Origin of the sequence: Nonomuraea rosea (assembly GCF_039539705.1) — a bacterium.
GTDB classification, from domain to species: domain Bacteria; phylum Actinomycetota; class Actinomycetes; order Streptosporangiales; family Streptosporangiaceae; genus Nonomuraea; species Nonomuraea rosea.
On sequence record NZ_BAABDQ010000040.1, the window covers coordinates 1 to 56,779 of the forward strand.

General features: G+C 70.5%; 51 protein-coding genes and 1 pseudogene (1 of these 52 cut by a window edge). 9 read left to right on the top strand and 43 right to left on the bottom strand.

Annotation, left to right across the window (positions count from 1 at the left end):
• Positions 1-1,937 (bottom strand): hypothetical protein (locus ABEA43_RS52700; protein WP_425570592.1); only part of this gene is annotated, 1,937 nt, incomplete at its 3' end.
• Between the two features lie 194 nt (positions 1,938-2,131).
• Complete coding sequence (locus ABEA43_RS52705) at positions 2,132-3,520, bottom strand: hypothetical protein (RefSeq protein ID WP_345574172.1); 1,389 nt, start codon at positions 3,518-3,520, stop codon at positions 2,132-2,134.
• Between the two features lie 365 nt (positions 3,521-3,885).
• On the opposite strand from ABEA43_RS52705, the gene ABEA43_RS52710 reads away from it, so the two are divergent.
• From ABEA43_RS52710 to ABEA43_RS52720, 3 genes are all read left to right on the top strand, one after another.
• Positions 3,886-5,031 (top strand): PP2C family protein-serine/threonine phosphatase, encoded by a 1,146-nt coding sequence (locus ABEA43_RS52710; protein WP_345574174.1) that lies wholly within the window; start codon positions 3,886-3,888, stop codon positions 5,029-5,031.
• Positions 5,032-5,090: 59 nt separating this feature from the next.
• On the top strand, positions 5,091-6,254 hold the full coding sequence (locus ABEA43_RS52715) for a pyridoxal phosphate-dependent aminotransferase (protein WP_345574176.1): 1,164 nt from the start codon (positions 5,091-5,093) through the stop codon (positions 6,252-6,254).
• A 729-nt stretch (positions 6,255-6,983) separates the two neighbouring features.
• A complete protein-coding gene (locus ABEA43_RS52720; RefSeq protein WP_345574178.1) occupies positions 6,984-9,296 on the top strand; it encodes an ATP-binding cassette domain-containing protein in 2,313 nt (770 codons plus the stop codon).
• A 134-nt stretch (positions 9,297-9,430) separates the two neighbouring features.
• Here the strand turns inward: ABEA43_RS52720 and ABEA43_RS52725 are convergent, their stop codons facing one another.
• Genes ABEA43_RS52725 through ABEA43_RS52735 form a run of 3 tightly spaced genes read right to left on the bottom strand, consistent with a single transcriptional unit; the run spans position 9,431 to position 11,965 of the window.
• Positions 9,431-10,312 carry a hypothetical protein gene (locus ABEA43_RS52725; protein ID WP_345574180.1) on the bottom strand — a complete coding sequence of 294 codons (882 nt, stop codon included), beginning with the start codon at positions 10,310-10,312 and terminating at the stop codon, positions 9,431-9,433.
• 33 nt (positions 10,313-10,345) lie between these two features.
• Complete coding sequence (locus ABEA43_RS52730) at positions 10,346-11,239, bottom strand: S66 peptidase family protein (protein WP_345574182.1); 894 nt, start codon at positions 11,237-11,239, stop codon at positions 10,346-10,348.
• Between the two features lie 3 nt (positions 11,240-11,242).
• The gene (locus ABEA43_RS52735; RefSeq protein ID WP_345574405.1) at positions 11,243-11,965 is read right to left on the bottom strand and encodes an SIR2 family NAD-dependent protein deacylase; all 723 of its coding nucleotides are present in this window, start codon (positions 11,963-11,965) and stop codon (positions 11,243-11,245) included.
• A 42-nt stretch (positions 11,966-12,007) separates the two neighbouring features.
• On the opposite strand from ABEA43_RS52735, the gene ABEA43_RS52740 reads away from it, so the two are divergent.
• A complete protein-coding gene (locus tag ABEA43_RS52740; protein WP_345574184.1) occupies positions 12,008-12,907 on the top strand; it encodes a sulfotransferase family protein in 900 nt (299 codons plus the stop codon).
• A 57-nt stretch (positions 12,908-12,964) separates the two neighbouring features.
• Here the strand turns inward: ABEA43_RS52740 and ABEA43_RS52745 are convergent, their stop codons facing one another.
• On the bottom strand, positions 12,965-14,110 hold the full coding sequence (locus ABEA43_RS52745) for an RNA-guided endonuclease InsQ/TnpB family protein (RefSeq protein WP_345574186.1): 1,146 nt from the start codon (positions 14,108-14,110) through the stop codon (positions 12,965-12,967).
• Positions 14,111-14,157: 47 nt separating this feature from the next.
• Here ABEA43_RS52745 and tnpA point away from each other — a divergent pair.
• Positions 14,158-14,575: pseudogene (tnpA, locus tag ABEA43_RS68405) on the top strand (IS200/IS605 family transposase).
• A 108-nt stretch (positions 14,576-14,683) separates the two neighbouring features.
• Here the strand turns inward: tnpA and ABEA43_RS52755 are convergent.
• The 13 genes from ABEA43_RS52755 to ABEA43_RS52815 all read right to left on the bottom strand — a co-directional run bounded on the left by ABEA43_RS52755 (position 14,684) and on the right by ABEA43_RS52815 (position 29,853).
• Positions 14,684-16,555 (bottom strand): ABC transporter ATP-binding protein, encoded by a 1,872-nt coding sequence (locus ABEA43_RS52755; protein WP_345574188.1) that lies wholly within the window; start codon positions 16,553-16,555, stop codon positions 14,684-14,686.
• 232 nt (positions 16,556-16,787) lie between these two features.
• Positions 16,788-17,609 carry an enoyl-CoA hydratase/isomerase family protein gene (locus ABEA43_RS52760; protein WP_345574190.1) on the bottom strand — a complete coding sequence of 274 codons (822 nt, stop codon included), beginning with the start codon at positions 17,607-17,609 and terminating at the stop codon, positions 16,788-16,790.
• A gap of 148 nt (positions 17,610-17,757) precedes the next feature.
• A complete protein-coding gene (locus ABEA43_RS52765; protein ID WP_020547488.1) occupies positions 17,758-17,973 on the bottom strand; it encodes a helix-turn-helix domain-containing protein in 216 nt (71 codons plus the stop codon).
• 113 nt (positions 17,974-18,086) lie between these two features.
• A complete protein-coding gene (locus ABEA43_RS52770) occupies positions 18,087-19,685 on the bottom strand; it encodes an ABC-F family ATP-binding cassette domain-containing protein (RefSeq protein WP_345574193.1) in 1,599 nt (532 codons plus the stop codon).
• Between the two features lie 111 nt (positions 19,686-19,796).
• Complete coding sequence (locus tag ABEA43_RS52775) at positions 19,797-22,412, bottom strand: exo-rhamnogalacturonan lyase family protein (RefSeq protein WP_345574194.1); 2,616 nt, start codon at positions 22,410-22,412, stop codon at positions 19,797-19,799.
• Between the two features lie 13 nt (positions 22,413-22,425).
• Positions 22,426-23,046 (bottom strand): rhamnogalacturonan acetylesterase, encoded by a 621-nt coding sequence (locus ABEA43_RS52780; protein ID WP_345574195.1) that lies wholly within the window; start codon positions 23,044-23,046, stop codon positions 22,426-22,428.
• Positions 23,043-23,957, bottom strand: a complete 915-nt coding sequence (locus ABEA43_RS52785; protein WP_345574196.1) for a carbohydrate ABC transporter permease — start codon at positions 23,955-23,957, stop codon at positions 23,043-23,045. Before ABEA43_RS52785 ends, ABEA43_RS52780 begins: the two co-directional genes overlap by 4 nt.
• Before the next feature lie 11 nt (positions 23,958-23,968).
• Positions 23,969-24,949, bottom strand: coding sequence for an ABC transporter permease (locus tag ABEA43_RS52790; RefSeq protein ID WP_345574198.1), 981 nt, complete (start codon positions 24,947-24,949; stop codon positions 23,969-23,971).
• Between the two features lie 56 nt (positions 24,950-25,005).
• Positions 25,006-26,439, bottom strand: a complete 1,434-nt coding sequence (locus tag ABEA43_RS52795) for an extracellular solute-binding protein (protein ID WP_345574199.1) — start codon at positions 26,437-26,439, stop codon at positions 25,006-25,008.
• Positions 26,440-26,558: 119 nt separating this feature from the next.
• The gene (locus tag ABEA43_RS52800; RefSeq protein WP_345574200.1) at positions 26,559-27,188 is read right to left on the bottom strand and encodes a YesL family protein; all 630 of its coding nucleotides are present in this window, start codon (positions 27,186-27,188) and stop codon (positions 26,559-26,561) included.
• Between the two features lie 123 nt (positions 27,189-27,311).
• Positions 27,312-27,968 carry a DUF1961 family protein gene (locus tag ABEA43_RS52805; protein ID WP_345574202.1) on the bottom strand — a complete coding sequence of 219 codons (657 nt, stop codon included), beginning with the start codon at positions 27,966-27,968 and terminating at the stop codon, positions 27,312-27,314.
• Between the two features lie 88 nt (positions 27,969-28,056).
• Positions 28,057-29,076 (bottom strand): LacI family DNA-binding transcriptional regulator, encoded by a 1,020-nt coding sequence (locus ABEA43_RS52810; protein ID WP_345574204.1) that lies wholly within the window; start codon positions 29,074-29,076, stop codon positions 28,057-28,059.
• Between the two features lie 189 nt (positions 29,077-29,265).
• The gene (locus tag ABEA43_RS52815) at positions 29,266-29,853 is read right to left on the bottom strand and encodes a TetR/AcrR family transcriptional regulator (RefSeq protein WP_345574206.1); all 588 of its coding nucleotides are present in this window, start codon (positions 29,851-29,853) and stop codon (positions 29,266-29,268) included.
• 85 nt (positions 29,854-29,938) lie between these two features.
• Between ABEA43_RS52815 and ABEA43_RS52820 the strand changes: the two genes are divergently transcribed.
• Positions 29,939-30,880 (top strand): NmrA family NAD(P)-binding protein, encoded by a 942-nt coding sequence (locus ABEA43_RS52820; protein WP_345574208.1) that lies wholly within the window; start codon positions 29,939-29,941, stop codon positions 30,878-30,880.
• 8 nt (positions 30,881-30,888) lie between these two features.
• Here the strand turns inward: ABEA43_RS52820 and ABEA43_RS52825 are convergent, their stop codons facing one another.
• Positions 30,889-31,542, bottom strand: a complete 654-nt coding sequence (locus ABEA43_RS52825; protein ID WP_345574211.1) for an acVLRF1 family peptidyl-tRNA hydrolase — start codon at positions 31,540-31,542, stop codon at positions 30,889-30,891.
• 121 nt (positions 31,543-31,663) lie between these two features.
• Here ABEA43_RS52825 and ABEA43_RS52830 point away from each other — a divergent pair, with 121 nt between their 5' ends.
• The 3 genes from ABEA43_RS52830 to ABEA43_RS52840 are packed head-to-tail and all read left to right on the top strand — an operon-like array spanning position 31,664 to position 34,844.
• A complete protein-coding gene (locus ABEA43_RS52830) occupies positions 31,664-32,689 on the top strand; it encodes an EAL domain-containing protein (RefSeq protein WP_345574212.1) in 1,026 nt (341 codons plus the stop codon).
• Between the two features lie 56 nt (positions 32,690-32,745).
• Positions 32,746-34,086 (top strand): aminotransferase class V-fold PLP-dependent enzyme, encoded by a 1,341-nt coding sequence (locus tag ABEA43_RS52835; protein WP_345574214.1) that lies wholly within the window; start codon positions 32,746-32,748, stop codon positions 34,084-34,086.
• Positions 34,083-34,844: an endonuclease/exonuclease/phosphatase family protein gene (locus tag ABEA43_RS52840; protein ID WP_345574216.1), complete on the top strand. Its 762-nt coding sequence runs from the start codon at positions 34,083-34,085 to the stop codon at positions 34,842-34,844. Before ABEA43_RS52835 ends, ABEA43_RS52840 begins: the two co-directional genes overlap by 4 nt.
• Positions 34,845-34,854: 10 nt before the next feature.
• Here ABEA43_RS52840 and ABEA43_RS52845 read toward each other — a convergent pair whose 3' ends face one another.
• The 23 genes from ABEA43_RS52845 to ABEA43_RS52955 all read right to left on the bottom strand — a co-directional run.
• Entirely contained in the window at positions 34,855-35,460 is a 606-nt protein-coding gene (locus ABEA43_RS52845) for a response regulator transcription factor (protein WP_345574218.1), read from the bottom strand.
• Positions 35,457-36,599 (bottom strand): sensor histidine kinase, encoded by a 1,143-nt coding sequence (locus ABEA43_RS52850; protein WP_345574220.1) that lies wholly within the window; start codon positions 36,597-36,599, stop codon positions 35,457-35,459. Before ABEA43_RS52850 ends, ABEA43_RS52845 begins: the two co-directional genes overlap by 4 nt.
• Positions 36,596-37,330 carry an ABC transporter permease gene (locus ABEA43_RS52855; protein ID WP_345574222.1) on the bottom strand — a complete coding sequence of 245 codons (735 nt, stop codon included), beginning with the start codon at positions 37,328-37,330 and terminating at the stop codon, positions 36,596-36,598. The genes ABEA43_RS52850 and ABEA43_RS52855 overlap by 4 nt, the downstream gene beginning before the upstream one ends.
• Complete coding sequence (locus ABEA43_RS52860) at positions 37,330-38,214, bottom strand: ABC transporter ATP-binding protein (protein ID WP_345574224.1); 885 nt, start codon at positions 38,212-38,214, stop codon at positions 37,330-37,332. The genes ABEA43_RS52855 and ABEA43_RS52860 overlap by 1 nt, the downstream gene beginning before the upstream one ends.
• Before the next feature lie 69 nt (positions 38,215-38,283).
• The gene (locus ABEA43_RS52865; RefSeq protein WP_345574226.1) at positions 38,284-38,868 is read right to left on the bottom strand and encodes a carbonic anhydrase; all 585 of its coding nucleotides are present in this window, start codon (positions 38,866-38,868) and stop codon (positions 38,284-38,286) included.
• A 54-nt stretch (positions 38,869-38,922) separates the two neighbouring features.
• Positions 38,923-39,768: an ATP phosphoribosyltransferase gene (gene hisG / locus ABEA43_RS52870; protein WP_345574228.1), complete on the bottom strand. Its 846-nt coding sequence runs from the start codon at positions 39,766-39,768 to the stop codon at positions 38,923-38,925.
• 65 nt (positions 39,769-39,833) lie between these two features.
• Positions 39,834-40,097: a phosphoribosyl-ATP diphosphatase gene (locus ABEA43_RS52875; RefSeq protein ID WP_132516046.1), complete on the bottom strand. Its 264-nt coding sequence runs from the start codon at positions 40,095-40,097 to the stop codon at positions 39,834-39,836.
• 159 nt (positions 40,098-40,256) lie between these two features.
• Positions 40,257-41,159, bottom strand: coding sequence for an ABC transporter ATP-binding protein (locus ABEA43_RS52880; RefSeq protein ID WP_345574407.1), 903 nt, complete (start codon positions 41,157-41,159; stop codon positions 40,257-40,259).
• Positions 41,160-41,164: 5 nt separating this feature from the next.
• Positions 41,165-42,205: an ABC transporter ATP-binding protein gene (locus ABEA43_RS52885; RefSeq protein ID WP_345574234.1), complete on the bottom strand. Its 1,041-nt coding sequence runs from the start codon at positions 42,203-42,205 to the stop codon at positions 41,165-41,167.
• A complete protein-coding gene (locus tag ABEA43_RS52890; RefSeq protein ID WP_345574236.1) occupies positions 42,202-43,074 on the bottom strand; it encodes an ABC transporter permease in 873 nt (290 codons plus the stop codon). The genes ABEA43_RS52885 and ABEA43_RS52890 overlap by 4 nt, the downstream gene beginning before the upstream one ends.
• Before the next feature lie 4 nt (positions 43,075-43,078).
• Positions 43,079-44,065, bottom strand: coding sequence for an ABC transporter permease (locus ABEA43_RS52895; protein ID WP_345574238.1), 987 nt, complete (start codon positions 44,063-44,065; stop codon positions 43,079-43,081).
• Between the two features lie 4 nt (positions 44,066-44,069).
• Complete coding sequence (locus ABEA43_RS52900) at positions 44,070-45,749, bottom strand: ABC transporter substrate-binding protein (RefSeq protein ID WP_345574240.1); 1,680 nt, start codon at positions 45,747-45,749, stop codon at positions 44,070-44,072.
• A 135-nt stretch (positions 45,750-45,884) separates the two neighbouring features.
• Positions 45,885-46,907, bottom strand: coding sequence for a LacI family DNA-binding transcriptional regulator (locus tag ABEA43_RS52905; protein WP_345574241.1), 1,023 nt, complete (start codon positions 46,905-46,907; stop codon positions 45,885-45,887).
• 197 nt (positions 46,908-47,104) lie between these two features.
• Complete coding sequence (locus ABEA43_RS52910) at positions 47,105-48,856, bottom strand: DEAD/DEAH box helicase (RefSeq protein ID WP_345574245.1); 1,752 nt, start codon at positions 48,854-48,856, stop codon at positions 47,105-47,107.
• 301 nt (positions 48,857-49,157) lie between these two features.
• Entirely contained in the window at positions 49,158-49,517 is a 360-nt protein-coding gene (locus ABEA43_RS52915) for a metal-sulfur cluster assembly factor (protein WP_345574247.1), read from the bottom strand.
• Entirely contained in the window at positions 49,514-49,954 is a 441-nt protein-coding gene (sufU, locus tag ABEA43_RS52920) for a Fe-S cluster assembly sulfur transfer protein SufU (protein ID WP_345574250.1), read from the bottom strand. The genes ABEA43_RS52915 and sufU overlap by 4 nt, the downstream gene beginning before the upstream one ends.
• A 2-nt stretch (positions 49,955-49,956) precedes the next feature.
• Positions 49,957-51,213 carry a cysteine desulfurase gene (locus tag ABEA43_RS52925; RefSeq protein ID WP_345574252.1) on the bottom strand — a complete coding sequence of 419 codons (1,257 nt, stop codon included), beginning with the start codon at positions 51,211-51,213 and terminating at the stop codon, positions 49,957-49,959.
• Entirely contained in the window at positions 51,210-51,956 is a 747-nt protein-coding gene (sufC, locus tag ABEA43_RS52930; RefSeq protein WP_345574254.1) for a Fe-S cluster assembly ATPase SufC, read from the bottom strand. The genes ABEA43_RS52925 and sufC overlap by 4 nt, the downstream gene beginning before the upstream one ends.
• Positions 51,957-51,958: 2 nt before the next feature.
• Complete coding sequence (locus ABEA43_RS52935; RefSeq protein ID WP_345574256.1) at positions 51,959-52,276, bottom strand: non-heme iron oxygenase ferredoxin subunit; 318 nt, start codon at positions 52,274-52,276, stop codon at positions 51,959-51,961.
• Positions 52,273-53,391 (bottom strand): Fe-S cluster assembly protein SufD, encoded by a 1,119-nt coding sequence (gene sufD, locus ABEA43_RS52940; protein ID WP_345574258.1) that lies wholly within the window; start codon positions 53,389-53,391, stop codon positions 52,273-52,275. Before sufD ends, ABEA43_RS52935 begins: the two co-directional genes overlap by 4 nt.
• Positions 53,391-54,803 carry a Fe-S cluster assembly protein SufB gene (gene sufB, locus ABEA43_RS52945; protein WP_345574260.1) on the bottom strand — a complete coding sequence of 471 codons (1,413 nt, stop codon included), beginning with the start codon at positions 54,801-54,803 and terminating at the stop codon, positions 53,391-53,393. The genes sufD and sufB overlap by 1 nt, the downstream gene beginning before the upstream one ends.
• Positions 54,800-55,513 (bottom strand): helix-turn-helix transcriptional regulator, encoded by a 714-nt coding sequence (locus ABEA43_RS52950; protein WP_345574262.1) that lies wholly within the window; start codon positions 55,511-55,513, stop codon positions 54,800-54,802. The genes sufB and ABEA43_RS52950 overlap by 4 nt, the downstream gene beginning before the upstream one ends.
• A 91-nt stretch (positions 55,514-55,604) precedes the next feature.
• On the bottom strand, positions 55,605-56,779 hold the 3' portion of the coding sequence (locus ABEA43_RS52955; protein ID WP_345574264.1) for a multidrug effflux MFS transporter. It continues 67 nt past the right edge of the window; the window shows 1,175 of its 1,242 coding nt (coding positions 68-1,242); its start codon lies off the right edge, out of view; it ends in the stop codon at positions 55,605-55,607.

Sequence of the window (56,779 nt, forward strand, 5' to 3'; positions counted from 1 at the left end):
CCCCGCACCCCGTCCGCGCTGACCCGGAACACCCGCCCATCCCTCTCATCCCATCCACCAGCCCCGTACCCCTGCGCCATCAGCCCGTCGGCCGAGGACACCCGCGCGTCGTGGCCGCCGCCGGCGTACCTCTGGGCGACGAGCTCCGCCAGGACCGCGGTGAGGGCACGCATGCGCGTGGGCTCTGTACGCAGGTTCGTGGCGGCGAGCCTGGCCAGCGGCGCGGAACGCCCGCCGAGCACGGCCCGCACCGCGTCCCTGGCGTCCTCCCTGGCCAGCAACGCACCGAGAGCGCAAAGCGGCAGCACCGACGACAACGCGTCCCGCAGCCGGGCCAGCGCGGCACCGCCGATGGTGACGCGCTCGCTGTAGGCGCTGGACCGGCACTCGTGGAAGATCTCCCGATCGCTGTACCGGCTCGGCCCAACGCCCAAGCGCTCCCGCCCAACGCCTCGCCCCGCCTCCCTCCCACCCAAGGACTCCCGCTCACCCGCTCCCACCCCACCCCGGAAGGCCCGCTCACCTGACCCCGCCCCACCTGAGGCCTCCCGCTGACCCGATCCCACCCCACCCGGGAACGCCCGCTCACCCGACCCCGCCTCGCCCGAGGGCTCCCGCTCGCCGAATACCGTGTGGCCACGCTCCGCCGCGACGCCGCCGACAGCCCTCGCGCTATCGCGGTCCCCTGCGCGACCGCGATCCAGCACCGCGCCACCGCGATCCACCGCCGGGCCGCCGAGGTCCCCGAGGTCCCCGAGGTCCGCCACCGCCTGTCTGGCCGCCTCGAACCACCGTGCCCGCTCCGGCCAGGGCGCGCGCTCGTAGCGTGTCCGGAGCTCCGCGATCTCAACTACTCCGGCCGGAGCGGGTGAGACGCCGGCCAGCGCGGTGAGCGGATGCGGCTCGGCGGCCGGCAGACGGCTGCGGGAGAGGATCACGGCAGCCCTGGAGGCACGAGCGTGTCCGGCGACAGCCTCCACCGACAGCCCGAGCTCATCGGACAGCTCGCCAACGGTCCGTCCCCCGGACGCCGCCCGCCACACCAGGAGCGCCCCCTCGGGCACGCGCACCCGCGCCCCATCGACCACCCGCTCAAGCACAGGCACCCGCTCAGGCCCATCTTGAGGCACGGACGGCCCAGCAGGCGCGTCCTCCCGATCCCCTGCCGAGGGCGGTTCGCGGAAGAGCGGGCTGGGCCAGACTCGGAGGTCGCGCTCGGGTGCGGCAGCGTCGAGGACGGTCTGCAGGCGCCGGATCAGCCACCCGCCGGCCTCGACCATCACCCGCTCGGTCCCCGGCTCGCCCACCCCAAGCGCGTCGGCGGACTCCGGGGCGAGCCGCGCGTAGAGCACCGGACCCGAGCCGGTGGACGCCGCTAAGTTGCGCAGGTGCCGATGGGCGGTCGCGGTCAGCAGCCTCGACCGCCTGGCCGTGCCGTCACCGGGCCGCCGCGCCAGCGGGTGGTTCGACATCGCCCGGTAGAAGCCCGGGTCGGCGACGAAGGCGGCATGCCGTACGGCCTCCTCGTCGTACGCCTCCGCGACCCCGCGCCGGGTGACGAGCCGGGCGGCGGCGTAGGCGCTCCTGGCTGCCGCACGTGCGGCGGCGGCCTCGACGACGGCGGACTGCCAGCGCCGCACCCAGCCGCCGAGCCCCAGCGACTCCAGCAACCGGATCTCCGCGTCCGCGAGCGGTACGCCCGTACGCACCGCCTTGAGGCAGCGCCTGGCCAGGGCCCGCCGTTCCGCTCCGAGGCGGAGCACGGACGTGCGCATGGCGGCGGCGCACTGCTCGAAGTGGCGGCGTTCGTAGGAGAGGCGGCCGTCGGCGGCGAGCAGGCGTCCGGCGAGGCGCGGCAGGTCGGGATGGCCGAGCCCGCCGAGCAGCCGGGCGGGCAGGGCGGCGCTGCGCATCATGAGCCACGGGTGCACCTCCACGACCAGATCTCCCCCACCGGCCGCGACCCGCCACGACAGCCCGCCATCCTCCCCGCAACGGCTCCCCCACGCCCCCTCCGGACCCGGCACCCCGGTCCCCGAGTCCCTCTCAGGACCCGGCTCCCTGATCCCCGTTGCCCCCTCGGGACCCGGCACCCCGGCACTCCGCTCCCCCTCTGGGCCTGGCCGGCCGGTCACCGTTGTCCTCTCAGCACTCCGGCCTGGGCCAGGTCGGCGGTCAGGCGGTCGCGGGCGGCCCCCGTCAGGCCGTCGAGCGCGTGCGGGTCGTCGGCGGCCAGCCGGGCCACCGGCGCGACCAGCCCCTGGTGGAGCCGGAACGAGCGCCCCGACCGCAGGTTGACGGCGAACGTCCCGTGCCCGCCCCCGGCCACGACCTCCACGCACGGATCCCAGCCGGGCCAGGAAGCCTCCCCTCCGGCGACGGAGCACGCGGCCAGCCGCCCCGGCAGCAGCCCGTGCAGCCGCTCGCGCCACAGCCCGATCAAGCCCGCCACCTCGTACGCGCACATCGTCTCGGGCGCGGCGAACTCGATCCACCGGGCCAGGTCGTTCGCGGCGTCCGGCGGGAACCGCACGCTGTGCCCCGCCCACGCCGAGCGGATCTTCATCCGGTACGGCCGCAGCCCGGCCGGCCGCACCCCGCCGGCCCCGTCGGCCAGCAGCTCGGCCGACTCCCCCACCACGCCCGCGGCCATCCCCGGCGCGCCCACCACGAGTTCGCACGTCACCGGGATGCCGGACGGGAGCGCGGCGAGCAGCCGGCGCAGGCTGACGGTCATCCCGTTGAGCCCGGTCACGGCGGCCAGGAAGTCGATCCGCGTCACCGTGATCGTCAGGCCGCGGCACCGGCCCAGCGCCTCAGCGGGGAACGCCGCCACCCGGACCGCGTCGAGCCATCCGGCCCACGGCCCGCGCGCCGGCGGCGGGCTCGCGCCCGTCACCCAGCGCACGGGCTCGCCGGTCTGCCACGACGGGCGGATCACCCGTTCGGGCGACCAGGCCAGCCACTGGACCCCGGCCAGTTCGGGGACACGGCGCAGGGCGGCGAGATGCTCGGCCACGAGCCGCCCGCACAGCGTCACCCGCTCCGCCCCCAGCGCCCGCACCAGCGCGAACGCGGCTGGGAGCTGGCCCGCGGAGGCCACCACGACGTGCGCCCGCCGCCCCGCGGCCACTGACCGCGCCAGCTCGATCTCGGGCCGGAACAGCTCGCACCGCCCGGCCGCGCCCAGCACGTCCCTGCTGCTCTGCGTGCTGCCCTCGGCCAGCTCCAGGCGGTCGATGCCGAGCCGGACGGCGGGGTCGGCGGCGAGCCGCAGCGCCGTACCGGCCGCTCTCAGATGAGCCTCGTCGAACGCCGCGCGCTCCAGGACGGCCGCCGCCGCCCGCCCGAGCAGCGCGGTGAGCTGATCGCCGGGCAGGCGTGCGGCGGCGGCCCTGAGGCGGGACGGGTCGGCGAGCCGCTCGACGACGTGTTCGTTGAGGTCGAGCACCTCGGTCCCGTCGGGCGGCACGACCGCGGTGGTGAAATCGGTGAGCGGGGGGACGATGAGCAGGTCCATCAACGGACCTCTCCCTTTTCTCGGCAGAATGTGATCGGCGCGCTCAATTCAGATATTTACAAGATCATTCTGCTCTGTCAACGAGTTCGCCGATGAGAAACAAATGAGACCGGCTATCGCCCCCAACAAACCCCGCCATAAGGGGCAACATCGTTTACTCTGCGTAGTACTTCCTGGACAACTACCCTAAGATATGAATGCATGAGGCCGCCTATTTCCTCGCCGCATAAACGCAGCAGCCACATTCTCCTGCCGCCCGGATAATCGCCGTTTCTCATTCAGGAAAGATGGGGTCAAAGGGGCGCGCCTTCCCCCAGGCGGGAGAAACCAGCTGATAGAAGGTGCTACGGAGGTGAAGGAGAGACGTGACGGCGAACGGGCGGCGGCGTGAGCTGCCGCGCATCTCGGCACCGGTGTTCGTGGCGGGCCTGGTCCTGGTCACCGCGGTGGTGATCACGCTGGACGTGGTCACGGGCACGGCGGTGCGGCTGTTCCCGCTGCTGATCTTCCTGCCGGCCATCGTCTCCGGCCTGGGCACGGTGCGGCAGACGGCGATCGCGTCGGTGTGGGTGGTCCTCGCGGTGGGGTTGACCGCGGCCGTCCTGCGCCAGGAGACGGACGACCTGCTGCTGGCGGCCGGGTTCACGGCCCTGTTCGGGGTGCTGAGCGTGTTCGGGTGCCGCTACCGCGTGCGGCGCGAGGAGGAGGTGCACCGGCTGCGCTCGGCGGCGGCGGCCCTGCAACGGCAGATCGTGCGCCCCCTGCCGCTGCGCACCCCCAACCTCGCCGTCGACGGCCTCTACCAGCCGGTCGAGGAGGACGCGCTGGTGGGCGGCGACATGTACGAGGTGTCCGCCTCCCCCTACGGCACCCGGGTCCTGATCGCGGACGTGCAGGGCAAGGGGCTGCCGGCGATCGGCACGGCGCTGGCGGTGCTGGGAGCGTTCAGGGAGGCCGCCTACCGGGAGGAGACGCTCATCGGCGTGGTCGACTCCCTGGAGAACGCCGTGGTCAGGCAGAACGCGTTCGCCACCCACAACGGCGAGCCCGAGCGGCTCGTCACCGCCCTCGTGCTCGACATCCGCCAGGAGCTGATGATCGAAGCGGTCGACTGCGGCCACATCGCCCCCTACGTCATCCACGGCGGGAAGGCCCTCCAGGTGAACCTCGGGGAGCCCGGCGTGCCGCTCGGCCTGGCCGCGCTGGCGGTCTCGCCGCGGCGGCGCGAGCGGTTCGCGTTCCCCGGCGGGGCGACGATGCTGCTGTGCACCGACGGCGTCACCGAGGCGCGCGACCCCGGCGGCGCGTTCTACCCGCTGGAGGAGCGCCTGCGCGCGTGGGCGATCGCCCCGCCCGCGCGGCTCGCCGAGGCGCTGTGCGCCGACCTGAGGGCCTTCACCAGGGCCGCGCCGCGCGACGACATCGCCGTGCTGACGCTGCGCAGGATCGCGCAGACGGCCGGGCGCGGCTCCGGCGAACCACTCGGAGACCCGGCTTCCACAACATCATGAACCGCACGCCCCATCCGCGCGTACCTACACACATCGGACACGTGGTCCATGGAGGTGTCGTGGAGCTCAGCCTCTTGCGGGCGCAGGCGCATAGCCCGTCGTACTTCTCACTGATGCGCAGCTCCTCTGGAGAGCGCGCCCCGGTGGACTTCTGCATCCCTTGCAATCCATATTTTCCAACCCCGGACATATTCGAGCACCTCGGGAGAAACCTGGAGACGATCCTCAAGTTCTATCCGAGCGACGCGGGCACGATCACCGAGGAGCTCTGCTCCACGCTCGGTCTCCATCCCAAGACCGTCGCCATGGGCAACGGCTCGACCGAGCTGATCACCTGGATCGACCACCTGCTGGTGCGCGAGAGCCTGGCGGTGCCCATCCCCACCTTCGGCCGGTGGACCGACCAGCCGCTGGAGACGGGCAAGCGGGTGGACATGTATCCGCTGCTGGAGAGCCGCAACTTCGCGCTCGACGTGCAGGACTACGTCTCGTTCATCCGCATGCGGGGCTCCAAGGTGGCGGTCATCTGCAACCCGAACAACCCCGACGGCGGCTATCTGCCCAAGCACGAGGTCCTGCGGCTGCTCGACGAGCTCATCGACCTCGACCTGGTGATCGTGGACGAGTCCTTCGGCGACTTCGTGGACGCGGAGCCGTACCCGGGGGTGGCCCACGAGGCCGCGGTCCGGCCGAACGTGATCGTGCTGCGCAGCCTGGGCAAGAACTTCGGCCTGCACGGCATCCGCTTCGGCTACATGGTCGCGAACCCGGCGCTGGCCGGTCGCGTCAGGGACGCGCTGCCCAAGTGGAACCTGAACTCGTTCGCCGAGGTCGTGGTGTTCATGATGCGGCAGTTCATGGGCGAGTACCAGGAGAGCCTCACGCGGCTGGGACAGGACAGGAGGGCGATGTTCCAGCAGCTCGGCACCATGCCGGGGCTGTCGGTGTTCGCGTCGCAGGGCAACTTCCTGCTGGTGAAGCTGCCACCGGGGCACGACGGCGTGCCGCTGCGCGACCACCTGCTCAGCGAGCACGGCGTGTACGTCAGGGAGTGCGGGAACAAGCTGGGCACCACCAGCCAGTTCCTGCGCCTGGTCGTACGCCCGCAGGAGGACGTGCGGCGGCTGCTCATCGGGATGACCCAGTTCCTGTATTCGGGCAGCCTGCACGAGATCCCCGTGATCGGCCTCCACCACCGGCACGTGAACCCGCTGTCCGCCTGACCCGCCACGTCGCGCGCCCGCCCCAGCACCCCCTCCCGGGCGCGCGGCGGGCGCCGGCGTGCGGATCAGCCGAACGGGTTGCCGGTCTCCTCCAGCCCCGTACGCCACGGCAGCCGGGTCTCCCGGTACCAGGAGGCCCTGGACCAGGCGTGCGGCGAGATCGAGAGCTGGTAGAGCTCGAAGTCGGTCTATCCGGCCTTCTTCCCCCTGAACTCGTCTGGGACGACAGCTGGTGCCCCGGGGTCCACGACTGGGCGAGCACGGCGCCGGCGCCCAGGTGCCGCTCGACCTCGCGCCCCGCCGCGTCGTGCCGGAACCGGATCGCCCCGCCCGCCGTGCGCAGCTCCGCCGCCCGCCCGGCCGCGTCGTAGCTCCACGCCGCCCGCGCCCCCGAGGGGCTACGCCGCCACACGCGCCGCCCGGCCGGGTCGTACGCGCTGGTCAGCGTGCGGCCGTTGCAGGTCTCCGCGAGGATCCGGCCGAGCGCGTCCCGGCCTCCCGCCGGAGACGACGGCACGGACGCGGGCCCGCCGCGGCTCGATCTCACTCCCACGCACTTCGTTCCCCGGCAACGCGACAGACTCCGACCGACGGGCACAGACAGCGCTCGGCACCGTATCCGGCGCTCGGACGGCGGCAGGAGGCCGCCGCATGGCGTCCGGCCGGATTTCACCTGTCGCTGGCCGTCGGGGGTAAGCTGTCCCGACTATCCCCTTACACCATAAAAAGATGGAAGGTTCCGTGGGCTCCAGCAAGGCAGATTCCGTCCGGCACCGCGATCACAGCGCCGCGGACAGCCACGATCTCATCCAGGTCCGTGGCGCCAGGGAGAACAACCTGACGGGCGTCTCCCTCGACCTCCCCAAGCGGCGTCTCACCGTCTTCACGGGGGTGTCCGGCTCCGGCAAGTCCTCGCTCGTCTTCGACACGATCGCCGCCGAGTCGCGCCGGCTGATCGACGAGACGTACACGGCGTTCATCCAGGGGTTCATGCCGAGCCTGGCCCGCCCGGACGTCGACTCCCTGAGCAACCTGAGCGCCGCGATCATCGTGGACCAGGAGCGGATGGGCGCCAACGCGCGCTCCACGGTCGGCACCGCCACCGACGCGCACACCATGCTCCGGATCATCTTCAGCCGGATCGGCCGGCCCCACGTCGGTCCCGCCTCCGCCTTCAGCTTCAACCGGGCCGAGGGCATGTGCCCCGAGTGCGAGGGGCTGGGCAAGGCGTCCGACATCGACGTGGACGAGCTGGTCGACCGCGAGCTGTCGCTGAACGAAGGGGCGATCAAGGTCCCCGGGTACGCGGTGGACACGTGGTACTGGCAGGTCATGGCCGGCTCCGGCCTGTTCGACCCGGACGCCAAGCTCAAGGACTACACCCCCGAGCAGTGGCAGGACTTCCTGCACAAGCCCGCCACCAAGATCAAGTACGGCTCGAACAACTTCACCTACGAGGGCCTGGTCAGCAAGGTCAGGCGGCAATACCTCGGCAAGGACCGCGAGTCGATGCAGACGGCGGCGCGGGCGTTCGCGGACCGGGCGGTCAAGCTCACCCTCTGCCCGTCGTGCGACGGCTCCCGCCTCAACGAGGCCGCCCGCTCCTCGCTGATCGGCGGCAGGAACATCGCCGAGTGCTCCGCGATCCAGATCAACGACCTGGCGGACTTCGTGCGCGCCATCGACGACCCCGCCGTCGGCCCGGTGCGGGAGGGGCTGAGCTCGACGCTGGACTCGCTGGTGGAGATCGGGCTCGGCTATCTGAGCCTCGACCGGGAGTCCGGCACGCTGTCGGGCGGCGAGGCGCAGCGGGTGAAGATGGTCCGCCACCTCAACTCCAGCCTGACCGACGTCACGTACGTCTTCGACGAGCCCACCGCCGGGCTGCACCCCCACGACATCCAGCGGATGAACAACCTGCTGCTCCAGCTGCGCGACAAGGGCAACACGGTGCTCGTCGTGGAGCACAAGCCGGAGACGATCGCGATCGCCGACCACGTCGTGGACCTGGGCCCGGGGGCGGGCACGGCGGGCGGGCAGGTCTGCTACGCGGGCGACCTGGACGGGCTGCGCGGCTCCGGCACGCTGACCGGCCGCTACCTCGACCATCGCGTACGGCTGCGCGAGCACGTGCGCGAGCCGGCCGGCTGGCTCCCGGTCAAGGGCGCCACCCTGCACAACCTGCGCGACGTGAACGTGGACCTGCCGCTCGGCGTGCTCACCGTGATCACCGGCGTGGCCGGGTCGGGCAAGAGCTCGCTGATCCACGGCTACGTCGCGGGCCTGGACGGCGTCGTCGTCGCCGACCAGTCGCCGATCCGCGGCTCGCGCAGGAGCAACCCGGCCACCTACACCGGCGTGCTCGACCCCATCCGCACGGCGTTCGCCAAGGCCAACGGCGTCAAGCCCGGCCTGTTCAGCGCCAACTCCGAGGGCGCCTGCCCGGCCTGCAAGGGCATCGGCCTCATCTACACCGACCTGGCGATGATGGCCGAGGTGGCCTCGGTCTGCGAGGAGTGCGAGGGCCGGCGGTTCACGCCCGAGGTGCTGGAATACCGGCTGCGCGGCAAGAACATCAGCGAGGTCCTCGCCATGCCGGTGGCCGAGGCGCGCGACTTCTTCACCACCGGCCAGGCCAGGACGATCCTCGACCGGCTGGTCTCGGTCGGCCTCGGCTACCTGGGGCTCGGCCAGCCGCTCACCACGCTGTCCGGCGGCGAGCGGCAGCGGCTCAAGCTGGCCATCCACATGGCCAGGAACGGCACCACGTACGTCCTGGACGAGCCGACCACCGGCCTGCACCTGGCCGACGTGGACCAGCTCCTGTCGCTGCTCGACCGCCTGGTCGAGGACGGCAACACGGTGATCGTGATCGAGCACCACCAGGCCGTGATGGCCCACGCGGACTGGATCGTGGATCTGGGTCCGGGGGCCGGTCACGACGGGGGCCAGGTCGTGTTCTCCGGCACGCCCGGTGAGCTGGTCGGCGGCGGCTCCTCGCTCACCGCGATCCACCTGCGGGACTACGTGGACCGCGACTAGGCGGCGGCCGACGAGGCGAGCGCGCCGCCGGCCGCGAACCGGTGGCGCGCGCCAGCCCTCAGACCGCGCCGTCCAGGCCCGCTCCCGCGACGGCTCTCAGACCGCCAGCCGGGCCGGCACCCGGGCGACGGCTCTCAGACCGCCAGCCGGGCCAGTACCCGGGCGAACTCCGGTGGCGGGGCCACCACGAGCCTGGTCTGGCCCCGCTGGTGCACGATGTCGGCCCTGATCAGGGTCAGCCGGCCGCCGTGCCACCAGTAGACCTGCGAGCTGAGCCCGTCCGTGCGCTCCGCGTGCACCCGCAGCCGCTCGATGGCGCGTACCACGCCGATCCCGTCCACCGGGTGGACCAGCAGCGTGTACGGGTCGGGCAGCACCACCAGCACCCCGTCGGCGGGCACCGGCAGCTCGTCGTCCAGCCAGCGCAGATGCGTGGCGGCCGACGGCGTCATGGCGGTCAGCCGGGTCACCGGCGTGCCGGACAGCTCGATGCCCTCCACCCACAGCCGGTCCTCGCGCCGGACGTTCGCGACGGCCACGTCCAGGGCCCGCACCGTGGGCACGGGCCAGCACCCGGCCTCCTCGGGGCGCACGGCGCGCGAGCCGACCGTCAGCAGCTCCACCAGGTCGGAGCTGAGGTGGCGGCCCACCACCCTGGTCAGGTCGGCCACCTCGTCCACGGACTCGACCCGGGCACGCAGCAGCGGCCTGGCCTGCTCCCAATCGCACACGTCCAGCCGCTCGGCGGCGGTGGACCCGATGGAGGCCACCGCGTGCGCGAGATGCTCGGAGACCAGCGTGGGCCAGTCCTCCCTGGCCCTGCGCCCCACCTCGCGCCGCAGCCCCGTCAGCCTGACGACCAGGTCGCTCTCGCCCGAGAGCGTCACGGAGGAGCCGTCACGGGCGAAGTCGTAGGCGTATCCAAGGGATTCGGCGACGAGCGCGAGCAGCGAATCAAGGTCAACGTCCTCGACAGGCCGGCGCGAGGGCTCGCGATCACGCCTGAACAAGTTCACGCGTTCTGTCCCCCTCTGTCGGATTCGTCCCTCCTACCTTGCCTGCTCCTCGTTGCGGAACGGACCAGCTAGGGAGCACGATTCGGTATCGATAACCCCAAGCATCCCCAGCCACACGCTCACCTGTGGTGACCCATGCCCCACGGGGAGCCCCGCCAAAAGAGGCACTCCGAGCGGAGTGAGCCGATCCTGGAGCACCGGGTAGGGATCGCCGCAGTCCACCCACGATCCGAGCGCGATTCCGCGCACCCCGTCGAACACCCCGGCCTGCAGAAGCTGGGTCAGCATCCGGTCGACCCGGTACGGCTCCTCGCCCACGTCCTCCAGGAACGCGATCTTCCCGTCGAACGACGGCTGCCACCGGGTCCCGCACATCGAGGCCAGCAGCGACAGGTTGCCCCCGCCGAGCACCCCCTCGGCCCGCCCCGGCACCAGCACCCGGTCCCCCTGGACGGTCTCCGGCGTGCCGAACAGCGCCGCCTGCAGGCTTTCCCAGGTCCGCGGCTCCGGCTGCTTCTCATTCGCCAGAACGTCGCAGGCCGGCATCGGGCCGTGCAGCGTGGGCACGCCGAGCTCGATGGCGAACGCGTTGTGCAGCGCCGTGATGTCGCTCGACCCGATGAGAATCTTGCGGCCGGCCGCGCGCATGGCGTTCCAGTCGAGCAGGCCGAGCAGGCGGCCGGCGCCGTACCCGCCTCTGCAGCAGAACACCGCGGAGACCGCCGGGTCGCACCAGGCGGCCTGCAGGTCGGCGGCGCGGGCTGCGTCGCTGCCCGCCAGGTAGTCGAGCCCCTGGCGGTCGAGCGCGTGCGCGCCGACCACCACTTTCAGCCCGAGGCCCTCCAGGCGCTCGACGCCGCGCCTGAGCAGGACGGCGTTGGGCGGACCCGACGGCGAGACGACCGCGACGGTGTCACCGCGCTGCATCGATCAGCTCCTCTCGATGATCTGCTTGACCAGTGTGGGCAGTGCCTGGCCGATCGGCTCGTTGATCACCTGATCGGCGAAGGGGTCATAGGGTGTGGGCTCGGCGTTGACGATCACCAGCCGGGCCCCCGCGTCGAGCGCCTCGCCGCACAGCCCGGCGGCCGGATGCACGGTCAGCGAGCTGCCGACCGCCAGGAAGAGCTCACAGGAGTGGGCCGCGATCCTGGCCGCCTCCAGCACGGCGGGCTTGAGCTGCTGGCCGAACGAGATCGTGTTCGACTTCTGGATGCCGCCGCAGCGCGGGCACGGCGGGTCCGCCTCGCCCGCGCGCACCCGGTCGAGCACCTCGGGCATGGGCGTGATCAGGTCGCAGGCGACGCACTCGGCGCGGTGCATGGTGCCGTGCAGCTCGATGACCTTCTCGGCCGCCGATCCGGCGCGCTGGTGCAGCTCGTCGATGTTCTGGGTGATGAGGGCGCGCAGCAGCCCGGCGTGCTCCAGATCGACCAGCGCGCGGTGCGCCGCGTTGGGCTTGGCGTCCCAGGCGGGATGCTCCAGCCTGGTACGCCAGGCCGCCCGCCTGATGTCCGGATCGGCCAGATAGTGGTCGATCGTCGCGGAGGCCGCGGCCTGCGGGTTCTTCGTCCATACGCCCTGCGGGCCCCGGTAGTCGGGAATGCCGGAGTCGGTCGATATCCCCGCTCCCGTCAGCACCGACACGCGCATTGGCTCGCTCACGCGGGAAACGGTGCCACACTTACCTCTCGTATGCGACTTCCGCCCCACATCCTCGTGGTCAACGGCATCAAGGTCCGCCGTCCGGTCTTCCTGATCGGAGCGCCGCACTCCGGCGCGGACCTGCTCGCCCGCGCCTTGAAACGATCTCCCGGCTTCCACGTGACGATGGGCCGCGCGAGCGTGGCGAACGTGGTCTACGCCTTCGCCCGCAAGCCCTCCATCGGCCGCACGCCCGGCGCGGTCCGCGTCCTGCGCGACGCGCTCGCCGAGTCGTGGCAGGTGCTGCCCCGATCGTGCGGCCAGTGCGCCGAGTCGTGCAGGGAGGCGGGCGGCGTCACGGGCACCGGTCCCTGCGTGGCATCGGCGGAGGTCACCCGGTTCGGCGACGGCAGCCCCGACCTGATCTACAGCGCCCCCGTGCTGCTCCAGGCGTTCCCCGACGCCCGTTTCGTGCAGCTCATCCGCGACGGCCGGGACGTGGCGGCCGGCATGCTGGCCGACCCGGCGTGCCTGGCCTGGTTCAAGCCGGCGATCCTGGCGGAGCAGACCGAGTTCCCCAACGCGTTCCTGGGCGTCAACAAGGACGAGCACCTCGACCGGTGGAAGGGCATGCCGGCGGCGGGCAAGAGCGCCCTGCGCTGGCGCAGCGCCGTCCGCATGAGCGCCGAGCTGCGCAGGACCCTGCCCGGCGACCAGCTCCTGACGCTGCGCTACGAGGACCTGGTGCTCAAGCCCGCGCAGTCGGTGGCCACGCTGACGGAGTTCTTGGAGACGCGGGTGTCGAAGGTCGTGCTGTACGGCGCCGGCGTCCCCAAGGTCGGCGCCTGGCGGACCGCGCTCGGGCGCGACGACCTGGAGCTGGTGGAGAAGGTGGCCCGCGAGGAGCTCAAGCGGCTGGGCTACCTGACGAGGTCAGCTTCTCGGCCATGAACGAACGACCGAGCTTGCAGCTCCTCGCCGTCGATGGCGTCGACGGTCCGGTCCGCGTCAGGCAGCGTGACTCACTGCCCAGCCCGCCACACCACGCGCGGCGATGTTACGGGCTGCGTTGACGTCGGCATGCTCAGCGAAGCCGCACGACGTACAGAGGAACGTTTCCTGGTCGGGCCGGTTGGCCCGACCGGTATGCCCGCAGGCCGAGCATTGCCGGCTGGTGTAAGCCGGGTCGACGTAGATCACGGCGACCCCGGCCCGGCGGGCCTTATAACCGATGAACGCTCCCAACTGGTGGAAGCTCCACGAATGCAGCGTGACCCGCTGGGGCTTGCGGAGCCGTACCCGGTCGCGGATGCCCTGGAGGTCTTCCAGGGCGATCCCACGGCCGGTGCGTTCTGCCTCGGTCACGATCTGCTTGGCGATGGTGTGGTTGGTGTCGGCCGCGAACCGTGCTTCCTTGCGGCGGCGTTTCTTCAGCAGCCGTCTGGCGCTCTTGGTCTGTTTGGCCTGCAACCGGCGGCGCAGTTCGCGGTTGCGGTGACGGACCGCGTTCAGGCCCTTGCCGCTGTAGCGGGTACCGTCGCCGGTGGCGGCGATGTTGGCAATGCCCAGATCGACGCCGAGAAACCCGTCCGGTTCGGTCACCGGCACGTCGGAGATCTCGCAGGTCGCATACAGATACCAGCCGCCGTCTCGGTGAACCAGATCCGACTCGCCCTTGCGGCAGGCGTTCAAGGTCTTGAGCTGCTCAGGTGAGCCGGTGAACGCGACATTCTTCAACCGCCCGCGGGTGGTCCAGATCGACACCGTTCGCGCCTGCATCAGCCAGGACAGGCACCGATCGTCGTAGGGCTGGGCCGCGTCCGGCCGGAAGGTGATCGGCCTGCTCTCGGCCCTGGTCCTGCGCTTGGTCCCCGGCGCGCCCACGTTCCCGGCCCTGAGGTTGGCGTGGAACGTGCGGTAGGCGTCGGCGACTTTTTTGATCACATGCTGGGCTGCCTGCGCAGCCAGCCCGCACTCGGCCTTGATCCAAGCATAGGTGTGTTCGCGCAGGTCGTAGTTGCGGAAGCAGCGCTGGGCGAAGGCCACCGCAGAGACCAGGTCAGCGGCCGTGTTGACGGCGTGCAGGGTGCCCTCCAGCGCCGCCGCCTGCTCGGGCGTCGGCAGGAGTTTCACCTGCACCACCAGCTTCACCATCGAACACATTATCATTCGGTCCATGTCACCTGGAGGAGAATCGAACCGTGGGTTTTCTGAGGGGACACACCGTCGTCGCCAGCCTCCACACCCATTTGGTCTTATCCTCACAGATCGGGCCGAGGCGTTCACCGAGGAGATCGATGCGTCGCTGCGAGAACATCGTGATCGAGGTGTGCGGCAGCTTCGGCGCCAGTCCCGGTCGCATTCAACGGCGGGCACGATCCCGTCCACCTGCTGGTCCACTACCCGCCCAAAGTCGCCCTGCCGGTCCTGGTCAACTCCCTCAAAGGCGCCTCGGCCCGGCTCCTGCGCAAAGAGTTCGGCCCGCAACGTCCGCCGATATCTGCAGGGTGGGCACTTCGGGTCTCCGTCGTATTTCGCCACGTCCTGCGGCAGCGCCCGCGGTCGATCACCGCGGAGTACATCGCGGAGTACATCGAGAACCAGAAACGGCGGGGCTAAGCAGCTCACGCGGACTGGCTGTCACGGCACCGCTCGGTCCTCGAAGCCCTCCCGCACTGCCGTTCCTCCCGGGTGTAGACAGTAGACGCCCGGGGTTCCACGCCAGCATCATGCTGAAGAGCTGAACTGGGTGCGGTAGAGCTCGGCGTAGAGCCCGCCGCGGGCCAGCAGTTCCTCGTGCCCGCCGCGCTCGGCGATGCGGCCGTCGTGCACGACGAGGATCTCGTCGGCCTCCCTGATCGTCGAGAGCCGGTGCGCGATGACCAGCGAGGTGCGGCCCTCCAGCGCGGTCTTCAGCGCCACCTGCACGGCCGCCTCGGACTCGGAGTCGAGATGCGCGGTGGCCTCGTCGAGCACGACCACGCGCGGCGCCTTCAGCAGGAGCCTGGCCAGCGCCAGGCGCTGCTTCTCGCCGCCGGACAGCCGGTAGCCGCGGTCGCCCACCACCGTGTCGAGCCGGTCGGGCAGCCCCTCCACGAGATCACCGATCTGCGCGGCCCTGAGAGCCTCCCAGATCTCCTCTTCCGTCGCCTCGGGCCTGGCATAACGGAGGTTGGCCTCGATCGTGTCGTGGTAGAGATGGGCGTCCTGCATGACCACGCCCACGGTGTCGCGCAGCGAGGCGAGCGTGGCGTCGCGCACGTCGAGCCCGTTGATCCGCACCGCGCCCTCGTTGACGTCGTAGAGGCGTGAGACCAGCGAGGTCATCGTCGTCTTGCCCGCGCCCGAGTGGCCGACGAGGGCGATGAGCTGACCGGGCCCGGCGGTGAACGAGACGCCCTTGAGCACCGGGTGGGAGGGGCCGCTGTCCTGCCTGGCCACCGACTCCAGCGAGGCCAGCGAGACCTCCTCGGCGGCCGGGTAGCGGAAGCGCACGTCGTCGAACTCGATCGTGACCGGCCCCCCGGGCACCGGCACCGCGTCCGGCTTCTCCGCCACCATGGGCTTGAGGTCGAGGATCTCGAAGACGCGGTCGAAGCTCACGAGCGCGGTCATCACGTCGACGTGCACGTTCGACAGGGACGTGAGCGGGCCGTACAGGCGCATCAGCAGCGCGGCCAGGGCCACCAGCGTGCCGAGCTCGAAGACGCCCGACACCGACAGCACGCCGCCGATGCCGTAGACCAGGGCGGTGGCCAGCGCCGCCACCAGGCCGAGCGCGACTCTGAACACGGTGCCGTACATGCCGACGGTCACGCCCACGTCGCGCACCCGGGCGGCCCGGCTGCCGAACACCTCGGCGTCGTCCTCCGGCCGGCCGTACAGCTTGGCGACCATGGCGCCCGCCACGTTGAAGCGCTCGGTGGTGACCGAGCTCATCTCGGCGTCGAGCTGCATCTGCTCGCGGGTCAGCGCCGACATGCGGCGGCCCACGAACTTGGCCGGCACGATGAAGATCGGCAGCAGCACCAGCGCGACCAGCGTCACCTGCCACGACAGCGCGATCATGGCGCCCAGCACGAGGACCAGGCTGACCACGTTGGCGACCACGGACGACAGGGTGCTGGTCAGCGCCCGCTGGGCGCCGATCACGTCGGTGTTGAGCCTGCTGACCAGCGCGCCGGTCTGCGCCCGCATGAAGAACGCCACCGGCATGCGCTGCACGTGGTCGAACACCTCGGTGCGCAGGTCGTAGATCAGGCCCTCGCCGATGCGGGCCGAGAACCACCGCTGCACCAGCGTCAGCCCGGCGTCCACCAGCGCCAGCGCGGCGATGGTGACGGCCAGCCCGACCACGACGCCCGGCTGCTTGGCCAGGATGCCGTCGTCGATGATCGCCTTCATCAGCAGCGGGTTGGCGACCACGATCACCGCGCCCGCCACGACGAGCAGCAGGAACGCCACGATGTGCCGGGTGTGCGGCTTGGCGTAGCGCGCGATGCGCCGGACCGTGCCCGGCCGCAGCCGCTGCTTGGTCACCGATTCGTCGCGCCGCAAGGACGCCATCTGAGGGCCGAAGCCCTTGCCCATCATCGTCATCCGGGGGATACCTCCTGCTCCCCCGGAGTCAGCGCCGCCGAGGCCTACGACGATTCCCGAGTCCGCTCACCGCGTAACCACGGCTCATCCGCGCCTGGCGCCACCGCGGCCCCATCCGCGTCCGGACCGCGCTTCGCCCCGCCGCGGCCCCGTCGTCAGCGGGACCCGCGTCTTGAACCGCGGCCGTCCCGTCGTCAGCGGGACAGCCTCGTGGACCGCAGCCGTCCCTTCCTCAGCCGAACAGCGCCCTGATGCGTGCGGCCTGCTCGATGCCCTCGGCCACACTCTGCTCCTCCAGGGTTCGCCCGCGCGCACCCTGGAGAAGTCGCTTCGTCGCCGCCGCCGCGTCCCTGTTGGTCGCGAGCAGCTCCGCGATCTTGTCTTGTACGGCCTGACCCAGGTCGCCCCCGGCGACCACGATCTCCGCGAGGCCGATGCGCATGGCCTCGTCGGCTCGCACGGTCCTGGCGGTCAGGCAGATGTCGATCGCCTTGGCCAGGCCCACCAGCTCGACCAGCGGCTTGGTTCCCGTCAGATCGGGGACCAGGCCCAGTGCGGGCTCCTTCATGCAGAACGAAACATCGTCGGCCACGATCCGCAGGTCACAGGCGAGCGCGAGCTGAAACCCCGCGCCGATCGCGTGCCCCTGCACAGCTGCGATGGATACGATCTCCGGGCGGCGCAGCCACAGGAACCCCGCTTGGGCCTGCCTGATGCGCTGCTCGAAGGTTGTGCCGTCGCTCTTGGCCGCCGAGCTGAACGAGCCCTGTCCTGGCACCCCCTCAGGTGTGAACATTCGCAGGTCGATCCCTGCCGAGAAGGACGGTCCCTCACCTTTCACGACGACGACGCGCACCTGCTCGGGCAGGCTCTCGCCGATGCGAGCCAGCTCCGACCATGTCGCGAACGTCTGTGCGTTGCGCTTTTCCGGCCGGTCCAGCGTGATCGTCGCAATCTCACCGTCCACCTCGAAGCGGACTCCGTCCACCGCCGAACTTCCGGCGGAGACCTCCTCCGTATACCCCCCGCGCTGTTGCGCCTGCGCTTCCGCCATCGCCCGCTCCCTGCGTCTTTGGCCGCGCACGGGTGCGTGGCCAAACTGCTGACCGTCGCGCCCGAGCCTACAGAATATCGTTCTGGCTCGGGCGCGACGGCGGCTGACTAGGGACGGGCGGCTGCGGTCGCACGTTCCGAGGCGGCCGTCAGCGCTTGGACTTGCCTCGGGTCGCCCCGCCGCGCCCGCGCAGAGTCACGCCGGACTCGCTAAGGATGCGATGGATGAACCCGTAGGACCGACCGGTCGAAGCGGCCAGGGCGCGGATGCTTTCGCCCGCGGCGTAGCGCTTCTTGAGATCGCCGGCCAGTTTTTCCCGGTCGGCCCCGGTGACCCGGGTGCCCTTCTTCAGTGTCTCGGCCACGAGTACCTCCTGTAGTGCCGGACTTCCGCAGCGTTACTCCGCCATGATCAGTCATTTCAGCGGGATCGGCTACCTACTCCACGGGAAAAGATCCGTACCCACTCAAATTAAGATCAGGCAAGTGCCACAAGATCGGAAAATTCGGCGCTCCATGCGTCTTCAGTTCCGTCAGGTAGCAAGATCACCCTATCCGGTGACAGGGCGTCAACGGCACCCTCGTCATGGGTGACTAGGACGATTGCTCCTGAATACGACCTCAGAGCATTGAGAACCTGCTCGCGGCTGACCGGATCGAGGTTGTTCGTGGGCTCGTCGAGGAGCAGGACATTGGCGCTGGAGAGCACCAGGATGGCCAGCGCCAGACGGGTCTTCTCGCCGCCGGACAGCACTCCGGCCGGCTTGTCGACGTCGTCGCCGGTGAACAGGAACGAGCCGAGCACCTTGCGCAACTCGGTGTCAGTGAACTCGCCGCCGGCCGAGCGCATGTTCTCCAGCAGCGTTCTGTCGCTGTCGAGCGTCTCGTGCTCCTGGGCGTAATAACCGACCTTGAGACCGTGGCCCGGGCGGATCGCGCCCGTGTCGGGCTCCTCGACGCCGCCGAGCAGCCGCAGCAGCGTGGTCTTGCCCGCGCCGTTGAGCCCCAGGATCACGACCCTGTGACCTCGGTCGATGGCCACGTCGACGTCGGTGAAGACCTCCAGCGAGCCGTAGGTCTTGGACAGGCCCTCGGCCATGAGCGGGGTCCGGCCGCACGGCTGCGGCTCGGGGAAGCGCAGGCGGGCCACCTTGTCGCTCTGGCGCTCCTCCTCGGTGCCCGACAGCAACCGGTGCGCACGGCGCATCATGTCCTGGGCGGCCTTGGCCTTGGTGGCCTTGGCGCGCATCTTGTCGGCCTGCGCGAGCAGCGCACCTGCCTGCTTCTCCGCGTTGGCGCGCTCGCGCTTCCTGCGCTTCTCGTCGGTCTCGCGCTGGGCGAGGTAGGACTTCCAGCCGACGTTGTAGTGATCGATCACCGACCGGTTGGCGTCCAGGTGCAGGACCTTGTTGACCGTCGCTTCAAGAAGGCCGACGTCGTGGCTGATGATCACCAAGCCACCTTGATGGGATCGCAAAAAATCGCGAAGCCACCCGATTGAGTCCGCATCTAGGTGGTTTGTCGGCTCGTCTAGAAGGAGAGTTTCCGCTCCGCTGAAAAGAATTCGCGCCAATTCCACGCGCCTTCGCTGACCGCCGGAAAGCGTTTGCAAGGGTTGTCCGAGGACTCTGTCCGGCAAGCCGAGACTGGAGGCGATCGAGGCCGCCTCTGACTCGGCCGAGTATCCGCCGAGCACATGCATTTGATCTTCGAGGCGGCCGTACCGCCTGACGGCTTTCTCCCGGGTGCGCTCGTCGGCGGAGGACATGCCGATCTCGGCCGCGCGCAGCTTGCGCAAGACCTCGTCGAGGCCCCTCGCCGACAGGATGCGGTCGCGGGCCAGCACCTCCAGATCGCCCGTGCGCGGGTCCTGGGGCAGGTAGCCGACGTTGCCGGAGGTGGTGACACTGCCGGCGGCGGGCATGCCCTCACCTGCGAGGACCCTGGTCAGCGTCGTCTTGCCCGCGCCGTTGCGGCCGACAAGCCCGATCTTGTCGCCGGGGTTGACCCGGAACGAGGCTTTCTCGATGAGCAGGCGCGCGCCCGCGCGCAGCTCGATGTCATTGGCGATGATCATATTGGCGGAACACTCCCGAGCTAGGAAACGAGGATTGGGCGTGCTGCGCCGGTCAATCGGGAGTATGCATACACATCAGTGTAGGGCCCCTCGCAGGGGCCCTACCTCTGGTTAACCTTCCGCCAGGTGCTTGCCGATCAGGGCCAGGTTGTGGATCGCCGCGAGGCCGTACTGCGCGGCGCTGTTGGTGCTGACGAACGGCGCCTCGTGCACCGGATGCAGCACCTCCGGGCCGTCCACGAGGGTCAGCTCCCAGTTCTCCTGGTGCTGCAAGGGGTTGCGGTTGAGCTGGTCGCCCTCCCCCAGCCGGAACTTGCGCCAGGCCCACGCGGCCAGCTCGGCGTCGCCGGTGCGCGCGGCCGCGTACGCGGTGAGCCTGCTGTGCGCCTGGATCAGCGAGATGCCGCTCAGCCGCTCCCCCACCTCCGCCTCCTGCTGCTCGGGCGTGGCCAGGTAGAGCCGGCAGTACTCCAGCCACGCCGCCTCGAAGCCGGGCACGTCCAGGCCGAGGCCGATGAGCTCGGCGCACATCTCGGGCAGCCCGAACAGCGACGACAGATGCGAGATCGAGATCTTGTCCGTGGTGGTGTCGAACCGCCCCGTGGCCAGGTCCAGGCGGCCCTCGCCGGTCAGGAAGCGGCGGGGCAGCGCGCCGATGTCGGCCATCGTGCCCAGCAACCGGTCTCTGGCCCGCTCGTCGCCGTGCCGCTCCCACCGGGTCAGCCAGGCCGCCGCCAGCGACCCCCAGTCGGTGCCGAGCCCGACCGACAGCGCCGACGGGTCCGGGGTGTAGACGTCCTCGCGCACCTTGCGCGTGGGGTCGATGACGACGAACGTCTCCTCGGGCGTGCTCAGCTCGTCCATCAGGTCGCCGGTGCGCTCGTCGGCGGTCAGGTAGTAGTAGAAGCGCCGGTAGGCGGCGTTGGAGATGCGCAGCTGCTTGCAGCTGCAGCCCCAGTGCTGCACGTTGTGCCGGCTGCCCAGGCCCTTCCACCTGCCGAGGTGGTAGACGTCCACCTCGCCGGTGTGGCGGGTCATGGCCTCGGCGAAGCGGAAGACCTCGGCCCGCCCGGTGCGCAGGTACTGCAGCCACAGCCACAGGTCGGGCGAGAGCTCGGAGTTGTCCCAGGCGTAGCCGCCCACATCGTAGCGCCAGGTGTGCCGGTCGCCGTCGTAGGTGTGCATGACGTCGCCGTAGTCCCAGAACCCGTACCAGCGGCGCTGCTCGCGCTCGCGGACGTACAGGTCGAACAGGAAGTCCAGCCGGTCCTCGATCCGCGCGTGCGCGGGCGTGGAGCGGTCGGGCAGCTCCCAGACGCCGAACACGCCCGCCGCGCGCATCCGCTCGGGGGTGACCGCGAGCAGCCCGGGGGCGTTCATGGCGGCCGCGTGCGCGGCCAGGTCCGCGGAGGAGGGCGTCGCGTCGTACGCGCGCAGGGTCAGCTCGTGCGTACGCGCCACGCCGTGCGGGTCGCCGAACCCGGGCTCGTAGTCCTCGTACGTGACCTCCAGGCCCTCCAGTTGCTCGGCGAAGGTGTCCTGGCCCATGCCGTCGTGGTAGAAGCGCAGGTCCATGGCCGGCGCGGACGGCGACCACAGCCAGACGGTCGCGGTGGCGAGGCCGGTGGCCGCGTTCCTGATGTCGAGCCTGGCGGGATGCAGCCGCCAGAAGTCGCGCAGCCCGAAGCCGAGGCCGCCGCTGACGCCGCCGGCGTAGCCGTAGCCGGCCGAGCGGGTGCCCGAGGGGATCGTCACCCACGAGTGGCCTGCGGCGGTGCGCTTGCGCAGGGTGAAGCCGTCGGCGGAGCCCTGGTCGAGGGTGTAGTCGTTCCAGGCGGGGATGAGGTGCAGGCGGGTGGCCACCTCGGGGTCGATCTCGCCGGCCGCCCTGCCCTCGACCTGCGCCCGCCGCGCGGACTCGCCGGGGTCGCGGCGCAGTCCCGTCAGCCCGCGCACGGCCTCGGTGAGGAAGCCCTCGGTCCCGGCCAGCCGCACGTGCCTGTCGTGGAGCTCGTCGCGCATGACGACGTCGGCCCGCAGGCCGAGCCCGGCCAGGAAGTCGCGCTCCGCGTCGCCGTCCCAGACGAACGTGTGCATGATCCGCACGTTCTCCGCGCCCGCGTAGAAGTACAGGCGCACGGTGAACGGCAGCCAGTCGCCGTGCCGGCCCTCCAGCCGCACCACGGCGCGCACGGGGCCGTCCTGCTCGACCGTGACCAAGGTGACCTGGCCGGTGCTCTGCTCGCGGGCCGCCTGGCCGCCCTCGTCGGGGGTGGGCTCGCTCTGCCGGAGGCTGACCAGGCGGACGTCCCTGGCGATCTCGCGGCTCCCGCGCGAGATCGAGCGGGCCAGCGTTCCGCCGGACTCCTCGATCGTCCAGGTGACCACGCCGGTGCTCACGCGCAGCACGCCGCCGTCACGCACGACGGTGACGGGGACGGCGGGCTCCGCGGGCTGGGCGGGGTCGATGACCGGCTCGATCCGGTACGCCTCCGCGGCCGGCCGCGCGCCGATCGCGTGCGCGGACCACTTGACCGACCCGTCGGGCCAGGTGGCGGTCACCCAGCTCTGCACGGGCACCTCGCCCCCGTTCGCGTCGGCCAGCGCGAACGGCGTGTCCCGCCCGACCGCGCCCCGCGGCCACGGAACCCCCCAGGTCACCCCTTCCTCTCCCGGCCGGTCCAGCCAGCGAAGCGCGGCCTCCTCACGGCCAAGATGCTGCGTCAAATCGTTTCCTCGCTCACGTGATCTCCTTCAGCCGTGCGGCCACGATCGCGGCCACCTCGTCGGCGCCGCGGAAGCAGAAATGGGTGTCGTCGGCCACTCCGCCGGGATAGAGCGGATGCGCGCCCGGCGGGAAATGGGTGAACAGGGCCTTCGAGCCGTCCGGGCCGAGCCGCTCGTACAGCTCGGTGGTCGCGGCGGTCAGGTCGATCAGCGGCACGCCCGCGGCGGCGGCCAGCGCGCGCACCTGGCCGGGGTAGCCGCCGTGGGTCGGCGCCAGCCGATCGCCCTCGAACCGGCGCCGCTGCACGGGCGTGCACAGCACCGGCAGCGCCCCGGCCCCGCGCGCCTCCTCGACGAAGGCGCGCAGGTTGTCCTGGTAGGGCAGCTCGGGCTCTTTCTGGTCGTTGTGCCCGAACTGGAGCACCACCAGGTCGCCCGGGGCGATCTCGCGCAGCAGCGCCGCCCACAGCCCCTCGGCGCGGTGGCTGGCCGTGGTGGCGCCGCCCTTGGCGAAGTTGCGCACCGGGCCGCCGACGTAGGGCCCGAGCTGCGCCCCCCACCCGGACATCGGTGCCTCGAAGGCCGGGCAGGAGGCGACCGTCGAGTCGCCCGCCAGCAGGACGGTGCGGGTCACTCCTTGACGCCCCCGATCAGCACGCCCTTGGCGAAGTGCTTCTGCAGGAACGGGTAGAAGAACAGGATCGGCAGCGTCGCGATGACGATGACCGCGAACTTCAGCCCCTGCTCCGGCGGGATCCAGGTCCTGTCCATCTGCGCCAGGGCGGCCGCGGCGTCGGTGTTGGTGAGCTGGCGGACGAGGATCTGCAGCGTCCACTTGTTCGGGTCGGTGATGTACAGCAGCGGCGACATGTAGTCGTTCCAGATCGCCACCGCGTAGAACAGCGAGAACGTCGCGATGATCGGCTTGGACAGCGGCAGCACGATCTTGAAGAAGACGCCCATCTCGTTGCAGCCGTCGATCCTGGCCGCCTCCTCCAGGGCCTGCGGCAGCTCCTGGAAGAAGCTCTTCACGATGATCAGGTAGAACGGGTTGATCGCCAGCGGCAGGATCAGCGCCCAGTAGCTGTCGAGCAGCCCCAGGTCGCGCACCACCAGGTAGGTGGGGATCATGCCGCCGGAGAACACCATCGTGAAGATGACCAGGTTCAGGACCAGCGCCCGGCCCGGCAGGTACCGCTTGGCCAGGGGGTAGGCCATGGTGAAGGTCAGCAGCACCTGCACCACCATGCCGACCGCGGTCACGCCGATGGTCGTGAGCAGGGAGCGGACGAAGGTGGGGGTGGCGAAGATGTACGCGTACGACTCCGTGACGATCTTCTCCGGCCACAGGAAGAACGGCCGCGCGGCGATCTCCGCCTCGCCGGCGAACGACGCGGCCAGCACGTACAGCATCGGCAGGATCGTGATCAGCGCCAGGCCGACGAGGACGACGATGTTGAGCATGTCGAACACGCGGCTGCCGGCCGAGCTGGTGTTGTTCGCTGCCAGCTCGGTCTTCTTCTTGGTCTGAGTCATGGTGGCCATGCCAGGGCTCCTTAGAACAGTCCCCGCTGGCCGAGGCGCTTGGCCAGCCAGTTGGAGCCGAAGATCAGGACGACGCCGGCCACGCCCTTGAACAGGCCGACCGCGGTGGAGTAGCTGATGGCGCCGTTCTGGATGCCGGCGTAGTAGACGTAGGTGTCGAACACGTCCGCGACCTCGCGGTTCAGCGAGGTGGTCATCAGCCAGATCTGCTCGAAGCCGGTGTCCAGCAGGTTGCCGGAGGCGAGGATGGCCATGACCACGACCGTCGGGCGGATCGCGGGCAGCGTGACGTGCCAGAGCTGGCGGAAGCGGCCCGCGCCGTCCATGCGGGCGGCCTCGTACAGGTTGGGGTCCACGCCAGCCAGCGCGGCCAGGTAGATGATCGTGCCCCAGCCCGTCTGCTTCCACAGCTGCTGCAGGATGATCAGCGGCCGGAACCACTCTTCCTGCGCCATGTAGTCGATCTTGGCGGTGTCGCCGAGGAGGTCGCGCATCCAGGCGGCCAGCACGCCGAAGTCGGCGGAGAAGAGCACGTACGTCAGGGACGCGACGATGGTCCAGGACAGGAAGTGCGGGATGTAGACGAGCGACTGGACCGAGCGCTTGAGGAAGTTGATCCGCAGCTCGTTCAGCAGCAGCGCGACGACGATCGGCGCGGGGAAGACGAAGACGATGTGCAGCAGCGCCAGGAACAGCGTGTTGAACATCAGCCGGCCGAAGTCGGGGCCGGAGAGGAGGGCCTCGAAGTGCTTGAGGCCGACCCACGGGCTGCCCGAATAGCCGAGGAAGGGCAGGAAGTCCTGGAACGCGATCGTCACGCCGTACATCGGCAGATATTTGAAGATCACGAAGTAGGCGAGGCCCGGCAGGAGCATCAGGTAGAGCCAGCGATAGCGCCGCAGCGCGGTGCCGAGCGGCACCTTGTCGGCCCGCTTCGGCTTCCTCGCCTTGGGCGCCGCCTTCGCGGGAGGCGTCGCCAGGTCGGTGGCCACAGCGGCCTCCTTTCATGGAGGGGCCCGGAAGCTCCCGGGCCCCTCAGGCGTCGTGACTACTTGGGCAGCTTCGCGAGCAGGTCGTTGACCTCGGTGGTCACCTGGGTGCCACCGCCGTCGTACCAGCGCTTGATCTCGCCCTTGAACTGCTCCTCCGTCATGGCGCCCGACAGGTACTTGACCCGCGCGTCAGAGACGATCTTGTCGATCTGCGGGCCCTTCTCGATCGCGGCGGGCGCGACCACGGGCAGCCCCACGTTGTGGACGGCCGTCTTGAGGTCCTCCGCCATCAGCTCGTTCTGGAGCTTGATCATGTTCTTGTACGCCTCACCGGACGGGACGCGCATGTAGGCGATGCCGCCGATGTCCATCGTGCCCTTGGTGCTGAGCTGGATGAAGGCGTCGTCCACGTTGTCCTGGACGGTCTTGACGGCCGGGTCGTCCTCGTTGATCAGCGCGGCGGTGTCGCCGTTCTCGACCTTGAAGTTGCGGCCCTCGATGCCGTTCTGGAGCAGGACCTGGCCTTCCTTGGTGGCCAGCTTGTCCAGCGTCTTCAGCACGTTGTCCAGCTCGGCCTCGGTCCGCACGCTCTGCTTGGAGATGGCGAGGGAGTCGGCGTAGCCGGTGAACGGGTAGGAGAACTTCTGGCCGTCGGCCCGCTTCAGGTTGCCGACCATGGCGACCTTGTTGCCGTAGTCCTTGTCCCCCGAGTCCTTGAACAGGTCGAGGACCTGGCGGGAGCGGATGTTCACGTCGATGATCATGCCACCCCTGCCGTGGAAGAACGGCTCGTTCCACTTGGCGGAGTCGAGGGTGGCGAAGTCGGGGTTGACCAGGCCCTCGTCGACCATCTTCTTCAGCCACTTGTTGGCCTCGAGGAACTCCGGCGTGTCGAACCCGGGCACGACCTTGCCGTTGCGCTCGCCCCAGCCGTTGGGGGCGCCGAACCAGGTCTCGATGACGTCGTACGGGCTGGCGCTGGCGTAGTTACCCGGCCACTTCGGGATGATGAGCCCGTAGGTGTCCTTCTTGCCGTTGCCGTCGGGGTCCTTCTCCGCGAACGCCTTGGCGACCTGGTAGAAGTCCTCGACCGTCTCCGGCTCCTTGAGCCCGACCTTCTCGAGCCAGTCCTTGCGGATGACGATCGCCGAGCGCAGCAGGGGCCGCATCCGGTAGAGACCGTAGGTCTTGCCGTTGATGGAGGAGTTGAGCGCGGCCTGGGCGTTCGCCGGCTTCAGGTTCGGATACTTGTCGAGCTTGTCGGTCAGGTCCCAGAACGCTCCGGCCTGCGCGGCCTTCACGAACGCCGGCAGGTGCGGGTCCACCACGACGACCTGCGGAATGTTGTCCGAGGCCAGGGTGACGTTGATCTTCTCGGTGTACTCGGCGTTGGGCACCCAGGTGACCTTGAGCTTCTTGCCGAGGAACTTCTCGATGGCCTGCTGCAGCTCGCCTGTCGGCTCGGGCGCAGTGCCGAACAGCTTCGACATGAACGTGATCGTGTTCGGGTCGGACTGAGGCGCGTCGCCACCGCCGGAGCAGGCAGAAGCGGTGAGAGCAGCCGTTAGCGTTAACACACCGGCGAAGAGCCGCCGGCGACGCGATGCGCTCATGAGTTCCCTTTCGAATGCAGGCGCGCCTCGTTCTCCTCGAAGAAGCGCAGGCAGAGCCACGTGTTGAGGTAAATCCACGCGCCGATGCTGATCAGCGGCGCGAGGAGGGGCGCCGCCGAGGTCGCGAAGGCGATAGCGGAGAGGGCTAGCAGCAACAGCACGGACGACGCCGGACGCATGAGCGCTAGCTGGGCCGCCTTGGGCCAGCAGGCCCGCAGCGGCAGGTCGTAATGCACGTACAGCGGCCCGACGTACGCCCCCGCACCTGCGAGTGCGATGAGCGAGACGAAGGTCGCGATCCGCAGGGCCCCCATGTCCGGGCCCAGCGCGGAGAAGTACAGGTAGTTGCCGATCAGCACGGTGGCGAGCACCGCCGCCGGCAGGACCAGCAACGAGGCCCGGACGAACTCCCGTCGGTAGACGGTCCAGAATTCTGTCCAAGCCTGAAACGATTCATTACGGGCATGCCGTCGAGCCATGGTGTAGGCGGCTACGGTGGCGGGCCCGAGCCCGAGGATCACGCCTCCAGCGAGGGTGAAAACGATCCACATCAGGTTCAGGCGAGCCGCCCAGATGAGCTCTGAGCAGGCAGCTTGAATCCTGATCGACATGGCGGGATGGTTCATCCGGCACCACCTTCTCGTGGCATGTGCACGGATACGGGGGTGGAGTGTTGCACCGTGGTTCCTGGCCAGTTACAAGCTAGTGAACGGCGGTTGGTGCGAAATTAGTGTTGAATCGACTCAAAGTCAATGACGAGATACGCGGAGATTTCCGTACTCTCCGATGAGCGGCGCCATCTGGCGAAACCCCATCTTGCCTCCAGCCAGGGCCGGACCGCCGATCGAGCCGTCGTCCTCCCAGCGGAACGAGACCAAATCGTTGACGGAGAACGTGATCTCCGGCCCCTTGACCTCGATGCGGACGGCGTAGGGACCCCGGGCGTCGAGCACCCCGGGCAGCGGGTCGGCACCCTGCGCGACCAGGTGAAACCCATGGCTCTTGCGCAGATTGCAGGTGTGCAGCGCGCGCTCCGACTCCCACATGCGGCGGAAGTAGGACACGTGATAGGCGTCGATGTCGCCGTGGTGGTACTGCTCGTACGGTCCGGTGCGCTCGGCCAGGCCGGGATCCAGGACGTCCTCGCCGTTCCTGCCCCGGGCGTGGAAGAACATGATCGCCAGCCCCGGCTCCCTGACCGGCCAGAAGTCCCATTCGATCCGCACGTCGGCGGGGAATTCCTGCGGACACCACAGGACCAGGTTGGCCGCCTGGCCCTCGGACGGCGGTCTCAGGCTCTCCAGGCGCATGCGGCCTTGGGGGAAGGAGACGGCTCCGTCTCCCTCCATCCGGAAACCCTCCAGGTCTTCGGGGCCGGCCAGGGGGTTGCGATAGAGCTCGGTCAAGTAAGCCTCCTGTGCGGTGGTCTCAGGTTGCGGTGACGCCGCGCACGGAACAGCCTCTCCACGGCACGCCGGCCGGGGATCCCGGCGGTCAGAGGTCGCGGCGCAGCGCGCTGGACTCCCTGATCACCAGGTCGGGCTGGAAGATGACCTGCCGGTGCCGATGCTGCTCAGGCTCGGCGACCTCTTCGAGCAGCAGGTCGATGGCCGTCCGCCCGAGCAGCTCACGCGGCTGCCTGATGGACGACAGGGGGACGGCGGCGGCCGCCGCGAAGTCGATGTCGTCGTAGCCGATGATGGCCAGGTCCTCGGGCACCCGTAGCCCGTGGGTGGCCATCGCTTGTAAGAACCCCAGCGCCATCATGTCGTTGGCGCAGAAGGCGGCGGTGGGCCTGTCCTCGGCGGGCAGGGCCGCCACCCGTTCGCCGATCGCCCGCCCCTCGGCCACGGTGAGCGTCGACGCGGCGGAGGTGAGCAGCTCGACGGCGCCGTCGGCAGCGGCGACGGCGCTGGTGACGCCCGCGCGCCGCTCCGCCACCTGTTTGATCGACGGCGGCCCGCCGACGAACATGATCCGCCGGTGCCCCCGCTCGATCAGATGGGCACCGGCGATCTGGCCGCCGAGCCGGTCGTCGACGGCCACCGAGCACTGCAGGCCCGTGGCCGGGCTGTCGACCAGCACCACGGGGGTGCCCCGGGCGACGAGCTCCTCCAGCCAGGGGCTCTCCATCTCGACAGGGGTGATCAGTATGCCCATGACCCGCTGCTGTTCGAGCTGGTCGAGGTGGCGGCGCTCGCGGCCGGGGTCGCCGGCGCTGTTGCAGAGCACCACCATCGAGTCGTGGTCGTCGGCCACCGATTCGGCGCCCTGGGCGACGTCCACGAAGAAGGGGTTGGACACGTCGAGCACGACGAGCCCGACGGTACGGCTGCGCCCGACCCGCAGGTGGCGGGCCACCTCATTGCGGACGAAGCCCAGTTTCTTGATTGCTTCGAAGACGCGTTCGCGTGTGGCGGGGGACACGATCTCCGGGCGGTTGAGCACATTGCTCACCGTGCCCACAGAGACGCGCGCCAGCTGCGCGACCTCCTTGATGTTCCTGGTCGCCATCGATCCTCACGAGGCCGTGCTGCTGTAAGTGCATGATCCGCTGCTTTCGGTGATCCGCTGGACGCGGTCGCACCGCACAGGTGCAGAAACCGCTGTCTGGGGTGGACCGCCGAAAGCGGCTGCACCGTGAACTCGCTCAGCATAGCGGCATTCAAGATTTTATTGAATCGTCTCAACCACACAGAACGGTCACGCCGGGCCACCGGGCGGCGGCGTCGCGGCGCCGGCCTTCATGCCGTCGAGCATCAGGCGCAGGTATCGCGCGGGCTGCGCCGCCACCGGCTCGGGCAGGTGGTCGGGGTGGCAGGTGAAGACGTTGAGCAGGTGGACGAGGTCCTCGACGCCGACGTCGGCGCGCATCGAGCCCTCGGCCTGAGCCCTGCGCACGAGCCCGTCGAACCGCTGCACCCACTGCGCCCGCATCCGCGCGAACTCGGAACGCTCCACGAACGCCTCCTCGGGCAGCTCGGCCAGCGCGGTGGCCAGCGCGGCGCGGCCCGGCTCCGCGGCCCAGGAGACGAAGTCCCAGATCGCGCTCCAGGCGTCGGAGGCGGTGCTCGCGGCCCGGTCGAGCGCTTCGGCCATCGTGTGGATGTAGTGGTCGCCGACGGCCGCGATCAGCGCGTGCCGGTCGGGGAAGCGGCGGTAGAGCGTGCCGACCCCGACACCCGCGCGCTTGGCGATGGCCTCCATGGGCGCGTTGACGCCGCGCTCGGACACCACCTCGGCGGCCGCGACGACGATCTTGTCCAGATTCCGCCTGGCATCAGCGCGCACGTACGACTCCAAAGTGGACGACTCGATTCCGGTTAGTGTAGCGTCCGGGCAACCGGAATTCGAGATTCCACTTAGGAGGACGACGATGATCGTGGTGACCGGTGCCACCGGCTCCATCGGACGGGCCCTCGTCGGGCGGCTGACGCGCTCCGGCGGGCACGACGTGCTCGCGGTGGTCCGCCGCCCGGCCGGGGATCTGGGCTGCGACCAGGCGCTGGGCGACTTCGACCAGCCCGAGAGCATCGGCGGGCTGCTGTCGCCCGGCGACCGCCTCTTCCTCAACAGCTCGCTGTGGCCCGGCTTCGCCGACGCCCACCGCGCGGTGATCGACCTGGCCGCCCGCGCGGGCGTGGCGCAGGTGGTGGCGGTGTCGGTGCGGGACGCCACGCCGGGCGCGAAGCTGGGCGGCGGCATGCACGGGACGGTCGACGCCCACCTGCGGAAGTCGGGCCTGCCGTACGCGATCCTCCAGCCGACCGGCTTCATGCAGAACCTGCCGCGCGAGGTGCGGGACGGCCGCTTCTACGGCTCGTACGGCCCCAAGCCGGTCAACTACATCGACACCCGCGACATCGCCGAGGTGGCGGCGGCACTGCTGACCCGCCCGGTGGCCGAATCCGGCGACCACGTGCTCACCGGGCCCGAGTCGCTGTCCCACGACCAGATCGCCGCCGCGATCAGCACCGCCATCGGCCACACGGTCCGGTACGTGAACCTGCCCGTCCCCGAGATGACCGCGCACCTGGAACGGCAGGGCATCCCGCAGCCGCACGCCGGCGACCTGGCCGAGCTGATGGCCGACACGGGCGACGGCCGATGGGCGACGACCACGACGGCGGTCGAGGACCTGACAGGCCGCCCGCCCCGCCCGCTGTCCGCCTTCCTCGCCGACCACAGAACCGCTTTCGTGGCCGACGGCCACAGAGCCGCTTTCGTGGCCGACGGCCACAGAGCCGCTTTCGTGGCCGACGGCCACAGGGCCTCATTCGCGGAAGACCACTCCGGCCAGGGGCGCACCGCGTCATAGCCGCGCGCTCACCCCGGGTCCACCACGCGGACGCGGACCGCCCTGAAGGTGGCCGGGGTCTCCCGCAGCACGGCCAGCCGCGGATCCGGCACCACCACGAACGGCTCGGTCTCCAGCGCGAGCAGCGGCGCGAGCCGCCGATCCGGCCGCAGGGCGTCCACCGCCCTGCGGTCCCCGCCCAGCACCATCCCGTCCAGCTCCCCCAGGTACGGCGACAGCACCCGCACCGCCGTCTCCACCGCGTCGTCGAAGACCTGGGCCGCCTGGTTCTTGCGCCGCCTGGCGAAGCGCTGCTGCGACCACCCGCCGGCCGCCGTACGCCCCTGCACCAGCCGCGACCCCACCTTCGACGCCACCAGCGCCGAGCCGTGGAAGACCCCCGCCGCGTAGCCGCCGAGCCGCACCAGGAAGACCCCCACCCGCCGCTCGGCCCCCGCATGGGCGACGAGCCGGGTGACGTGCGGCGGCCCCGGCTTCATCGGCGGGAACGGCACGTGCAGCTCGGCCAGCGCCCCGTCCTCCGCCACCAGGCGCACGACGCGCGCGTCGCCCGACGCGGAGAAGGGGCCGTGCCGCCCGGCGAACCCGTCGATCCACGGGTGCACCCGCTCCGGCGGCACCGTGACCCACCGGCCGCCGCCTCTGGCCGGACATGCGCTCATGCCCCGAAGGCTAGCCGAACTCCGTTCCCGCCCCAGCCTGGCGGGGAACCGAAGCGGAAATGTCGGTAAATTCTGTTTCGCGGGGCTTCTGGGGCGGCTGGGGCAGGAGCACCATCGGTATGTGTCCTCCCTGCTCACCAGCCCCATGGTGGATCTCGACACCGGTGCCGTGATCGCGCACCCGGCCGTCGTCGACTCCGCCGGCGTCCTCCGGGCCACTCCGCTGCCCATGGTGCTGGAGCTGCCCATCCGGGTGGTGCTGTCGGGCGCGGGCGCGCTGGCTCCCCTGCACGAGGCGCTCAGGCGGGCGGGGCGGCATCCGCGCGAGGCGATCCTGCTGCTCTCGGGACCGTGCCAGGAGCAGGACAGACGGCTGCTCAAGGTGGGGATCGACGGCCTGCGCACGATCGGCTACCTGATCGGCTTCGCGGACGTGGGCTCCGGCGGCGCGTCGCTGGACCTGGTCACGGACGCGGCCCCGTACCTGCTGGCCCTCGACCCCGAGCTGGTCGCGCGCATCCCCGGCGACCACCGCGCGGTCGCGGTGGCGCGGTCGGTGGTGACGCTGTCCCGCGGCATCGGCGCGCACGTGCTGGCCCCGGGCGTCGAACGCGAGCCGCAGCTCGCGGTGGCCCGCGGCCTCGGCGTGCGCCTCGCGCACGGCCCTCTGGTCGCCCCTGGACCCGACGGCAAGATACGGGTGCCGCTCCCGGTCGCCGAGGAGTCGCCGGACGCGGTCATGTTCGGCCCCCGCGTGCAGGAGCTGCTGCTGCCCGCCGTGACGCTGCCGGCCGGGGCCAAGGCGGAGGAGGTGGTCACCGCGTTCGGGCACGAGCCGACGATCACCAGCGTGATCCTGGTGGATGAGTTCCAGCGGCCCAAGGGCAGCCTGGACCGCAGCAGGTTCCTGCTGTCGTTCGCGGCCCGCTACGGCCACGCCCTGCACGGCTCGAAGCCGGCGCAGCGGCTGGCGGACCCGCCGCGCACGGTTCCGCGGACCACCCCGGCCATCGCCGCCATGCAGGCGGCCGGCCGGGACGCGCACCGGGTCTACGACGACCTGGTGGTGACCGACGAGCTGAACCGCTGCCTCGGCATCGTGCGCGTCTCCGACCTGATCAGGCAGGTGACCTCCATCAGGAGCTGATAACGACTCGCGGCCGGTGCTGGGCGGCGACGTGGCCCCCGGGATAGGAATGAGCCATGGACCGGCCGCTCGGCAGACGCGCCCTCATCGGACAGACGCTGCTCGGCGCGGGCCTGCTGGCCGGCGCGGGCGCGTGCACGGCGACCCCGGCGGCCCCAGCCACCCCGGCAGCCACCCCGGCGGCGGGCGGCGGCACGGACCCGGCGTTCGACCCGGCGGACTGGGCCTCCGTACGCGCGCAGTTCGCGATGGATCCGGCCTATGCGCAGTTCGCGGCGTTCGTGCTGGCGCCCGCCCCCGCACCGGTGCGCGCGGCGATCAGGACCCATCGCGACGCCCTCGACGCCGACCCCGAGTACACCCCGCAGGGCGGGCAGTCCCCCGACCAGACCGTGCGCGAGGCGGCGGCCCGCTACCTGGGCGCGGAGGCGGGCGGCATCGCGCTGACCGACAGCACCACGATGGGCCTCGGCCTGCTCTACTCCGGCATCCGGCTGCTCCCCGGGCAGGACGTGCTGACCACCGAGCACGACTTCCTGGCCACCCACGAGGGGCTGCGGCTGCTGGCCGGGCGCACGGGGGCGAAGGTGCGCAAGGTCAGGCTGTACGACGACCCGGCCACGGCCTCGGCCGACCGGATGGTGTCCGCCGTCAAGGCGGGGCTCGGCCCGCGCACGCGGGTGGTCGCGGTCACCTGGGTCCATTCCAGCACCGGCGTGCGCGTGCCCGTCCGCGCCATCGCCGACCTGCTGGCCGAGGCGAACAAGGGCCGCGACGAGCGCGACAGGGCGCTGCTGTGCGTGGACGGCGTGCACGGGTTCGGCGCGCTGGCCGACGGCGTGGCGGACCTGGGCTGCGACTTCCTGGCCAGCGGGACGCACAAGTGGCTGTTCGGGCCGCGCGGCACCGGCATCGTGTGGGGCCGGGCCTGGGACGCGGTCGCGCCGGTCATCGCCAGTTTCAGCGAGGCCTCGTTCGCCGCCTGGCAGGAGGGCAGGGAGCCGGCCGCGAGCACGGCCGAGCTGGTCACGCCCGGCGGGTTCAAGGCGTTCGAGCACCGGTGGGCGATGGCGCAGGCCTTCGGGTTCATGACGGCGATCGGCAAGGACCGCGTCCAGCGGCGCACCCAGGAGCTGGCCACCAGGCTCAAGGCGGGGCTGGCCGGGATCCCGCACGTCACGCTGGCCACGCCGCGCGCGCCCGAGCTGTCGGCCGGGCTGGTGTGCTGCTCGATCGAGGGCGTGCAGCCGTTCGAGGCGGTGCAGCGGCTGCACGCGGGGAAGGTGGTCGCGAGCACGACTCCGTACAACCCCTCGCTCCTGCGCTTCGGCACCAGTATCGTGACGAGCCCCGAGCAGGTGGATCAGGCGGTCAAGGTGGTGGAAGGGCTGCGATGAGCTGGGCGGAGCCGTACGGGCCGTTGATCGAGACCCGCGTGCGCCTGCTGACCTGGAACGTGTGGGGCGAATACGGCCCGCACGCCGAGCGCACCCGGCAGATCGAGAAGGTGGTGCGCGAGCTGGCCCCCGACGTGGTCGCGCTGCAGGAGTGGGCCGGCCAGTCGCTCGGCTACGAGCACTCCGCCGCGAGCTCGGGCGCCCTGCCGTGCGGGGTGCTGTCGCGCTGGCCGATCCTCCGGCACGAGGAGCGGCATCTGGCGGGCGGCGCGATGCCGGGCAGCGTGCTGTTCTGCGAGCTGGCGGGGCCGCGCGGGCCGTTACAGGTGTTCAGCGTGATCCTCGGCTCGTTCCGGCTGGACGAGTCCGAGGTGCGCCAGGCGCAGGTGCGGGCGCTGACGGCGTTCGTGGGCGAGGTGGCCTCGCGCCGGCATCCCGCGGTGGTGTGCGGCGACTTCAACGCGCCGCCCGACAGCGACGAGATCAGGATGCTGACCGGGCGCACGGCTCCCGGCACGCCCGGCGTGGTGTTCTACGACTCCTGGGAGGTGGCCGGCGACGGCGGTCCAGGACATACGTGGTGCAACGCCAATCCGTGGGCGCGCCCGGGGCTCTATCCCGACCGCCGTTTCGACTACGTCCTGAGCGCCTGGCCGCGCGCCGGGGGCGCGGGCCACCCGGTGCGCTGCGAGGTGGCGGGCGACAGGCCGCAACCGGCCTCCGACCACTACGCCGTGCTGGCCGAGCTGCGCTACTGACCGCCGGCGGCTAGACCCAGCCCTGGGCCTTGGCCCGCTGCACGGCCTCGATGCGGTTGCGGGCGTGCGTCTTCTGGATGGCCGAGGACAGATAGTTGCGCACGGTCCCCTCCGACAGGTGCAGCCGCCTGGCGATGTCGCCGATCGTCGAGCCGTCGGCCGCGGCCGCCAGCACGTCGCGCTCGCGCGCCGACAGCGGGTTGGGCCCGGCGCTGAGCGCCGCCGCGGCCAGCGCGGGGTCGATGACCCGCTCCCCCGCGTGCACGCGCCGGATGGCCGCCGCGAGCTCCCTGGCCGGGCTGTCCTTGACCATGAACGCCACCGCGCCCGCCTCCATCGCCGTGCGCAGGTATCCGGGCCGCCCGAACGTCGTCAGGATCATCACCCGGCAGCCCGTCACCTGGGCGGTGATCTCGGCCCCGGCGGTGAGCCCGTCCATCACGGGCATCTCGATGTCGAGCAGCGCGATGTCGGGCCGCACCTTGGCGGCGACGGCGACGGCCTCCGCGCCGTTCGCGGCCTCGCCGACGACCTCGATGTCGGGCTCCAGGCCGAGCAGGGAGGCCAGCGCGCCGCGCACCATGCCCTGGTCCTCCGCGAGCAGCACCCGGATCATGCGCGCGCCTTCGCGCCGGCCGGGACGAGCAGCCTGAGGTGGTGCCCGCCGCCGGGCCGCGGCCCGGCGGTCATCGTGCCGCCCGCGTCCGCCGCCCGCTCGCCGAGGCCGCGCAGCCCGCTGCCCGGCGTGTACGGCTCGACGCCGCCCTTGCCGTTGTCCACGATCTCCAGGATGGCCTCCCCGCCCTCGTACGTCACCTTGATCTCGCACGTCGTGGCCCGTGCGTGCCGCACGACGTTCGTGGTGCCCTCGCGCACGGCCCACCCGAACAGCCCGTCGAGCGGGGCCGGCAGCGGCGTCCCCGCGACGCGCACCTGCTCGCGCACGCCCGCCGCGCGCAGCACGGCCCTGGCGCCGTCGATCTCCTCCGGCAGGCTGCGCTGCCGCCAGCCGGTGACCGCCTCGCGCACCTCCGTCAGCGCCTTCCTGGCCACGGTCTCGATGTCCGCCATCTCCTTGCGGGCCTGCGGCGACTCCTCCGCCAGCCGCCCGGCCAGCTCGCTCTTGAGCACGATCAGCGACAGGCTGTGGCCCAGCAGGTCGTGCAGGTCGCGGGCGATGCGCAGCCGCTCCTCCGTCACGGCCAGCCTGGCCACCTCGTCCTGGGCCAGCCGGAGCTTGACGTTGAGCACCCTGCTGTTGCGGACGCTGATGAACAGCACGCCGAGCGTCACCACCTGGAACGCCAGGACGATGATGCCTTCGAGCTCGCTGTGGTTGATGATGCCCGCGACGATGACGACGGCCAGGTTGGCCAGCATGGCCCACAGCGCGAGCGCGGGCGGCAGCGTGAATCCGTACAGGACGACGGTGTAGACGGGCAGGCTGAGCCAGGAGCCGCCGAAGACCAGCGCGCCGGTCACGCCGAGGGCGGTGGTGAGCGCGAGCAGCGGATAGGTCCAGCGGCCCCGCTCCAGGAAGCTCTTCACGCTCAGCACCGTGGCCAGGAACGCGGCGACGAAGGTGAGGAGCAGCACGCCCGCCCAGATCGCCCGGGCCCCGGTGAGCACGCCCACCACGATCTCCGTGACGGGGAAGACGAGGTAGACCAGGCCGACGGAGATGCCGAGCAGCCGCCGCCCGCGCGACGGCGTGTCCTCGTCCCCGGCGAAGCTGATCCGTTCGGCGAAGCTCATGCCCGAACAGTAGCCCGGCGGTAGAGGTAGACCGCCACGCCGCCGAGCCCCAGCGCCCACCCGGCGAGGACGAGGAGATCCGTCATGGGCAGGCCGTGGCCGCCGACCACGCTCCAGCCGAGCGCGGCGTAGTGGAAGGAGGGGGTCAGCCCCGCGATGGTCTTCATGGTGGCGCCGAGGATCTCGGGCGGGAACCACAGGCCGCCGGCCAGCGCCAGCGCGAACATGCAGAGCATGGCCGCGGGCTGGGCGGCGTCGGCCGACAGCACCGACCCGATCGCCAGGCCGAGCGCGACGAAGGGGACGGTTCCGAGCCACAGGGTGATCAGCAGCAGCGCCCACCGGCCGGGCGGCAGCGACACGCCCTGCTGCACGATCGCGACCAGGCTGACCAGCAGCAGGGAGGGCAGCACGAGCACCATCGCGGCGACCAGCTTGGTGACGATGATCGCCCAGTTCGGCAGCGGGGTGATCTGGAGCTGGCGCAGCCAGCCGGACTGGCGTTCCGTGGCCCAGGGCACGGCGGAGCTCATCATGGACGAGGCCAGCGCGCCGTAGGCGGCCATCGACACCATCAGCCCGACGCTGTAGCTGACGCCGGACTCGTCGACCTGATCGCCGTAGATGTTGGCGTTGATCAGGTAGAGGACGACGGGGAAGACGACCACGAAGATGAGGTAGCGCCGGTTGCGCAGCATGCGCAGGGCTTCGGTTCTGCCGTAGTAGAGCATCAGGACTCCCTGGTGATCGCGAGGAAGGCGGCTTCGAGGTCGGCGCCGGACAGGTGCAGGTCGCGCACGTCGAGCGTGGTGCCCCGGTAGAGCCCGGCGACGGTGGCGTCCGTGTCGGAGGTGTGCAGCGTGACGACGCCCGCGGAGACCTCGACGGCGCTGACGCCCGGGAGCGTGCCGAGCCCGGCGGCGGGCTGCTCCCCGAGGGCGAAGCGGACGGTCTGCCCGCCGACGCCCCGCTTGATCTCGGCGGCGGTGCCGTCGGCGGCCACCCGGCCCCTGGCGATGACGATCACCCGGTCGGAGTGCTCGTCGGCCTCCTCCAGATAGTGGGTCGCGAACAGCACGGTCCTGCCGCCCGCCGCGTAGTCGTGCATGCCGGCCCAGAACCGCAGCCTGGACTCCACGTCCATGGCCGCGGTCGGCTCGTCGAGCAGCAGGATCCTGGGCGCGCCCGCCATCGCCAGGGCGAACCTGACCCGCTGGGCCTGGCCGCCGGACAGCTTGCCGGCCCGCCGCCCGGCCAGGGCGGTCAGGTCGGCCAGCTCCAGGATCTCGCCCAGCTCCAGCGGGTTCGGGTAGAGCCTGCGTACCAGGTCGACGAGCTCTTTGACGGACAGCTCCGGGATGAGCGCGCCGTCCTGGAGCATGGCGCCCAGCTCGCCGTCCTTGACGGCCTGGGCGGGGGTGCGGCCGTGGATGGAGATCGTGCCCTGGGTGGGCGCGAGCAGGCCGAGCAGCAGGTTGATGGAGGTCGACTTGCCGGCCCCGTTCGGGCCCAGCAGGGCCACGGTCCTGCCCGGCTCGATGGCGAGCGAGAGGTCGTCGACGGCGAGCACGTCCCCGTAGTGCTTGCTGACGTTGTCGAACACGATGGCGTTCATGGGGAAAACGCTAGGGCCGGGGATCTGGCGGGGTCAGTGCGTTCCTTCCGGGGTTGGCCGTGACATTTGTCAGGCCACCCGGCTCACCAGGCCGGTGTCGAGGCTGTAGTACGCGCCGATCACGGTGGCGGCGGCGTACAGGATGGGGTCGGCTCTCAGGCGGGCGACGGTGCGCAGGATGTGGGTGCGGACCATGGGCTCGACCTGGCCGTCCGAGGTGGCGTAGGCGGGTTCGAGGGCGGCGACGATGGCGGGCAGCTCGCCGGGGAGCGTCTGCCGCGTGCGTAAGGCGCGGGCGGCCGCCGTGACCGCGCCGCAGCGCTGATGACCGAGCACGACGACGAGGCGGGCTCTCAGGTCCTGCGGGCCGTACTGGACGGCCGCGGTGACCAGGGAGTCGAGCGTGTGCGCCGCCGTGCGCACGACCAGCAGGTCGCCGAGCCCGGCGTCGAACACCACCTCGGGCGGCACCCGCGAGTCGATGCAGGACAGCACCACCGCGCGCGGCGACTGACCGGCCGCCACCTGTCTCCTGTGTTCGGGGTCCTGGCGCGGGCGGCGGGACGTGCCCGCGGCCCAGCGCCGGTTGCCCTGCTCCAATAACGCCCACATGTGCCTGGCAGCACCACGCCAGGCGATCGGTTCGTCACGCACGGCTGCGATATGCCCGCCGGGCCCCCGCTCGCGCACAGGCCTGGCGGGCAGATGTCAGAGGCGGCAGGCGTAGATGTCGGTGACCAGGATGGCTCTTGCGCCGATGTCCCAGAGCTGGTCCATCACCTGCTGGTGGCCCTTGCGCCGGACCATGGCGCGCACCGCGACCCAGCCCTCGCGGTGCAGCGGGGAGACCGTGGGGCCCTCCATGCCGGGCGTGAGCGCGATGGCCTCCTCGATCCGCTCCGCGCGGATGTCGTAGTCCATCATGACGAAGTCGCGGGCGTGCACGACGCCCTGGATGCGGCGGACGAGCTGCCCGGCTCCGGGCGTCTCCGGCGTGCTCTGCCGCTTGATCAGCACGGCCTCCGACCGCATGATCGGGTCGCCGAACACCTCCAGGCCGACGTTGCGCAGCGTCGTGCCGGTCTCGACCACGTCGGCGACCGCGTCGGCCACGCCGAGCCTGATGGCGGTCTCGACGGCGCCGTCCAGCTTGATCACCCGGGCGTCGACGCCCTGGTCGGACAGGTATTTGTCGAGCAGCCCGGCGTAGGAGGTGGCGATCCGCTGGCCGTCGAGGTCCTTGACCGACGACATCGTGCCCGCCAGGGCGGCCAGGCGGAAGGTGGAGCCGCCGAAGCCGAGCGGCATGATCTCCTCGACCGGCGCGCCGGAGTCGATCAGCATGTCCCTGCCGGTGATGCCGACGTCGAGGGTGCCCTCTCCGACGTAGACGGCGATGTCGCGGGGCCGCAGGAAGAACAGCTCGCAGCCGTTGTCCTCGTCGACGACGACGAGCTCCTTGCTGTCCCGGCGGGAGCGGTAGCCGGCCTCTTTGAGCATGTGCTGGGCGGCTTCGCTGAGCGCGCCCTTGTTGGGTACTGCCAGACGCAGCATGTCAGGTCCTTCTTTTTGTCTCGCTGTCGCTTCTCCAGGGCTGGCGGTGGCGGGCGCGCGGCGCCCTAGAGATGCTTGTAGACCTGGTCGAGCCCGATGCCCTTGGCGATCATGAGCACCTGCACGTGGTAGAGGAGCTGAGAGATCTCCTCGGCGGCCCTGTCGTCTGACTCGTGCTCGGCGGCCATCCAGCTCTCGGCGGCCTCCTCGACGACCTTCTTGCCGATGGCATGGACGCCCGCGTCGAGCGCGGCCACGGTGCCCGAGCCCGCGGGCCTGGTCGTGGCCTTCTCTGACAGCTCGGCGAACAGCTCTTCGAAGGTCTTCATGGTCTCTCTCGTCGGTCGGCTGACGTGCCTGTTAAGCCTAGTCTGCGTGAGAGGGTGGCGCCGCCCCGCGTCCGCCACGCGAGACGGCGCTTTCTTCGGCCCAGCGCCTTGCGGGCTCCTGCGGTCTTCTCCACCCGGCGAAGGACACGCCGGCGGCGCTCAGCTCCGGCGGGCCGGCTCGCTTTCCCGCAGCACGCACCGGACGAGGTGCTCCTCGCCATGGACGGCGATCTCGTCCGCGCACGCGTCCACGGCGTGCGGGCAGCGCGTCCTGAACAGGCATCCGTCCGTCACCGGCGGCCCGGTCCCGCGCTCCCGGCGCGGCTCCCGCCGGCGCCCCGGAGCCTCGTGCGCCGCCCAGGGGTCGGGGGCGGCCTCGGCGAGCAGCTGGGTGTACGGGTGCCCGGGCGCGAGGATGACGTCGTCGGCCGGGCCACGCTCGACGATCTGCCCGCGGTACATGACCATGATGTCGCGGGCGAAGTGCCGTGCGGTGGCCAGGTCGTGGGTGACGTAGAGGACGGCCAGGTCCTCCTCCCGCTTGAGCCGGTCGATCAGGTTGAGTATCTCCAGCCTGATCGACACGTCCAGCATGGAGACCGGCTCGTCGGCCAGCAGCACCTTCGGACGCGGCGCCAGCGCCCTGGCGATCGCGACCCGCTGCCGCTGGCCGCCGGACAGCTCGTGCGGATACCTGCGGGCGTACGCGGCGGGCAGGTTCACCCGTTCCAGCAGCTCCTCCGCAGTGCCCGGCTGCTTGTGGATCTCCAGCGGGCGGCGCAGGCAGTAGCCGATCGTGTGGGCCGGGTTGAGCGACCCGAACGGGTCCTGGAAGACCATCTGGACGTCCTTGCGGTAGTCGGAGGTCTCCAGCAGGATCTCGCCCGAGGTGGGCCTGACCAGCCTGGCCAGCATGCGCGCGATCGTGGACTTGCCGCTGCCGCTCTCCCCCACGAGCGCCGTGGTCGCGCCCGAGGTCAGCTCGAAGGAGACGTCGTCGACCGCCTTGAGCCACTCCTTCCTGGCCAGCTTGAAGGTCTTGCTCAGGTGGCTGACGGTCATCGACGTCACGGGGTCACCTCGTGCTCGGCGGGTTCGAAGCGCCGCTCCAGCAGGCGCCGGTCGGGGCGGGCGGGATGCGGCCCGCGGTCGTACTGCAGGCAGGCCACCAGGGAGTCCTGGACGGCGCCGAGCTCGGGCTCGTGGGTGTGGCAGCCCTCGAACGCGTACGGGCAGCGGGGCGCGAACGAGCAGCCCGGCCGCTCCTCGGCCAGGTCGGGCGGGCTGCCGGGGATGCCGTGCAGCTCCTGGCGCGCGCCGCGCAGGCGGGGGAAGGAGCTGAGCAGGCCGACGGTGTAGGGGTGGCGGGGGTTGAGCAGGGTGTCCCTGCTGGTGCCGTACTCGACGATGCGGCCGCCGTACATGATGGCGAGCTGGTCGCTGATCTCCAGCAGCATCGACAGGTCGTGGGTGATGAAGACGACGGCGAAGCCGAACCGCTCGCGCAGCCGGTCGATCTCCTCCAGGATGTCGCGCTGCACGACCACGTCCAGCGCCGTGGTGGGCTCGTCCAGGACGATCACGTCGGGGTTGAGCGCCATCGCCATCGCGATCAGCACCCGCTGCCGCATGCCGCCGGACAGCTCGTGCGGGTAGGCGCCGATGCGTGCCGGGTCGATGCCGACCAGGTCGAGCAGCTCGCGGCAGCGCTCCTCCCGCTCACGCCGCGACATGGACGGCTCGTGGGTGGTGAAGACGTCGTGGAGCTGGCGGCGGACGCTGAGCACGGGGTTGAGCGCGTTCATGGCGCTCTGGAAGACCATGGCCACCCGCCGCCAGCGGAAGCGCCGCAGCGCCTCGTCCTCCAGGGCGAGGACGTCGACCGGGTCGCCGCCCGCCGGATGGAAGACGACCTCGCCGGCGGTGGTGCGGCCGGGCGGCTGCAGCAGCCGGTTGATCGCGTACGCCAGCGTGGACTTGCCGCAGCCGCTCTCGCCGGCGATGCCGAGCACCTGGCCGCGGCCCAGCTCGAAGCTGACGTCGCGGACCGCCCGGGTCGTGCCGTAGGCCACGCTCAGTCCGCGTACGGACAGGACGGGGTCGCTCACGCGGCGGCCCCCTTTCGCAGTCGCGGGTTCATCAGCTCGTCGATGCTGAAGTTGATCAGGGACAGCCCGGTGCCGAGCGCGGCGATGAACAGCCCCGGCGGCACGAACCACCACCAGGCGCCCATCGACAGGGCGGAGCCGTTCTGGGCGAAGTAGAGCATCCCGCCCCAGGAGGCGACCGTGCCGCCGCCCAGGCCGAGCGCGGACAGCCCGGACTCGGTGAGGATCGCGCCGATCACCGCCCAGACGAACCCGGAGGCGATGACGGGGGTCAGGTTCGGCAGGATCTGGAAGACCATGATCCGCCAGCCCGGCTCGCCGCTCACCCGGGCCGCGTCCACGTAGTCGCGGCTGCGCAGCGACATGACCTGCGAGCGGATCACCCGCGACGGGCCCGCCCAGGTGATCAGCGAGATGATCAGCGCGTACGTGAACGGCCCGCTGTCCTCGACGTAGTCGGCGACCAGGATCAGCAGCGGCAGCGTGGGGATCACCAGCGTGACGTTGCTGAGCAGGGAGAACCCCTCGTCCAGCCAGCCGCCGACATAGCCGCCGACCACGCCGACGACCAGCGAGGCGGCCGTGGCCAGCACCCCGGCGACCACGCCGATCAGCATCGACCCGCGCGTGGCGGTCAGGAGCTGGCCCAGCACGCTCTGCCCGGTGTCGGTGGAGCCGAGCCACAGGTCCGCCGACGGCGGGTCCAGCCGGCCGCCCACGAGGGCTTCAGGATCGCCCGCCAGCAGGGGCCCGGCGACGGCCAGCACGGCGAAGAAGCCGACGATCGCCAGGCCGGCGGCGAGCTTGCGCGACCTCGGCAGGCCGAGCAGCCGGTCGGGGGGCGCTGCCGGAATCACAACAGCGGTCATGATCTCAGGCCGCCTTCCGCACTCGGGGGTCGATCAGCCCGTACAGCAGGTCGACCAGGAGGTTGGCGGCCAGCACGGCCACCGAGATCATCAGGAAGATGCCCTGCATCAGCGGGTAGTCGGCGCTGCCGACCGCCTGGAGCAGGGCGAAGCCCACGCCGGGATAGGAGAAAACCACCTCCGTGGCGACCTGGCCGCCGACGAAGAAGCCGAGCGTGATCGCGAACCCGGTCACGCTGGGCAGCACGGCGTTGCGGGCGGCGTAGGCGATCATCACCCGGCGCGGGCGCAGCCCCTTGGCCTGCGCCATGACCACGTAGTCCGCGGCCATGGTCGAGACCATCATGTTGCGCATGCCCAGCATCCACCCCGCGATGCCCGAGATCACCAGCGTCAGCGCGGGCAGCGCGCCGTGGTAGAGCACGCTGCCGAGGAAGTCGCCGGTGAACCCCATGCGCACGCGGGCGTAGTCGTAGGCGCCGTTGAGCGGGAACCAGCCGAGCGCGCCGCCGAGGAAGTACAGCAGGAGCAGGGCCAGCCAGAAGTACGGGATCGCGGCCAGGAACGTGGTGGACGGGATCAGCCCGTCCAGCCAGCTCCCCCGCCGCCAGCCGGCCACCATGCCCAGCCCCACGCCCAGCCCGATCGTGATCAGCAGCGAGATCGAGACCAGGCCGAGCGTCCAGGGCATCGCCTGCCCGATCACCGTGGTGACCGGGGTCGGATAGTAGGTGACCGAGGTGCCCATGTCGCCGATGGCCAGGTGACGCAGGTAGGCCAGGTACTGCAGCCACAGCGGCTCGTCGCTGACCCCGAACATCACCTCCAGGGTCTTGCGGAACTCCGGGGGCGGCGGCTGCCTGGACTGGAACCGCGCCATGATGATGTCGACCGGGTTGCCCCTGATCAGCCGCGGGATGAGGAAGTTGATCGTCAGTGCCGCCCACAGCGCCACCGTGTAGAAGCCGAGCTTGCGCCACAGGTATGCCATGCGACTACTGCGCCGGCTCGAGGTTCTTGGCCACGATGCCGTTGTCGGGATGGGAGAAGGGCAGCCCGAGCGCGTACGGGTTCTGCTCGCTGGGCCAGCCGGTCGCGTTGGCGGTCCTGAACTCGGCCAGCGAGCTGGACTGCTGCAGCGGGATGTAGGGCAGGTCGGCGACGACCGCGTCCTGGATGGTGAAGATGGCCTGCTTGATGATGTCCGCCTGCTCGGGCGGCGTGGTGGAGATGAGCGCCAGCGCGTCGTCCACGGCCTGGTTCTTGTAGCGGGCGATGTTCTGCCGGGCCGGGGGGACGTTCTTGCTGTTGAGGATGTTGTCGTACATGTAGAACGGGTGCGGGCCGCCCCACGCGTTCCACATCATCAGCTGGAAGTCGCCCTTCTGCTGGATGTCGGTGAAGGCGTTGAAGGAGACCTCCTTCGCCTTGAACTCGATGCCGACCTCCTTGAGCTGCTGCTTGATGACCTGGGCGGCGGAGATGTAGTCGGTCCAGCCGCTGACGAGGTGGCAGGTGAGGGAGACGCGCTTGCCGTCCTTGGCGTAGAAGCCGTCGCCGTCCTTGGCGTACCCGGCCGCCTCCAGGGTCTGGCGGGCCTTGTCCTGGTTGTACTCCAGCGTCAGCGCGGCGTGCTTGGGCGAGACGTAGTCCTGGAAGAGCGGGAGCACCACACCCAGCGGGCTGACCGGCTTGCCGAGCCCGGCGAACGCCAGGTCGACGATCTTTTCACGGTCGAGCGCCAGGTTGATCGCCTGGCGGACGGCCAGGTCGTTCGTGGGGGCCTTGGTCAGGTTCGGCACCAGGTTGGTGATGTAGAGATGGGCCTCGTTCTTGTAGGTGTTGTGCGCGGGGTCCTTGGCCACGAACTGCTTGTCGGGGTCGGCCATGAACATCGCGCCCCAGTCGATCTGCCCGGCGACCAGCGCCTGCAGGGAGGCGTCGTTGTTGTTGAAGGACCAGAACCGCAGGCCCTGGATCTTCGGCTTGCCGGTGTCCCAGTGCTGCGGGTTCTTGACCAGCGTGTAGCTCTGCGGCGTGAACTCGCCCATCATGAACGGCCCGGTGCCGACCGGCTTGACGTTGATCTCCTTGCTGGGCTTGCCGATCTTCTCCCACACGTGCTTGGGCACCATGTACGAGTTGCCGGCGATGTCCCAGAGCTTGGTGTACATCCGCTCGCTGAAGGTGATCTTCACCTGCGCGGGGCTCAGGACCTGCGCGTCCACGATGTTGCTGCCCGCGGCGTTCAGGTCCTTCTTGTCCCTGCGGTAGAGGAAGTTGAACGCGACGTCCTCGGCGGTGAACGGCTTGCCGTCGTTCCACTTCACGCCCTCGCGCAGGGTGAAGGTGAGCGACTTGCCCTCGTCGCCGAACGCGTACTTGGTGGCCAGGAGCGGCTGGATGTCGCCGGACTTCGACTGGTTGAAGAACATCAGCGTCTCGTAGATCATCCCCCACGTGCCCATCAGGTTGGGGGTGCCCTGGACCAGGGGGTTGAGGTTCTCGTTGAACTGGCCGGTGCCGCCGACCACGTTCACCATCGTGTCCGTGGCGGCCTTGGGAGCGGAGGCGGTCGTCGGCGCCGTACTGCCGGCGGTCAGCGGGACGCCGCCGCCCGAGCAGGCGGCGAGCGCGGCGAGCGCGACGCCCGCCACGATGAGCTTGACTCTCATCTGCTTCTCCAGGTGGGGGGTACAGGCAGCAATCGATTAGCCCTGAACAGCACGGTTGGGAGCGCTCCCATTGACGGACATGCCATCACTAAACCCGTTTAGTTGCAATGGCTGGTCGAGCAGATTTCCGCTTGGTTACTGAACCGATTCATGGCAGACGGCGGTGCTGTCCCTGAGCACCAGCCTCGGCCTGGCCTGCTGCGTGTCCGCCACGGGGCGGCCCAGGACCAGGTCGAGCAGCGATCGGGCGGCCTGGGCGCCGAAGGCGGGGATGTCCCTGCTCACCGCCGTCAGATGCGGCCTGGCCAGCAGGCACAGGGCGGAGTCGTCCCAGGCCACGATCGACAGCTCGGCGGGCACCGAGAACCCGGCCTCGCGGGCGGCGGCGGTGCCCGCCACGGCCATCACGTCGTTGTCGTACATGATGGCGGTCGGCCGCTCGTCCGCCCGCAGGAGCGCGAGCGTGGCCCGCTCGCCGCCCTCGCCGCTGTAGTCGGCGTACACGGTGCGGCACTCCACGCCGAGCCCGGCGGCCGTCTCGCGCGTGGCCGCGGTCCGCACGCCGGTGTGCCTGAGCTCACGCGGGCCCGCGACCCTGGCGATCCTGCGGTGCCCCAGCCCGGCCAGGTGCTCCACCGCCACGGCGATCGCGCCCGCGTCGTCGCTCCAGACGGCGGGCAGCCCGCCCGTCCCCTCAGGACCCCCGATGACCACGGCGGGCAGCCGCAGCTCCTCCAGCGCGGCGATCCTGGCGTCCGCGGCCCGCAGGTCCACGACGAACACCCCGGCCACCCGGTGCTGCCCCCACCACTTCCGGTAGATCGCGATCTCCGCCTCGTGGTCCTCGGTCATCTGCAGCAGCAGCCCGACGGACGCCTCCGACAGCGTGGCCTCGATCCCGGAGATCAGCTGCATGAAGAACGGCTCCAGCCCCAGCGTGCGCGCCGGCCGGTCCACGACGAGGCCGAGCACGTCGGGCCGCCCGTCGGACAGGGCCCGCGCCAGGCTGTTCGGCTGCCAGCCCAGCTCGGCGGCGATGGCCTGGACCCGGCGGCGCGTCTCGCTGGAGACGCCGGGGCGGCCGTTCAGCGCGAACGACACCGCGCCCTTCGAGACGCCCGCCCGGCGCGCGATGTCGTCGATCGTGGGTCGCTTCATGCGGCCGTCCTTGCTGATTTACCGGTTCATTTAGACCGTACCCGCTCGTTTACGAGAAGACATGTGACATGAAAGACGCCCAGGACGCAAGCCCTGGGCGCACCCGGAAATGACGACTGCCCGCCGCACCTCCTTGCGAGAGGTGCGGCGGGCAGCCGGCGGATCAGTGACCGGTCGTCAGTGGCCGGTCGTCCGGGTCAGCGCTCGAAGCGGCTGCCCGTGCTGCGGCGCTCGTCCACACGGCCGCCGCCGGAGCGGTAGCCGTCGCGCGGCGCGCGGTCGTCGGAGCGGAACGCGCGGTCGCGGTCGGTCGAGAACGGACGGCCACGGTCGGCGGCCGGGCGGCCGCCGCGGTCGTCGGCCGGGCGAACCCCGCCGCCGGCGCGCTGGCCGCGGTCGTCCTGACGAACCGGGCGGTCGTCGGAGCGGAACCCGCCACGCGCCCGGCCACCGTCACGGCGACGGTCGTCGGAGAACGTGCGGGGCTGGTCCTGCGAGGGACGCCCGGCAGGGCGCTCACCCTCGGTGTGCGGCCGGCGCGGACGACGGTCCTCGCCGGCGGCGCCGCCGGCCAGCGGACGGTCGCCGTCCTCGTGGCGCCGCGGACGGCGCTCGCCGTCGAAGTCACGACGGCCACCGCCACGACGGCCACCGCGACGCTCGCCACCGCCGTGACCGCCCTCACGGCGCGGACGCAGCGGCTTGCGGACGTCCGGCTCCCAGACGGGGACGGGCTCGCCGCTCGGCTGGCGGGCACCGGTCACCTCGGCCAGGCGGGGGTTACCGGGGTTCGCCTTCAGCCTGAACGGGTGGATCCCGGCGCGCCGGGTGAGCGCGTCGGTCGAGCGGCGCTCGTTGGGCAGCACCAGCGTGACGACGGTGCCCTTCTCGCCCGCACGGGCCGTGCGGCCGCCCCGGTGCAGGTAGCTCTTGTGGTCCTGCGGCGGGTCGACGTGCAGCACCAGGCTGATGTTGTCGACGTGGATGCCGCGGGCCGCGACGTCGGTGCAGACCAGCACGTTGACCGAACCCTCGCGGAACTCCGCGAGGATGCGCGTGCGCTGGTTCTGGCGCTTGCCGCCGTGCAGGCCGCCCGACTTGACGCCGACCCTGGCCAGCTGCTTGCATAGCCGGTCCACGCCGTGCTGGGTGCGGACGAAGATGATCGTACGGCCCTCGCGGTTGGCGATCTCGGCCGTCACGTCGAACTTGTCGTCACGCGTGACCTGGATCACGTGGTGCTCCATGGTGTCGACCGGCGAGGTCGCCGGCGCCACGGAGTGGGTGATCGGGTTGTTCAGGAAACGCCGCACCAGCTTGTCGACGTCGCCGTCGAGCGTGGCGGAGAACAGCAGCCGCTGCCCGTCGGCCGGCGTCTGCGCGAGCAGCTCCGTGACGACGGGGAAGAAGCCGAGGTCGCACATGTGGTCGGCCTCGTCGAGCACGCTGACCTCGACCTCGCCGAGCGAGCACTCACCCTGCCGGATGAGGTCGCCCAGGCGGCCGGGGGTGGCGATGACGACGTCGACGCCACGGCGCAGCGCCTCGATCTGCTTGCCCATGGACATGCCGCCGACGATGACCTTCATGCGCAGGCCCAGGCCGCGGCCCAGCGGCTCAAGGGCGTCGTGCACCTGGAGCGCGAGCTCACGGGTGGGCACCAGGATCATGGCGCGGGGACGGCCGGGGGCCGGCCGGACGCCCGCGAGGCGGGCCATGGTGGGCAGGCCGAAGGCCAAAGTCTTGCCGGAGCCGGTCTGGCCACGGCCGAGCACGTCGTGCCCGGCGAGAACGTCGGGAATCGTCGCGCTCTGGATGGGGAAGGGGCTGTCGATGCCCTGCTTGGCCAGCCCCGTGATGAGCGGCTTCGGCAACCCGAGCAGCTCGAACTCGGACGGGCCCGGCTCAGGGGCGCCTTCGCCGAGGGAGGGCATGACAGCGTCAAGCATGGTCACGAAATTCGTGCCTTTCGTCGAAGTGGCGCGTCACTTCTGCGAAAAGGACGAGCCGGGACGTACGGCGGGGGCCGTACACGTTCGGGACACCCGCCAACGGGGCGGGTCGATTAAGGGGGGTACACCGGAGGCACCGGCCGCAGGCGGCGCAAGACGCGCAATGAGACGTCAGGTGTACCTGGTGCCAACGCCGGGAGGATATCGGATATTCCCCAGACGGGTCCGGGCGTTCCGAAACCCTCCTCGGCACGCTGACGCGGCTGATGCCTAACATCAGCCGTAACAGCAGAAATGATCAGACGTTAAAGCCTAGCATACGCAGCTGGTCACGGCCCTCGTCGGTAATCTTGTCCGGGCCCCACGGCGGCAGCCAGACCCAGTTGATCTTGACGTCGGAGACCATGCCGTCGAGGGCGGAGTGGGCCTGGTCCTCGATGACGTCGGTCAGCGGGCACGCCGCACTCGTCAGGGTCATGTCGATGGTCGCCACGGGCTGGCCGCCGTCGGAGGGGTCGAGGTTGAGCCCGTAGATGAGGCCCAGGTCGACGACGTTGATGCCGAGCTCGGGGTCGACGACGTCCTTGAGCGCCTCCATGATCTCCTCGACGGTGGCGTCACCGTCGAAGGAGGTGGGAGTCTCCACTGGCTTACTCATTCGGCAGCACTCCTCACAACAGCGTCCTTATAGGCCATCCAGGAAAGCAACGCACATTTAACACGTGCGGGGAACTTGGCCACGCCCGCGAACGCGACCGCGTCGCCGAGCACCTCCTCGTCGGCCGCCACCTTCCCCCTGCCCTGCATGAGCCTGGTGAACTCATCGACCACGGAGAGCGTCTCCTCGACCGTCGAGCCGGTGGTCAGCTCGTGCAGCACGGAGGCGGCGGCCTGGCTGATCGAACAGCCCTGGCCGTCGTAGGAGACGTCGAGGATCTTGCCGGCGTCGCCCACCTTGACCCTGAGCGTGATCTCGTCGCCGCACGTGGGGTTCACGTGGTGAACCTCGGCGTCGTACGGCTCGCGAAGCCCCCGCCCCTGCGGGTGCTTGTAGTGTTCCAGGATCAGCTCCTGGTACATCGACTCGCCGATCATGGCTATGCGAACACCTTCTGAACGTGATGGAGACCGCGGACCAGGGCATCGATCTCGCCCGTCGTGTTGTACAGGTAGAACGACGCCCGCGTGGTCGCCGCTATTCCGAAGCGCAGGTGCAGCGGGCGCGCGCAGTGGTGCCCCACGCGGACGGCGACGCCGAACTGGTCGTCCAGGATCTGCCCGACGTCGTGCGGATGGATGCCCTCCAGCGTGAACGACACCGTGCCGCCGCGCAGCTCCAGCGAGTCGGGGCCGATCAGCCGCAGGCTGGGCACCTCGCGCAGGGCGTCGAGCGCGTAGGCCGTCAGGGCGCGCTCGTGCGCCTCGACGGCTTCCATGCCGACCTCGGTCAGGTAGTCGACGGCCGCGCCCAGCCCGATCGCCTCGACGATGGGCGGCGTGCCCGCCTCGAACTTGTGCGGGATCGGCGCGTACGTCGAGTGGTCCATCCAGACCGCCTCGATCATCTCGCCGCCGCCCATGAACGGCGGCATGGCCTCCAGCAGCTCGGCCCTGCCCCAGAGGACGCCGATGCCCGAGGGGCCGACCATCTTGTGACCGGTGAAGGCCACGAAGTCGGCGCCCAGCTCGGTCACGTTCACCGGGTGGTGCGGCACGGACTGGGACGCGTCGAGCATGATCAGCGCGCCGGCCTCGTGCGCCCGTGCCGCCACCGCGACGACCGGGTTGACGGTGCCGAGGACGTTCGACTGGTGGGCGATCGAGACGATCTTCGTCCGCTCGGTGATCACCGCGGGGTCGAAGTCGAGCCGGCCCTCGTCGGTGACGCCGAACCACTTCAGCGTCGCGCCGGTGCGCTGCGCGAGCAGCTGCCACGGCACGATGTTGGAGTGGTGCTCCATCTCGGACACGACGATCTCGTCGCCGGGCCCGAGGGTGAAGCGCGGGTCGGTGTTGGTCGGGTTGCCGAAGGCGTAGGCCACCAGGTTGAGCGCCTCGGAGGCGTTCTTGGTGAAGATCACCTCGTCGCGCGACGGCGCTCCGACGAAGCCCGTGATCTTGTCACGGGCGGTCTCGTAGGCGTCGGTCGACTCGGCGCCGAGCACGTGCATGGCCCGCCCGACGTTGCTGTAGTGCAGCGCCAGGTGGTCACGCATGGTCTCGATGACCTGGTTGGGCTTCTGCGAGGAGTTGCCCGAGTCGAGATAGACGAGCGGACGCCCGTCGGGCAGCTCGCGGGAGAAGATCGGGAAGTCTTTCCTGATCTTCTCCACGTCAAAGCTGGTGGAAGTCATGCAGATGCCTTCGTGTACTGCTCGTAGCCCTCGGCCTCGAGCTTGTCCGCCAGCTCCGGGCCGCCTTCCTCGACGATCCGGCCGGCCGCGAAGACGTGCACGAAGTCCGGCTTCACGTAGCGCAGGATGCGGGTGTAGTGCGTGATCAGCAGCACGCCGGTCTCGCCGGAGGCGCGGAAGCGGTTGATGCCCTCCGACACCACGCGCAGCGCGTCGACGTCGAGGCCGGAGTCGGTCTCGTCGAGCACCGCGATCTTCGGCTTGAGCAGCTCCATCTGGAGGATCTCGTGGCGCTTCTTCTCGCCGCCGGAGAAGCCCTCGTTCAGGTTGCGCTGGGCGAAGGCGGGGTCGATGGACAGCGCGTCCATGCCGCCCTTGAGGTCCTTGGCGAACTCGCGCAGCTTCGGCGCCTCGCCGCGGACGGAGGTGACGGCCGTGCGCAGGAAGTTCGAGACCGACACGCCGGGGACCTCGACCGGGTACTGCATGGCCAGGAACAGGCCCGCGCGGGCCCGCTCGTCCACGGACAGCTCCAGCAGGTCCACGCCGTCGAGCAGCACCTGGCCGCCGGTGATCGTGTATTTGGGGTGACCGGCGATCGCGTAGGCGAGCGTCGACTTGCCCGAGCCGTTCGGGCCCATGATGGCGTGGGTCTGGCCCGCCTTCACGGTCAGGTTGACGCCGCGCAGGATTTCCTTGTCCTCGACGGCGACGTGCAGCTCACGAATCTCTAGGGTTGACACGGTTATGACTCCTTCGAGAGCGAGACGAGGACGTCATCGCCGTCGATCTTGACTGTGTAGACGTTCACGGGCCTGGTGGCGGGCGGTCCTGTCGGTTTGCCCGAGCGGATGTCGAAGCACGAGCCGTGCAGCCAGCACTCGAGGGTGCCGTCGTAGACTTCGCCCTCGCTGAGTTTGACCTCGGCGTGGGAGCAGACGTCGTGCAGGGCGAAGACGTCTTCGCCCTTACGGACCAGTGCGACCGGGGTCTCGCCGACCTCGACGCCGAGCACGCCCCCGTCGGGGACGTCCTCGACTTTGCATACTTTCTCGAAACTCATCGTGCGAGCTCCGCCTCCACCGCGGTGAGCACACGCTCGCGGATCTCCTCGACCTGGATCTTCTCGATGAGCTGGCCCAGGAAGCCCCTGATGACCAGGCGGCGGGCCTCGTCGTAGGGGATGCCGCGGGCCTGGAGGTAGAAGATGTGCTCGTCGTCGAGCCGGCCGGAGGCGGAGGCGTGCCCCGCCCCGGCGACCTCGCCGGTGAGGATCTCCAGGTTGGGCACCGAGTCGGCGCGGGCGCCGTCGGTGAGGATGAGGTTGCGGTTGAGCTCGTAGGTGTCGGTGCCCTCGGCCTCGACCCTGATGATCACGTCGCCGATCCAGACGGCGTGCGCGTCCGTGCCCTGCAGGGCGCCGCGGTAGTCGACGTTGCTCTTGCAGTTGGGCTGCGAGTGGTCGACCAGCAGGCGGTGCTCCAGGTGCTGGCCCGCGTCCGCGAAGTAGACGCCGGACATGTCCGCGTCGCCGCCGGGGCCGGTGTAGGACACGCTGGGCGACAGGCGTACGAGGTCGCCGCCGAGCGTCACCACGAAGCTGCGGAACGTCGCGTCCTTGGCGAGCTGCGCGTGGTGGTGGGAGACGTGGACCGCGTCGTGCTCCCAGTCCTGCAGGCTGACGACCTTGAGCGAGGCGCCGTCGCCGACGACGAACTCGACGTTGTCGGCGTAGACGGCGCTGCCCTTGTGGTCGAGCACGACCACGGCCTCGGCCATCGGCTCGACCTTGACCACGATGTGGCCGTAGGTCGCGCCCTCGCCGGAGCCGGTGAGCGTCAGGACGGTCTCCTTGGACGCGACCGTCTCGCGCGGCACCGTGATCACGGTCGCCTTCTCGAAGCTGGTCCAGGCCTGCGCGCTGACCCGGTCGGCCGGCGTGTATGCCTTGCCGAGCCGGGCGTCGTCGCGGCCGACGGTCTCGACGGTCACCTCGGGGGCGGCGTCCACGTCCACGCGGACGTGGCCGGATGCCGCCTTGCCGTTGTGCAGACCCTTCAGGCGCGAGAGCGGCGTGAAGCGCCACGCCTCCTCACGCCCGGTCGGGACGTCGAAGTCGTCCAGGTCGTAGGACGCCTTCTCGTGCAGGGTCGACAAGGGCTTCTCGTTCAGGCCCATCAGCCGACGGCTCCTTCCATCTGCAGCTCGATCAGCCGGTTGAGCTCGAGCGCGTATTCCATGGGCAGCTCACGCGCGATCGGCTCCACGAAGCCGCGCACGATCATCGCCATCGCCTCGTCCTCGCCGAGCCCGCGGCTCATGAGGTAGAACAGCTGGTCCTCGCTGACCTTGGAGACCGTGGCCTCGTGCCCCATCGAGACGTCGTCCTCGCGGACGTCGACGTAGGGGTAGGTGTCGGAGCGGCTGATCTGGTCGACCAGGAGCGCGTCGCACTTGACGGTGCTGGCGCTGCCGTGGGCGCCCTCCTCGATCTGCACGAGACCGCGGTAGGAGGTGCGGCCGCCGCCGCGCGCCACCGACTTGGAGATGACGGTGGAGCTCGTGTTGGGCGCGAGGTGCACCATCTTCGAGCCGGCGTCCTGGTGCTGGCCCTCGCCGGCGAACGCGACGCTCAGCGTCTCGCCCTTGGCGTGCTCGCCCATGAGGTAGACGGCCGGGTATTTCATCGTGACCTTGGAGCCGATGTTGCCGTCGATCCACTCCATGGTCGCGCCCTCGTATGCCACGGCGCGCTTGGTGACCAGGTTGTAGACGTTGTTCGACCAGTTCTGGATGGTCGTGTAACGGCAGCGGGCGTTCTTCTTCACGATGATCTCGACGACGGCGCTGTGCAGCGAGTCGCTGGAGTAGATCGGCGCGGTGCAGCCCTCGACGTAGTGGACGTAGCTGTTCTCGTCCACGATGATCAGGGTCCGCTCGAACTGGCCCATGTTCTCGGTGTTGATCCGGAAGTAGGCCTGCAGCGGGATCTCGACCTCGATGTTCGGCGGCACGTAGATGAACGAGCCACCGGACCACACGGCGGTGTTGAGGGCGGAGAACTTGTTGTCGCCCACCGGGATGACCGAGCCGAAGTACTCCTTGAAGAGCTCCTCGTGCTCCTTCAGGCCCGAGTCGGTGTCGGCGAAGATGACGCCCTTCTCCTCGAGGTCCTCACGGATCTTGTGATAGACGACCTCGGACTCGTACTGGGCGGCGACACCGGCGATGAGGCGCTGCTTCTCCGCCTCGGGGATGCCGAGCTTGTCGTAGGTGTTCTTGATGTCCGCGGGCAGCTCGTCCCAGGAAGCGGCCTGCTTCTCGGTGGAGCGCACGAAGTATTTGATGTTGTCGAAGTCGATGGCCGTGAGGTCGGAGCCCCACGTGGGCAGCGGCTTCTTGCCGAACAGGCGCAGGCCCTTCAGGCGAAGGTCGAGCATCCACTCCGGCTCGTTCTTGAGCGCGGAGATGTTGCGGACGACCTCCTCGGACAGGCCACGCTTGGCCGTGGACCCGGCTGCATCCGAGTCGGCCCAGCCGAACTTGTAATTGCCGAGGCCTTCCAGCTCCGGGCGGTCGGTGACAGTCACCTTCCGGTCTCCTTGCTCTCTTCGTTAAGGCTCTTGCCTCTATGTGCGGAATCACCCAGCGACTGCGGGCTCACATGCGTCGTGCAGACCCCGTCGCCGTGGGCGATCGTGGCCAGGCGCTGCACCGGTGTGCCGAGGAGTTGCGCGAACGCCTCCGTCTCGGCCTCGCAGAGCTGCGGGAACTCCGCAGCCGCGTGTGCCACCGGGCAGTGATGCTGGCAGAGCTGGTCGCCGCCCGACTTGGCCTTGGTGGCCGAGGCGGCATATCCCTCCGCCGACAGCGCCTGCGCCAGCACTTGCACGCGCTGGTCGGCCGGCACCGTCCGCATGACCGGCTCCAGCCGCCTCAGCAGGCCCTTGACCTGCGAGCGGGCGAAGTCGGACACGGCTTCTTTTCCCATGCGCTCGGCCAGGAAACGCAGCGCGCTCCCGGCCAGGTCGTCATAGGCGTGCTCGAAAGCACTGCGCCCCGCGTCGGTGATCGCGAACAACTTGGCGGGCCGTCCCCGCCCGCGCTGGCCGCGCGGCCGGACCGTGCGAGGCTCGATCATCCCGTCGGCCAGCAGCGCGTCAAGATGACGGCGGACGGCGGCGGGCGTCAGCCCGAGCCGCTCGCCCAGCGCGGCGGCCGCGACGGGACCATGCTCGAGGATCAGCCTGGCGACACGCGCGCGTGTGCTGCGCTCGCTGCTGGGCTCGATCGTCCGCATGTTTTTCACAACATCAGTGTGCCGTAATTCCTTCCCGCTTCACAAACGGATCTGAGCAGGAGCGGGATGGAATTTATCACGCAGGGTAGCCTTACCTAACCTTTGCCCGGCCCAAGATCGTGAACGTCAGGGCGGAGCAGCAGATGAGGCCGAGCATGACACAGGCCATGGGCAGCGCGGAGCCCGATCCGGCCAAACCGACCAGCGGGGCCGCTGCCGCGCCGAGCGCGAACTGCAGCACGCCCAGCAGGGCCGAGGCGCTGCCGGCGACCTGGGCGGGCTGCGAGCCCAGCGCGAGCGCGCCGGTGCCGGGCAGCGTCAGGCCCTGGCCGAGCATGATGACGACCAGCCCGCTGACGATGCCCCACAGGCCGAGCCCGGCGAGCGCGGCGGTCATCAGCAGCGCGGCGCCGACCAGGGCGGTGCCGAGGCCGATGCGGACCAGGAGCACCGGCGGCACCCGCCCGGAGAGCCGGCCGCCGACCTGGGCCATGACGGTCAGGGCCAGGGCGTTGAGGCCGAAGATGAGGGAGTACTGCTGGGGCGTGGCGCCGTAGACCTCCTGGAGCACGAACGGCGAGCCGGAGATGTAGCCGAACATGGCCGCGAACGCCAGGCCCGCGGTGAGCGCGGAGGCCATGAACGCGCGGTCGCGCAGCAGCTTCCAGAACGTGGCCACGGTGTGCTTCAGCCCGCCGCTCTCGCGCTTGTCCGCGGGCAGCGTCTCACGCACGCCGGGCAGCACGGCCAGCAGCAGCACCAGCCCCGCGATGCTGAGCGCCACGAAGACGCCGCGCCACGAGGTGAACGCGAGGAGCTGGGCCCCCGCGATGGGCGCCAGGATCGGCGCCAGGCCGCTGACGAGCATCAGCGTGGCGAAGATGCGGGCGATGGCGGCCCCGTCGTACAGGTCGCGCACGACCGCGCGCACGATCACCAGGGCGGCGCCGCCCAGGATGCCCTGGAGCAGGCGGAAGGCGATGAGCATGGGCACCGAGGGCGCGAACGCGCACAGCAGCGAGGCCAGCATGAATCCGGCCACGCCCACGATCAGCGGCACCCGCCGCCCGCGCACGTCGCTCACCGGCCCGGCGATCACCTGGCCCACGGAGACGCCGATGAGGCAGGCGGTGAGCGTGAGCTGGACCTGGGCGGGAGCGCTGAGCATCTCGGAGGTGATGGCGGGCAGCGCGGGAAGGTACATGTCGATGGAGAGCGGCCCGATCGCCGACAAGGCCCCGAGGATCAGGAGCAGCAACCCCCGGC

What these genes read in the sequence shown, in the direction of transcription:
- ABEA43_RS52880 (WP_345574407.1), bottom strand. Translation starts at nt 41,159, where the DNA reads ATGACCGTCAGCCACCTGAGCAAGACCTTCAAGCTGGCCAGGAAGGAG.
- ABEA43_RS52935 (WP_345574256.1), bottom strand. Translation starts at nt 52,276, where the DNA reads ATGAGTTTCGAGAAAGTATGCAAAGTCGAGGACGTCCCCGACGGGGGC.
- ABEA43_RS52705 (WP_345574172.1), bottom strand. Translation starts at nt 3,520, where the DNA reads ATGGACCTGCTCATCGTCCCCCCGCTCACCGATTTCACCACCGCGGTC.
- ABEA43_RS52825 (WP_345574211.1), bottom strand. Translation starts at nt 31,542, where the DNA reads ATGAGCGCATGTCCGGCCAGAGGCGGCGGCCGGTGGGTCACGGTGCCG.
- ABEA43_RS52840 (WP_345574216.1), top strand. Translation starts at nt 34,083, where the DNA reads ATGAGCTGGGCGGAGCCGTACGGGCCGTTGATCGAGACCCGCGTGCGC.
- ABEA43_RS52850 (WP_345574220.1), bottom strand. Translation starts at nt 36,599, where the DNA reads ATGAGCTTCGCCGAACGGATCAGCTTCGCCGGGGACGAGGACACGCCG.
- ABEA43_RS52820 (WP_345574208.1), top strand. Translation starts at nt 29,939, where the DNA reads ATGATCGTGGTGACCGGTGCCACCGGCTCCATCGGACGGGCCCTCGTC.
- ABEA43_RS52895 (WP_345574238.1), bottom strand. Translation starts at nt 44,065, where the DNA reads ATGGCATACCTGTGGCGCAAGCTCGGCTTCTACACGGTGGCGCTGTGG.
- ABEA43_RS52860 (WP_345574224.1), bottom strand. Translation starts at nt 38,214, where the DNA reads ATGAACGCCATCGTGTTCGACAACGTCAGCAAGCACTACGGGGACGTG.
- ABEA43_RS52760 (WP_345574190.1), bottom strand. Translation starts at nt 17,609, where the DNA reads ATGGCGGAAGCGCAGGCGCAACAGCGCGGGGGGTATACGGAGGAGGTC.
- ABEA43_RS52835 (WP_345574214.1), top strand. Translation starts at nt 32,746, where the DNA reads ATGGACCGGCCGCTCGGCAGACGCGCCCTCATCGGACAGACGCTGCTC.
- ABEA43_RS52755 (WP_345574188.1), bottom strand. Translation starts at nt 16,555, where the DNA reads ATGACGATGATGGGCAAGGGCTTCGGCCCTCAGATGGCGTCCTTGCGG.
- ABEA43_RS52915 (WP_345574247.1), bottom strand. Translation starts at nt 49,517, where the DNA reads ATGAGTAAGCCAGTGGAGACTCCCACCTCCTTCGACGGTGACGCCACC.
- ABEA43_RS52740 (WP_345574184.1), top strand. Translation starts at nt 12,008, where the DNA reads ATGCGACTTCCGCCCCACATCCTCGTGGTCAACGGCATCAAGGTCCGC.
- ABEA43_RS52900 (WP_345574240.1), bottom strand. Translation starts at nt 45,749, where the DNA reads ATGAGAGTCAAGCTCATCGTGGCGGGCGTCGCGCTCGCCGCGCTCGCC.
- ABEA43_RS52875 (WP_132516046.1), bottom strand. Translation starts at nt 40,097, where the DNA reads ATGAAGACCTTCGAAGAGCTGTTCGCCGAGCTGTCAGAGAAGGCCACG.
- ABEA43_RS52745 (WP_345574186.1), bottom strand. Translation starts at nt 14,110, where the DNA reads ATGGTGAAGCTGGTGGTGCAGGTGAAACTCCTGCCGACGCCCGAGCAG.
- ABEA43_RS52730 (WP_345574182.1), bottom strand. Translation starts at nt 11,239, where the DNA reads ATGCAGCGCGGTGACACCGTCGCGGTCGTCTCGCCGTCGGGTCCGCCC.
- ABEA43_RS52770 (WP_345574193.1), bottom strand. Translation starts at nt 19,685, where the DNA reads ATGATCATCGCCAATGACATCGAGCTGCGCGCGGGCGCGCGCCTGCTC.
- ABEA43_RS52905 (WP_345574241.1), bottom strand. Translation starts at nt 46,907, where the DNA reads ATGAAGCGACCCACGATCGACGACATCGCGCGCCGGGCGGGCGTCTCG.
- ABEA43_RS52845 (WP_345574218.1), bottom strand. Translation starts at nt 35,460, where the DNA reads ATGATCCGGGTGCTGCTCGCGGAGGACCAGGGCATGGTGCGCGGCGCG.
- ABEA43_RS52950 (WP_345574262.1), bottom strand. Translation starts at nt 55,513, where the DNA reads ATGCGGACGATCGAGCCCAGCAGCGAGCGCAGCACACGCGCGCGTGTC.
- ABEA43_RS52720 (WP_345574178.1), top strand. Translation starts at nt 6,984, where the DNA reads ATGGAAGGTTCCGTGGGCTCCAGCAAGGCAGATTCCGTCCGGCACCGC.
- ABEA43_RS52800 (WP_345574200.1), bottom strand. Translation starts at nt 27,188, where the DNA reads ATGAACCATCCCGCCATGTCGATCAGGATTCAAGCTGCCTGCTCAGAG.
- ABEA43_RS52855 (WP_345574222.1), bottom strand. Translation starts at nt 37,330, where the DNA reads ATGCTCTACTACGGCAGAACCGAAGCCCTGCGCATGCTGCGCAACCGG.
- ABEA43_RS52735 (WP_345574405.1), bottom strand. Translation starts at nt 11,965, where the DNA reads ATGCGCGTGTCGGTGCTGACGGGAGCGGGGATATCGACCGACTCCGGC.
- ABEA43_RS52925 (WP_345574252.1), bottom strand. Translation starts at nt 51,213, where the DNA reads ATGACTTCCACCAGCTTTGACGTGGAGAAGATCAGGAAAGACTTCCCG.
- ABEA43_RS52910 (WP_345574245.1), bottom strand. Translation starts at nt 48,856, where the DNA reads ATGCTTGACGCTGTCATGCCCTCCCTCGGCGAAGGCGCCCCTGAGCCG.
- ABEA43_RS52810 (WP_345574204.1), bottom strand. Translation starts at nt 29,076, where the DNA reads ATGGCGACCAGGAACATCAAGGAGGTCGCGCAGCTGGCGCGCGTCTCT.
- ABEA43_RS52785 (WP_345574196.1), bottom strand. Translation starts at nt 23,957, where the DNA reads ATGGCCACCATGACTCAGACCAAGAAGAAGACCGAGCTGGCAGCGAAC.
- ABEA43_RS52890 (WP_345574236.1), bottom strand. Translation starts at nt 43,074, where the DNA reads ATGACCGCTGTTGTGATTCCGGCAGCGCCCCCCGACCGGCTGCTCGGC.
- ABEA43_RS52795 (WP_345574199.1), bottom strand. Translation starts at nt 26,439, where the DNA reads ATGTCGAAGCTGTTCGGCACTGCGCCCGAGCCGACAGGCGAGCTGCAG.
- hisG (WP_345574228.1), bottom strand. Translation starts at nt 39,768, where the DNA reads ATGCTGCGTCTGGCAGTACCCAACAAGGGCGCGCTCAGCGAAGCCGCC.
- sufU (WP_345574250.1), bottom strand. Translation starts at nt 49,954, where the DNA reads ATGATCGGCGAGTCGATGTACCAGGAGCTGATCCTGGAACACTACAAG.
- sufD (WP_345574258.1), bottom strand. Translation starts at nt 53,391, where the DNA reads ATGGGCCTGAACGAGAAGCCCTTGTCGACCCTGCACGAGAAGGCGTCC.